Here is a 57671-nt window from a genome sequence, read left to right as displayed (position 1 = left end):
CCCATATGATAAGACATCATATATGGATAATAAACACATTTTTTAGATAGTTCATGTAGATATGGAGCAATATACTTTCCATTATAAGTTTTATTTACAACGTTTGCATCGATAGATTCCAACTGCAAAATAACAATGTTATTCTTCGTATTAGGTGTATCTGATACAGAAACGGGTTTTCCATAAGAAAAGCTTTTTAGTATATCGACTTCACTTTTATTTGCGCAAAAAGAAAACACATCATTAGTTAATGTACCATATTTCCGCACGATATCAGTCTCGTTAGGTGCAACCAAAAGAGGTGATAAAGAGCGATCATTTATGTATGGTGCAAATAAGTTAATATAGCAAAAAGCCGACAACCCCGCTATCACAAACATGGATATTATAGTGGGAAAACGGCAATGTACATCTTTAGATTTATTTCTCATAAAATGAATAAAAAATGGTAAATCTATAAATAAAAATAAAAATGATCCATCTAAAAAGAAGTACAAATTAGCTAATGCCTTCGTACCTTCAGCAAATAATGTGAAGGTTTGCATTATATGTAAGTAATTATGAAAATATTTAAAATAACATAAATGTGCGGTTAAATAAACAAACTGTAACGAATATACAAACAAACAAGTTTTTATTAATTTATTTTTTAACAAAGGTACAAACAGACAAAATACCAAAACTGAATTTAGAATAAATTTCATACCAATAAAAATTGGCATAAAGCCTATATTATCAGATATAATGACGTTAAAACAAACAAGTTTTAATGTATTAAATAAAAGAAATAAAATTAAACTCCAATTCAACTTTCTGAAATTAAACAAAAAAATCAACCCTTATAAAAATTATTTTTTTTTTAAAAACAAAAACCCCAAACACAATTATATAACATATTGAGCAGAAATCAAGATGAAAAATTAATTTTTTATCATTGTACTATAAATGGACAAAGCATCATAATATTAAGAGTAGCCACAAAAAAAGGAGGAGAGAATATTGAATACTGTAAGAGAAATTATAAAAAAATATATGTCCAAAAGTTTAGAAAGTGTGATGTGTAGAACAAATGATTATATTCTTTCGCAAATAAGTGAGATAAGATTAAGAGTAAATAGGCCGCTAGTTATGGTTTGTTGTGATCAAGATTTTTTTATTACAAAAAGTGGAACAATAACCCAAAATCAAACTCAGGCGTTAGTTGCAACGCGTACGGATGTTTGGGATACATTAAATAGAATATGTGATAATTCTATTTATGCATATTTAAATACCATACGAAGTGGTTTTATAACGGTTAAGGGTGGGCATAGAATTGGGATAATGGGTAAGGTGATAATTGAAAATGGTGCAATAAAAAATATAAAAGATATATCCTCTATAAATATAAGAGTAGCAAGGGAAATGAAAGGCATAGGCCAAAAAGTGATAAGTTACATTGTGCGAGACCGTAAAGATATATATAATACACTTATTATATCACCGCCATCATATGGCAAGACGACCATGTTGCGTGATATATTACGTATTATAAGTGATGGGGGTTCTAGTTTACATATCCGAGGGATGAAGGTATCTATTATAGATGAGCGTTCAGAAATTGCAGCGGTGTACAATGGTGTTCCACAAAATGACATAGGATTACGAAGTGATGTGTTAGATGCTTGCCCCAAATATGATGGAATGATGCTTGCATTACGTACCATGTCTCCCGATGTCATAGCTACAGATGAAATTGGGAGTGAACAGGATTTTAAAGCTCTATTAAAAATTATAAACTGCGGTGTAAGAATAATATCTACTATGCATGGGTTTGATATTTTAGATGCGCAAAAAAGAGGGTTATCACACAAAATATTTGAACGTTTTATTATTTTAGGCAAAGACAAAAAAGTTGGTGAGGTAAAAGAAATTTTGGATGAGAATTACAATAATATAATGCGAATAGAGGATGAAAAAAATGTTGTGTAAGATTATGGGAAGCGCGTTAATTGGGGTGTCAAGTTACGCTATTGGTATTTGGTGGTCATCTACATTAAAAAATAGGGTAGAGGATATACGCGGTTTTGAGCAGGCATTAGAGGAACTTTCAAATGAAATAGCATTTTATTCAAATGTGTTAGGTGATGCATTTTTAAAAATTGCAGCTAGTGCTAGTGATAGAGTGTCAAGTATTTTAAAAGCGATGTCTTTAGAATTAAAAATTCATCCTAGTAGAAAAGCATGGACGATTGCTTTGGATAAGAATTATAAAAATACATATCTTTGGGATGAAGATATAAAGATACTTTTATCGTTAGCTAATTTACTTGGGACATCTGATGTTGATGGCGAGGTTTGCAATATAAAAAATATTGTTGGAAGGCTTAAAAATCAGGAGAGAAAAGCAGAAGATCAAAGAAAGAAAAATGAGCTTTTGTTTAAGAATTTAAGTATATTGATTGGTATGACAATAATTATAATATTATTATGAAAGGATGACTATGGATATAAATATAATTTTCAAAATAGCCACAATAGGTATACTTGTTTCCATATTAAACATATTACTAACCAAATCTGGGAGAGAAGAACAAGCAATGATGACAACAATAGTAGGATTAGTAGTTGTGCTGATGATGGTTGTGGGTCAAATAGCAAAGCTTTTTAGTGTTGTAAAAACGATATTCCAATTTTAGGAGAAAGGATAAATGGGCATGGGAATTTTGCAGATAGTAGGGCTTGGAGTGATTTCGACAATACTTATTTTGATGATAAAATCGCAAAGGCCGGATATGGCAATAAATCTTACTATAATTACAGGGCTTATAATTTTTTTTATTGTGATATTAAAAGTTGAGGGAGTTATAAAAATTGTGGAGAAGTATGTGGGGGTAGCAGGCATAAACACATTTTATTTTAGTATACTGCTTAAAATAATTGCCATATCGTACATAGCAGAATTTGGTTCCCATATTTGTAAAGATGCTGGAGCTGGTGCGATTGCAAGTAAAATAGAATTATCCGGGAAAGTGATAATAGTGACATTATCGATTCCTATAATCACATCGCTGATAGAATTAATATTAAGCCTAGGTAGAAAAATATGAGAAAATATATGTACGTGGTAGTGATAATATTTGTTATTATTGCAAAAAACGATATTGGTTACTGTGAAAAAGTGGATTACCATAGTTTAAGCCCAGAGCTTACTGAAATACAAAATCTTCTAGATAAGAATAAAGATGTGTTTTACAATGTATTAGACAAAACACCAAAGGAAATGATAAAAGAACTTCTTTGTGGACAATTTAAGTTTAGTCTAAAAAATTTTGTAAGTAGTATAATAAAACTTTTGTTCAATGAAGTAAGGAACAATGTAAAAATATTAATCAAGTTAAGTTTAGTTGCAATATTATCTGCGATTTTACAAAATGTTAAAAGTTCTTTTTGTAAAGATGATTTGGGCAGAGTCTCATTTTACGCGTGCAATATGGTTGCTATAACTATTCTACTTAAATGTTTTAATAATTGTGTCCTTATAACCCAAAATGTTGTAGATGACGTTAATATATTTTCACATGTAGTAGTTCCAATTTCCACAAGTCTTATGGTGTCATGTGGAGATATAGTTAGGGTAAGTGCAGTAAAGCCATTTGTGTTGTATGGCATATCTATAATAGTGTATGTCATAAAAAAGGTTAGTCTTCCTCTAATATATTTATCAACAGTACTTGAAGTCTTAAATAGTGTTACGTCTCGTGTGGAGTTATCTAAGATGAGCAAGTTAATAAAAAGTGTAGCATATTTTGTTGGTGGATTTGTTTTGACAGTGTTTATAGGAGTTGTAACAATAAAGGGATCAACAGCAAATTTGATAGATGGAATAACGGGAAAAACCGCCAAATATATGTTTGGTGCATGTATACCCGTTGTTGGGAAATATTTATCGGATATAGCAGATAGTGTGGTAGGATCACTTATGTTGATAAGAAGTGTGATTGGAATAGCAAGTGTGATAGGCATAGTTTTAGTGTGTGTTATGCCTATTTTAAAATTAGTTGCAGTGGTATTTGTCCTAAAAATAATGGAGGCGACACTTGAGCCTGTTGTGGATAAAAAATTTACCCAATTAATTGGTGAAGTTACATCTTCCATAAGTAGCATGATTGGAGTGGTATTTTTATCAAGTGTGATAATAATACTGTCTATAACTGTATTGATTAAGTAGAAGGGAGCGTGTTGGTGATTTTTAGAGAGTACATAAACAAAATGATACATACATGTGTGTTTATATTACTTTTGGAGTTACTTGTACCTGCAAACACATATAAGAAATATTTTAATTTGTGTGCGGGTTTTGTAATTATTGGTGTTATGCTAAACCCAATTGTCACAGTGATAACAAAAGGAGTATCACCAAGTGTGGTTAATTTTAGCGATATGTCATTTTTAGACAGAAGGGATTTGATTGCTAAAAAAGATATGCTTCGTCATAGCGATACATTAATAAATGTGTACGACAGAGAGGTTAGGGGAAAAATTTTAGAGATGCTAAAAGAAATAGACATAAAAGTACGTAAGATAAATATACATATAAATAAGGACAACGAAAGTAAAGATTTTGGAGAAATTGAGAAACTTAGTTTAGTTGTAGGCACGGGGCATAGTAAAAAGGATAATTTAGAGAATGAGGTGGTGAGTAAATTATCAAAGGGTTTAAATATTGGAGATAAAAAGATAAGAGTCGTAGTGGTAGAAGACTGACAAGAGATGAGGGACAGCCGTAATGGTGGATTTTACAAAAATAAGGGATAAGATATCAAAGAAAAGTTTTATAAAAAGAATTTTGATAGTGCTTGTAGTAGGAATTTTATTGATGATAGTAGGCGATTTTAGTACAGATAACAATGTGAAAGAAGACCCAAAAGAAGTAGAAATTTTAGCATCATTACAAAGTCATAGTATAGAAAAAGAAATGGAGGAGTTACTAGGGAAAATAGAAGGTGCGGGTAAAGTACGAGTGATGATTACATATAAAACGAGTAAAGAAGTAATACGTGAGTTTGAGAAAAAGGAAATTATAAATGACACAAAAGAAAATGATGGCGGAGGAGGTAGTAAGTTAATACAGCAAAGAGAAATATCAGATACAATAACGTTTGAAGAAAATGGAGGGGGGAGAAAAGCAGTTATTAGAAAAGAGATAGAACCAGAGATAAAGGGAGTTGTGGTTGTGGCAGAGGGGGCGCATGACGATGATGTTAGAAGGAATTTACAGATGGCAGCGAAAGTATTAACAGATATACCAGTACATAAAATTTCTGTATTTGTAATGGACAAATAATGAACAAGGGGTAATAAAAATGATACTTTTAAAAAAAAGACAAATTATTTCACTAAGTTTAATTGCTATGATAGTTGTTGCAGGGTACTTACAGTATGAAAATAGATCAAGAGAAGATATTGAGACAACAAAGGATACAACAGGACAAAAGGTGTACGTTAGTGCAAATTCAGTACAGTCTAAAAAAGATTTTTTCGCTAGAGCAAAATTAGAAAGAGATATTTCGGTGGATAGAAACAAGGAGGCATTAGAGGATATAAGTAAGGATCAAAATGCATCAGAAGAGATAAGGGATAATGCATATAAAGAAATGATGAAATTAATTTCTAACAAAGAAAAAGAAACTAAAGTGGAAATGATGGTGGAGGAAATAGGAATAAAAAATGTTTTGGCAATATTAAAGGATGATACATTAGACATAATAGTTAAGTCTCCAAAGCTTACATCGAACCTTGCAACAAAAATAGCAACAATAGGAAAAGAGTACGCAAATGTAAGCATAGACAATATATGTGTAAAAAACAAAAATTAAATAGTTGCATTATTGTACAATTTTGATATAATGGATAGTAAGCTTTTCGAAAAAAAGATGATTCTTGTTAATACAAGAGGAGGTAGATTAAGTGGAAAATTCTTTGGTAGAGATAACAAACGCTACGGAAATGGGAGATATAAGAATATCAGAAGAAGTTGTAGCAATAATAGCGAGCGTTGCAGCCATGGAAGTAGAGGGTGTTGCAGGTATGAGTGGTGGAATAGCAGGAGGTATAGCTGAAATACTTGGTAGAAAGAATCTATCAAAAGGAGTTAAGGTAGAGGTTGGAGAAAAAGAGGCGGCGATAGATGTTTACGTGATTATTGAGTACGGAAGTAGAATTCCCGAGGTTTCTTGGAATGTGCAGGAGAAGGTGAAGCAACGAGTTGAGGCAATGACAGGTCTTAACGTTGTTGAGGTGAATATTCATATACAGGGCATAAATTTTGAGAAAGTTTAATAAAGTGCAAAAGAGCGTCGATAGGTTATTTGAAAATTGGTTTATAAAACAAAAGAGAATATAGGAGATGCGGATTATGGATATTTTAAGTAGATTTATATTAACGGTGTATGCGTTTTTTGTCACAGTTTGGTCAGTGATAGCTATGGTGGCTACGCTAAGGCCAGTTGTGTTTGATAAGATAGTTTGTTTTTTGGCAAAGGATGTAGTATGTGGTGGCAGATATAAAGTATTATTTTTCGTTATTGAGTTATTTTTCTTTTGCACAAGCGTAGTATTTTTATTGTCAGGGTTGAAAAATAGTAAGAGAAAGAGTGCAATAGTTAGGGAAACACCGTTAGGCCAGGTGAGGATTTCGTTAGATACAATCGAAAATATTGTTTCTGGTATGTTAAGAAAGGTGCAAGTTGTAAGAGAGTCGAAGGTTTACGTTGAAAATAGAGAAGGCAAAGTATTTATTGTTATAAAAATTATTATAATGATGGATGTAAATATTCCGGTTTTAGTAGAAGAAGTTCAAAATAAAGCGAAGAGCGCAATTGAGAGCAATACAGATATAGAGGTAGATCGAATACATGTTATAGTTGATAATATAAGTAATGCATCTAAAGCTCGAGTAGAGTAAAAAGGGGAGGCAGACATGATAAAAGATATCGTTGTAGAGTTTTGCAAAGACAATATAGGATCTGTGTTTGGAGCGTTACTGGGGCTTATAATGTCGGTGCTTATAATAACAATTGGATTATTTAAAACGTTGTTTATTGTAGTTTTTGTTGTAATTGGATATTATATGGGACAGAGATTGTCTCGCGATAAGGAATATGTAAAAAAGTTTTTGGACAAAGTTTTACCACCAGGAACATACAGATAAGAAAAAATATATTTAGGAGGATTGTTTTATGGGCAGGAGAGCATCAAGGGAAGTTGTTATGAAGCTCTTGTACCAATTGGAATTGCAGAAGGGCAACAGGCAAGAACAGATTGATTTGGTATTAGAAGATGGGAGTTTTAGTAGTAACGACAAGAATTATATATTGGATGTAGTAGACGGGGTATATGAGCATGAACAAGAAATTGATGGTATGATAGAGAAAGCATTAAAGGGATGGATGATAGATAGAATATCAAAACTAGAGCTTGCAGTACTTCGGCTTGCCATATATGAGATAAAGTACAGAGAGGATATACCGGTTAAGGTTACATTTAATGAAGCGATTGAGCTTACAAAAAAATATGTTGGACCAGATAAAACATCTTTTATAAACGGGCTTCTTGGCACGTATGTTGATGAAGATAACTACGTAGGTTAGTAGGGAAATGTATTCAAAAGTTATTGGCGGGTGAGTATTACGAATCAGGATATAGTATCAGTAAGTGCAGTAAACAATTATATAAAGTTACTAATAGATAGTGATATGACGTTAGAGGATATATGGATACAAGGTGAGATATCAAACTTTAAGCACCATTATACAGGGCATATGTATTTTACTTTGAAAGATGAGAAAAGCCGTATAAAATGTGTTATGTTTAAAGGACAGAACGTCAGATTAGACTTTGTTCCCGAGGATGGAGAAAAAGTTATGATAAGGGCCACTGTATCTGTATTTGAGAGAGATGGTCAGTATCAGTGTTATGTAAAAGATATACTAAAGTATGGCAAGGGTAATCTTCACCTGGAATTAGAGAAGCTTAAAAATAAATTAAAAGATAAGGGGTACTTCGATAAATCCATCAAAAAGGACATTCCGTATTTGCCACAAAGCATAGTTGTGTTAACATCTAAGACGGGTGCAGTAATACGTGATATACTAAATGTGCTGGGTAGAAGATATAGTAATTTTAGACTAAAGCTATTGCCTATACCGGTGCAGGGTCCTGCTGCAGCTCCATTGATAGCAAAGGCTATAGATTTTGCGAATGAAAAAAAACTTGGGGATGTTATTATATTAGCAAGAGGTGGAGGATCAATTGAGGAATTATGGCCGTTTAATGAAGAAATTGTGGCGGATAGTATCTACAAGTCAAATATTCCTATAATATCAGCGATAGGGCATGAGACAGACTATACTATAGCAGATTTTGTTGCAGATAAAAGAGCACCAACTCCATCTGCTGCAGCGGAGATTGTTATGCCAGAAAAGTTGCAACTTTTGGATAAAATAAATGAATTGGGTACACGTATTAGAAATGCTCTTTTAAATGAAGTGTCAAGGAAGAGAGATAAGCTTGACATGTTAAAGAGTAGATCGGTATTAAAGAAACCATTTGAAAGAATATATCAGGATAGGCTTAGGCTTGATGTATTTAACAAGTACATGAAGAGGGCGATAGATGCGTGTGTTGCTGGCAAAAAAAATGAGTTGCGTACGATTATATGTAGCCTTGATGCGTTAAGCCCGCTTAAAGTATTGGAAAGAGGGTATGGAGTTATTATTGATAAAGCTAGTAAAAATATAGTGTCTAGTGTTAGGGATGTTGAAGTTGGAAAGGACATTTTACTGAAGCTAAAAGATGGAGAAGTTTCGTGTGTTGTAGATAAGGTAACGAAAGAAGGGATGGATAGCAATGGGGAAGTTTGATTTTGAAAAATCTATGGAAAAGTTACAAATGGTTGTGAATGAGCTAGAAAAAGGAGATTTAACGATAGATGAGTCTATAAAAATGTTTAAGCAAGGTATAGAGTTGTCCAGATTGTGCACTCAAAAATTAGATGAAGTTGAGAAAGAGGTGACATTGCTAATAGAGGGTGATAATGGCGATATAACAGAGGAACCGTTTGAAGTAAAAGGGGAGTAAGATATGGCGATAGAGGATAAAATCAAATGCTATAGAGATAAGATAAATGACATGTTAAAGTTTTATATGAAGGGGAAAGATTCTAAAGTAGATAAGATATACGAGGTAGCGAAGTATAGTCTTATATCTGGAGGAAAGAGAATACGGCCAGTGCTTATGTTGCTTGTAGGAGAGATGTTTGGAGTATCAAAGGATAAATTGATGCCGTTTGCATGTGCATTAGAGATGATACATACATATTCATTGATACATGATGATTTGCCTGCAATGGACAATGACGACTATAGAAGAGGACATTTGACTAATCATAAAGTGTATGGTGAAGCAATGGCGATACTTTCGGGAGATGCTCTTTTAAATAAGGCGTACGAGATTATGTTAGATGAAAGTTTGAACGGTGGAAGAGAAAGTATACTTGCGGCTAAGGAAATTGCAAATAGCGCTGGAATGGATGGAATGATTGGTGGCCAAGTTAAAGATTTAGAAATTGTAGGGAAGGTAGTATCAGCGGATGAACTAGAATATGTGCATAAACTAAAAACAGGATGTCTTATAAAAGCAAGTGTTATGGCGGCGGCACATTTGGCTAATGCTACACATGAAGAAAAGTCAAGTCTTGACCGGTTTTCTCAAAAATTGGGCTTGGCGTTTCAGATAAAGGATGATATACTAGACGTTATTGGAGATAAAAAAAGTTTAGGCAAGTCAGTGGGGAAAGATAAGGAAGAGAGCAAGACTACGTATGTTAGTGTATATGGATTAAACCAAGCGATGTTGTATCTGGAAGATACAACAAACGATGCAATAGCAAGCCTACGTATATTTGGAGATGAGGCAAAAGATTTAGTTGCTATGGCAGAATATTTGTTAAATAGAAAGTATTAGGAGAAGAGGATTATTGTGAAGGAACATGAATTTTATATGGCAGAGGCTATAAAACAAGCGAAAAAAGGTTGGGGTGCGACTAATCCTAATCCCTTGGTTGGATCTGTTATAGAAAAAGACAGAAAAATTTTAGCTAGAGGGTATCATGAAAAAATAGGAGGTGCACACGCAGAGATTAATGTACTTAAAAATTTAGTAGATTTAAGACAGGCAAAGGGAGCGACGCTATATGTCAATTTAGAGCCGTGTGCACATTATGGGAAAACACCGCCATGTGCTAATCGTTTAACCGAGCTAGGATTAAAAAGAGTTGTTATTGGAATGAAGGATCCAAATCCTAAGGTTTCGGGAAAAGGAATTGAGATATTAAAAAATGCGGGAATAGATGTGGTATCTGGGGTATTAGAAGATGAGTGTACCAAGTTAAACGAGATATTTATAAAGTATATCACAAAGAAAAAGCCATTTGTTATACTAAAGAGTGCAATGACTATGGACGGGAAAATTTCTACACGTATTGGGGATACCAAGTGGATAACTTCAGATAAAGCTAGGCGTTACGTGCACAAGTTGAGGGATAGAGTAGCTTCGGTTATGATAGGAATAAATACTGCTATATCTGATAATCCAGCGCTTAATGTGCGTTTAGTTGATCAAAAAGGGATGGAGCCTTATAAAATAGTGGTTGATAGCCAGGGAAGGTTGCCTATAGATTGTAAGCTAATAAAAAATATGAAGAAAGAGCATGAGGTTATTTTAGCTACTACATCAAAAGTAAAAGAAAAAGAGTACGTGAAAAGAGGAGTGCTAGTGCTAAAGTTAGATGGACCGGATGGTAAAGTCGACTTGAATTTACTCATGGATAAATTATATGAATTAGGTATAGACAGTGTTTTGTTAGAAGGGGGAAGTACGTTAAATGCTTCTGCACTGGGTAGTGGTATAGTTGATAAAGTAGTGACAATAGTTGCGCCCAAGATAGTAGGAGGAGAATGTGCAAAGACGCCTGTTGGTGGACAGGGTGTTGATTTTTTGATTGATGCAATAAGGATGAAAGACATAAGTACACGAAAACTAGGTAATGACATAATGATAGAGGGACTAATCTTGAGGGATGGTGAAGTGTAGTTTGTTTACAGGGATAGTAGAAGAAGTCGGAGAAGTGATAAGTGCTTTTCCTAACAAGCTTTGTATAAAATGCCAAAGAGTATTGAAAGGGACAAGTATTGGCGATAGCATAAGTGTTAATGGAGTTTGCCTTACGGTTGTGGATATTTGTGATAGTTCATTTAGTGTTGATGTTATGCCAGAGACTTTAAATAGAAGTTCGATTGGTGCGCTAAAGACTCGGGATAAAGTTAATCTGGAAAGAGCCATGCCTATAAATGGAAGATTTGGCGGACATATATTAACAGGTCATATTGACGGTGTTGGAAGGATATTGGATAAAAATCCTTGTGGCAATGCAGTGGTATTTAGTGTGCTTGCACCATATGATATTATGAAGTATATTATAACAAAGGGAAGTGTTTCACTAGATGGAATAAGTCTTACAGTTGTGAGTGTTGGTAGTGATAAATTTAGTGTGTCTATTATACCGCATACAATTGATAATACTTGTTTAAAAGACAAAAAAACAGGTGATATTTTAAATATAGAGTGTGACATAATAGGTAAATATATTGAAAAGTTTATTAACAAAAGCAGTCCGAAGATTACATATGATTTTTTGAAAGAGAATGGATTTGCTTAAACAAAGGAGGGGAGTTTGAATTGTTCAATTCTATAGATGAGGCGCTGGAAGATTTAAAGCAAGGCAAAATGATAGTGGTAGTTGATGATGAAGATAGAGAGAACGAAGGAGATCTAGTGATGGCGGCTGAGTTCGTTCGTGCAAGTGATGTTAATTTTATTACAAAGTATGGTAGGGGATTAGTCTGTGTTCCTCTAACTAAGGAGCGTGCAGAAAAACTTTCTTTGCCACTTATGGTAGAGAAAAATAGAGAAAATTTAAGAACGGCATTTACAGTTACAGTAGATAGTGCTACTTCGACTACAGGAATATCTGCAAAAGAGAGAGCGAAGACAATAAATGATTTAGCAGATAAAAATTCGAAAGCTAAAACATTTGTACGACCTGGACATATTTCGCCATTAATAGCTGTGGATGGAGGAGTTTTAAAAAGAGCGGGACACACAGAGGCCACAGTTGATTTGCTAAGACTTGCAGGATTAAGTGAAGTTGGAGTAATATGTGAAATAATGAATGAAGATGGAACAATGTCTAGAGTGCCGGATTTAGAAAAATTTGTCTATCAGTATAATTTAAAGCTAATTACAATAGCGGATCTAATAAAATATAGAATAAACCAAGAGCTACTTATAAAAAAAGCATCTAGTGCTAAGTTACCTACGGAATTTGGCGAGTTTACTATAGTTGCATATGAGAATAAAATCAGTAAAGAACATCATGTGGCGTTGGTTAAAGGAGATGTTGCAACAGAAGAGCCTGTTCTTGTGCGGGTGCATTCAGAGTGTTTAACTGGTGACGCATTTCATTCGTTAAGATGTGATTGCGGTGAGCAATTGAAGGCATCAATGCAGGCGATAGAAAAAGAAGGTAGAGGTGTAGTATTATATATGAGACAAGAGGGGAGGGGAATAGGACTAGTAAATAAAGTTCGAGCGTACAATCTTCAGGATCAGGGAAAGGATACAGTAGAGGCAAATATAATGCTAGGATTTCCAGCAGATTTAAGAGAGTATGGTATAGGTGCACAGATATTGTATGATATGGGTGTTAGAAAGATTAAACTACTTACTAATAATCCTAAGAAGATAGTGGGGCTTGGAGGTTATGGTTTAGAAATAGTGGAGCGAGTTCCAATACAGATAAAAGAGAATAAAGTAAATAAATTTTATTTAAAGACTAAAAAGGAAAAGATGGGGCATTTATTGGAAAATTTAGAAGAAAATCAATAGGGGGATGATTGATATGTCTATTAAAGTGTATCAGGGTGAATTGGTGTCTAAGGGAAAAAGGTTTGCGATAGTTGCATCAAGATTCAATGAGCTTATCACAAATAAGCTTTTGGGTGGAGCAATAGATGCCTTAAAAAGGCATGGTGTGTCAGAAGAAAATATAGAGGTTGCGTGGGTACCAGGTGCATTTGAGATACCTCTTATAGCAAAAAGGATGGCGGCTACTAAAAAATATGATGCAGTAATATGCGTTGGTGCAGTGATAAGAGGATCGACGCCACATTTTGACTGTGTAGCAAGTGAGGTGTCAAAGGGAGTGGCCAAAGTAGGCTTAGATTGCGATATGCCAGTTGTGTTTGGAGTACTTACTACAGATACAATAGAGCAGGCGATAGAAAGAGCAGGAACAAAGGCAGGGAATAAAGGATTTGATGCTGCGGTGACAGCGATAGAGATGGTAAATTTAATTTCAAAGATATAGGAATATTAGTTGACTTTGCTGTTATACAATATACTAAAATATTAGAAAGGCGGTATGGAAGGATGCCTAAGGTAGTATTAAAATTTGGAGGATCTTCAGTAGGGGATAGAGAAAATTTTTTTGATGAAAACCATATGATAAGGGTTGCAAATACAATAAAAAGGAAAAAAGATGAAGGAAATCAAGTTGTAGTGGTGATATCAGCAATGGCGGGTGAGACAAGAAATTTAAAAGAAATGTCACAATTAATGTCAAGGGAATCTCGCTTAGATGAAGAAGACATTGTGTTGGCGGCAGGTGAGCAAATATCAGCTGGACTTTTAAGTAAGTTATTAAATAGTGATAGATTTAATCAGAAAGCAAAAGCATTTTTGGGATGGCAGCTACCTATTTTGACAAATGATGAGCATGGGATGGCACAAATAACATACATAGATACAAAAAAAATAGAAGAGTGTTTAGAAAATGATATTATACCTATAATTGCAGGATTTCAGGGAATAACTAAGGATGGAAGAATAACTACACTTGGGTTTGATGGATCTGACACAACTGCAGTGGCAGTGGCAGGATATCTTAAGGCGGATTGTTGTTATTTTTATAAGGATGTTCGTGGTGTTTATTCAGCTAATCCGCGTAGAGTGCCTAAAGCTTCTAAAATAGAGGAGTTGTCGCTTGAAGAAATGTATGTGTTATCAAGCCTAGGTGCTAGAATATTGCATCCAGTGTCGATAAACACAGCTATGGACTATAATATAAATTTGAGACTTTTGCCGAACTTTTTGGATGACGAGAGTGGAACATTAATTAAAAATACTGATTTTAAAAAGGATATTGCAGGGATAACGTATTATGAACATAGCCCAAATGAGATTACTATTTCGGTAGTGGGAAGAAAAATTGGCGCTAGAGATGGAGAAAAGATTATACAAAAGCTTAATAAAAACAAGATTTTTGCACAGGTTGTCAAGACAGAATTTGACAATATGAGTGTTACAGTGGAGATAGGCTGGGCAGAGCAATTAGATACTGCACTTTGTGCAATACATTCGCTTTATGGATTAGATAATGAGATAGTAATTCCAAGAGCCTTTAATGGAGATGGCAAGCAGATATATAAAGACCCTGCGATTGGAACTATGTAGAGGATTATAATAAAATAGTATGTGCAAGAAACATATTAGTGTAATGTATCCTTGTACGGGAGGTAGAGGACGTATGATATGGGAAAATGACATAATCGTTGGGCTAAAGAGAAATACCAAAAGAGATATTTATAATAAAATAGATCGAATAAAAGTTAATGTGACACGGAAATTAAAGCTTATATCTACAGGAACTTTGTTTATAGATATTTTAAGAATAATGGCAGATGAAGTAGAAGGGGTGAATGAATCAGGTGTGTACGTTATACCAAGTTCGTCATCTGTTGCTGCTAGAAGAAAAATATACATGGGAACGTCTATAATAATGAAATCGTATCTTGGCTAGTGATATAGAGAGTGTGTGTCCTACAAATATATATAGAACAAAAAGGGCGTGTGTGCATATAATACACTAGATGGATAACGAGATTAGGTGATATAGTATGAAGATAGTTGTGTTTAAGATGCCTAGATTTTTAGGAAGTGTATTAAAGAAGTTCTTGAAAATGTAGAAAGGAATGCTTGAGCTTATATTAGGCTCAATCATTCCTTTAGCTTTTGTAAGAGCTTATTGTAAAAAATACATATAGAGATATTTCTTTTAATAATTACTAATTTTTTACTTCGAAGTGACGAAATATAGTCAAGTAAGGTAAAACAAGGGAACTTGGTTATCGGGTATAAAAATATTTTTACAACAGGAGGAATGAACAACATGAATATTATTAAATTACAAAAGTATAAAAATGTAAGAAAAATCTTGACGGGCATGTTGGCCGTGACATTGTCTGTTGGTATGATAACAAGCTTTAGTTGGGCGGAGGAAGTTAATCCAGGAAATAATTCGGGGTTGATGATGACTGCACTTGATGATTCAAATTCTATATATGATCATCCATCATTGGATTTGGATGATTATATGGGAAGCCAGGAAGGAGTAGCTGAAGGCACAGAAAAAAGAATGATATTGTGGAAGTATAAAGATACAGATGAAAATTGTGTATATATTGGATTAAAACACCCTGGACTTACCAATTATGATAAGGAATATTATGGGGAAGATAAAAAAGTATTTCTTGATGAAATAGAAGATGAAAAGGAAAATACAAGAGTTAAATTTATAAAAAATACAACAGAGGCGATAGCAAGATATGAACTAAAAGATGGAGATAAAAAATTTAAAGTAAAAGATACTCTTGGTAACTATCAATGGATAAATATAGATGAAATAAAATTGGAGGTAACAAGAGCGTATAAAAATGAGGATGGAGATGTAATGGCTGTGGCAATGAAGTGCAACGGTAGTACAATAACTAAAGTTACATATATGGATAAGTCTAATACAGCGGAAGTAATAGCCCAAGGGAACGAAATCGATACAACTAATAAAGTAAAGCGATATACAATAGAGCCAGGAACAACAAGTATTTTAGTTTATGTGGAGGATGAGGCTACGCCTTGTGAAGTGCAATTGTTACTAGACTGGAAAGAGCCAGAAATAGAAAGAGTATATAAGAATGACAATAGCAAAAAAATTATATTGAAGGCAAAGGATAATGAATCAGGTATAGAACAAGTTATAATAGATGGTAAAAATGTGTCTATAACAACAACACAAAGGAATATATTTGAATTGTATGACAAAAAAATTACAGAATTAAAATTAATTGATGCAGTGGGACATGAAAATGTAGTTTCTGTAAATGAAGATAAAACTGGACCAAGCGTAAAAGTAAGAAAAGTAAAAGAAGATGGAAAAGTAGTACCAGGTAAATATGAAATAATAATACAAGATTTTCAATCAGGGTTAGGTGAGCTATTGATTAAAAGTGGGGATACGGAAGCAGTAACTCTAAAAGGGTATAAATTCACTGATTTAAAAGAAGGAGAAGAAAGAGAACTTGCATATCCACAAGATGAAAAAAGTTATACAATGGATATAATAAGTGGAAAGTTTGGCGAAGTAATTGATGGTGAAGTAAATAACGAAGAAACAAAAACGGGTTTAAATATTGCAACAGATGAAAGCCAGTTAGACACTATTATAGGGGTAAGTAAAATATGTGTATCTGATGCATTAGGTAACGTAGCAGAGTTAGATCTTAGTAATATACATTGTGTTATAATTTATACATATAGTAATGAAGATGGAAGTAAGGTCGCAATAAAGTTATATGAAGATGGCCAAGAGAACACAATTAAGAACATTGAAATAGTAAATAGTTCTGGTGAAGTAAAAATGGTAGAAAGATTTAAGGAGGAAGGTGTATCGGAACTAGCAAGATGTTATGAAACTCCAAAAGGTACTGTAGGGATAAGAGTAAATTATACATTTGAAAAAGGTGATGATGGTTTATTAAAGATTCAGCCAGCTAAGTTTACATTAGTTCCTTATATAGAAGAGCCGACAGTTGATGGAAATAAGGTATGGTCGCTAGTTGGTATAAATAGAATTGATTACAGTGATGGAAGAAGAGTAGAGTTTAATGAATATATGCCACGGACAGTAGAATTACAATTTAAAGAAGAAGACGGAGCAATGGCTACAGTATATGATGCATTGGATAATCAATGTGTAGTGAAAAAATAATAAGATTAAAAATAAGCTACCCTAAGAAAACTTGGGGTAGCTTATTTTTTTTGTTCGTTGTAAAGAGAATTTAGAAAATTAGATAAGTCATTATTTAGTATAGATTTATTTTTTGAAAAGAATTTCATTACTTTAAGTTTGGGCTCAAGATAAATTTCTTTGTTGTAAGTTTTAGATTTAGATAAACCAGATAATAACAAAAGTTTACTTATATTGTCGTTTGAGTTTAGTGCATAGTTAAAGTAAGAATTAATTATGTTTCGTTCACCTAAAATAGAATTTATATTTATTAGTTTATTTGAAATAAGTGTTTGAGTTAGTGAATACGATAAAAGTTGTAAATAGTTATAAAGCTGGTTTCCAGAAGGTGATTTATACATATCAGTTTTTATAAATTTTATCCCTTTTATGCAAGATAGAGTTTCTATTATCATTGAGTTTATATTTTTGTCAAAGTTTTTAAAGTTAGATGAAAAAGGGAATACCTTAAATTTCCTGTTTATAGAATCGTAAATATTTATATTAAACAAATATTTATTACGTCCTTTGTCGACAGTTCCAAATATCAAAAGAGGAATATTTTTTTTAGTAGCGATTTTGTGAAGATAACTTTCATTATAAGTATATCGTTTAATAATAGGTCCATTTGGTATATCAATAGGCAAAAGATAATTAAAATTAAAATTTGTTTCGTAATGAATTTTTTCACCAATATATAAAGGCAGACTACGTGCGAGTCTACTTGTGTTGTCTTCATAATAGATGTTAGAATTTATAATGTCTTTTCCGTTTAAATGAATAAAAGGAAGAAGACCAATAGTTCCTATTTTTGTTGTATTATTCAAAAGCCATTTAGGATTTCCCAATGAGTAATACCAAATAGGAGTATCAAAAATTGTTATAGTGTATTTGTATGAATCTTTAACGTTACTAGGACTAATTTTAAAAGTATCTAGCAAGTTTGAAATGTTTAGTAAATAATTTAGATAGCAAGGGTTATTAAGATTCATAAATTTGTGTAAAAGTAGCTCGCCTTGGGAGTACATTTTACAAAAGGCATATGCGTGTAAGAGTTTTAGCCCAACAATATGTGGCATTGTGTAAAAATCATATATTGGCTCAATTAAAGAAATTAATTCAGAATATTTGTTGAATGCACTTAATGTTTTTACTACAGAGATTAATACATCATTATTGAAAGAAATTTTTTTTGATAGTCTAGAATATATATCAACTGCAGTATTAACGTCGTTTTTCTTCAGTGAAAGATATGCAAGTAATAAATCTGGCATAAAGCTTCCCTGTAATTTAGAGAAAAGTTTTATGTTTTCAATACATGACGTAGGATCTATTGAATACGCTATGTCAAAATATGTTGATAATGCATCAGCTTGATTTGGATCTAGCATTAGTCCTTCAAATAAACAGGATAAAGCTATGTCTTTTTTTCCCAAGTGATAATATACTTTAGCTAAGTATGTGATAAGCTTGCCATTTCTTGGATACTTAACTAATGCCAAATTTATAAGATGTAGAGCTTCGTTTGGCATATTGCATTGTAGATATATGTCAACTAATAAAATGCAATAGTCAATGTTTAAAGGTTTTATGTTAACTAAAGTTTTTGCGTGTTGTAAGATGAAACGCGCAATTCCATTTTTATAACAGAAGTTAGCCAATCTAAATAAGTCTTGAGAAGAACTTTTAGATTGAGTTATTTCAATTGGTAATATAAATTTTATCCAATCATCAATATTCATATAAATATTTTGGTCGTATTGATCGTAAAAGTAAATTTTTTTGTTATCTAGTGGACGGGATAAAGATTCAAAGAAGTTATTTTTCCCTAGATATAACATCAAACATCCCCCCTTGATCAAAGATAAGTAAGGTTATGTTATGATTTTTTTAGTGTGATACAATTATCGCTACAAAGATAAAATTTATTAATAAAAAAAATAAAGATAAATAAGATAAAAATTTATCGTATTTATCTTTATGCGCTAAATATGGCTGTAGTAAGCCTAATACAACTTTGCTTTTTTCTCTAAAGCTTTCCCAAATCCAACCCATGAATCACGTAATTTAAATCTTAAATCAGGATCCATAGTTCTTTCAATAATATCATTTAAATCTTTTTTTACTTCAAAAAAATCGCGTAATACAAATTCATCTTTACCAAGAAGATCCTCAACTTTGTTAATCCACTTATCTAATGGATCATTGTTGATTTGTCCAAATGAGTTTAACTTTTTTTTCAAGTGAGTTATAACAAGTTTAACTGCTTTTCGTTTTGCAAGAATATCTATATTTACCTCTTTTGGCTTAACCACTGGCATAGTAAATAACCTCCTGTGTTAAAAGTATAAAACGAAAAGAACAATTACAAAAGTGGTATCAATAATATTATAATATAAATTTATCAAGAAGTACAGGAAAAAACAGAAGCGCTTAATGACAACATTAAGCGCCCATGCCACAAACAAAAAATTGAAAATCCGCTTTTTTAAAAAGCAGATCAAATTATTTGTTTACTAAAACTTTGAATTTTTTACCCGCTTTGAATGATGGAACCTTAGATGCAGGGATAATCATCTCTGCTCCAGTTCTAGGATTTCTTCCTCTTCTTTCGGATCTTTTTCTAACTTCAAAAGTACCAAAACCAACTAAGATAACTTTGCCACCCTTAGCTAGAGTTCTCTGTGTTGTGTCAACAAGAGCATTTAATGCAGCTTCACAATCTTTCTTGCTTAGTCCTGATTTTGTAGCCATAGCACTAACTAATTCTGCTTTGTTCATTTAAAATAACCCCCTATTTTTTTTAAAATTCCATCTAAAATATATTACCTATGGGACCACTCTCAACCATTTGCAATATCACAAAAAGTGAGCGTTTCTTGCGAAATCTACACTAATATACAAAAATATATCAATATAGTCACAAGCATATAGTTCGGCTGTCCCAAATAACCTACTAAAGTGCAGTATAACAATAAATTAAATATTTGTCAATATTTTATATATCAATTCATAGGATAATTTGACTTATTATGTTAGAACCAAAATAATACAAAATATATGGTTTTAAATTACCATATATGATATAATGCATATATGGCATGAAATAATTGTAATTTAACATAAAATTACTTAAATAAGGGTTGTATTAGTAGATGTGATGTGATATACTTTGCACGGGAGTTTGTGAAAAAAAGATTTTAGGTAAGAAGATAATGGATTATTTGCTTGTGCAAATAAGTGTCAGTTTGGCCTGGAAGTAGATTTGCAGACTAAGTAGAGTTTATGTTTGTAAGTGATATAAGAGCAAGGTGGCATAGAAAAAAATCCTACTAAAATTAAATAGTATTTTGCAAATCCGCGAACAATTATAAACAAATTGATCGCAAAGTATATTTTAAATAAAAACTTTGTAAGGATTTTCTTAATCGTGAGGTTGAAGGAATGAGTTGCAAGAAAATGCATGGCAATGTTATGTGTTGTCAATATTTGGGTAGTGGTTGCACAAAACCGTGGGACACACGGGGTTAGCTCGCTTATGCTTAGCACAATTGTGCTATCGAACGAGAACCGACTGTTTGCGTGTTGCAGCAAAAGGAAGCCCACACCTCTATGCGGAAAAGCTTATGGCAAAAATTTGAAGCGTAGACGAGGGGAGGATGTCATACTTTGATCAATAACATAAGGGGTGATTTAAGTTGTTAGATTTTCTTAATTTTCCAGAGGACAAAGTGACAGTTAATTTTCATTATAAGAGAAGAGATAACGACTACAAAGACTGGAGTTTTTGGGTATGGGAAAGAGATAAGTTTGGCAAAGACTTTTCTCCAAGAGAAGTTGAATTTGATAAAAAAAATGCAAAGGAAGATGAATTTGGTAGGGTTCTTACCTTGTCACTTAGCAAAACGAGAAGATTAAAAAAAATAGGATTTGTAGTAAAAAAGGCGCAAGGAGAAAATCGATGGAAAGAAAAAGATGGAGATGATAGGTTTATACCTATCAAAAAAGGTAGTAATGTTAATGTTTACATTATAGATAATGAGAAAGAGTTTTTCTTTAATAAAGAAGATGCAAATCGATATTTAAACAGCGTAGATAGAGTTTTACCTACTGAAAAAGAGGCAGTGGAGAAAATAAAAATTAAGATTCATTATAGTAGATATAACAAAGATTATGATGGATGGAATATATGGTTGTGGGAAAAAGATAGATTAAGCTCTGAAAAAGAAGGCAGGGAGTACTATTTTACTGGAGAAGACGACTATGGTAAGTACGCTGAATTCTATAAAGGAAAGAGTGAAGGATTAACTCAATTAGGAATTATAATAAAAAGGAATAATTGGGAGAAAAGGGATATCTATATAAACCGTTATATAGATGTAACTAGGCTTAATGAAAAAGGGGAACTTGAGGTCTTTTTGTTACAAGATGAGGAAAATATTGTGTACAAGAGAGAAGACGTTGATGCGTCACCTAAGATACTCAAATCCTATATAGATGGATCTAATAGAATTTGTGCGGTATTAAATTACGCAATAGAAGGCGAAGTTTCCATTAACGATTTTAAAGTAAAAGATGGAAAAGAAGAGGTAGAGATTAAAGGAGTTAATCAGATAGGGTATAAGTTTTATGAAATACTAACAAAAGATGAATTGTTAGTTACAAAAAGGTATACCTTATTAAGGGATGGATATGGAGAAAGTCAAGTATCTTTAGAAAATAGATATGATAGTAAAGAGTTTAAGGATTTGTATGTCTATGATAAAGAAGATTTGGGACTTACATATGGAGAGGAACGTAGTAAATTTAAAGTGTGGGCACCTACAGCAAGTAGTATAAAAATTTGTTTGTATGCAGATGGAATAGAAGGAGAGGCAATACAGGAGATAGAAATGGATCCATCTGAAAATGGGACGTGGGAAAAAACAATAAAAGGAAATTTGAAGGGGTTATTCTACACGTACAAAGTAAATAATTATGGAAAAGAGAGAGAAGCTGTAGACATATATGCAAAAGCAGTAGGCGTAAATGGAGAAAGGGGAGCAATTGTAGACTTAAAGGATACAGATCCTTCAGGTTGGGATAAGGATAAGGGCCCTGTTCTAAAAAACATTGAAGATGCTATAATATATGAAGTGCATGTGAGAGATTTAACAATAGACAAAAATTCGGGAGTTGTTAACAAAGGTAAGTTCTTAGGATTAACAGAGAAGGGAACTAAAAGCAAAGAAGGAGAAAAAACAGGTCTTTCGCACATAGAAGAGTTAGGTGTAACGCATGTGCACTTGTTGCCTATATTTGATTTTAGTGGAGTAAATGAAAGAGTTAATGATGGGAAATATAATTGGGGTTACAATCCAGAAAATTATAATGTTCCAGAAGGCTCATATTCTACCAATGCAGAAATCCCTGAGGTAAGGATAATGGAGTGTAAAAAAGCAATTAAGGCATTACACGATAAGGGTATAGGTGTTATTATGGATGTTGTTTATAATCACACAGCAAAGACGGAGGATTCGAATTTTAATAAGATAGTGCCTGGTTATTATCATAGAAAAAATAGTAATGGTACATTCTCGAATGGGTCAGGTTGTGGTAATGAAACGTCCTCAGAGAGAGAAATGACAGGGAAAATGATAAGAGATTCATTAAGATATTGGATGAAGGAATATCATATTGATGGGTTTAGGTTTGATCTTATGGGATTACATGATTTTAATCTTATGAATAAAATAAGAGAGGAAATGGATGCCATTAAGGAAAATGTCATACTCTATGGAGAGGGATGGACAGGATATGAAGGATCAGCTTTGCCTTATGAGCTCCAAGCAAGGAGAGAACATGCTTGGAAGCTAGATAGAATAGGTACATTTAACGATACTTTAAGGGATGCTATAAAAGGAGCCAATACAGAATCTACAGAAAGAGAAGCAGGTTTTGCAAATGGAGCTTTTGGAAAAGAAGAATTGATAAAAACATCTATTGTGGCAGCTGTAAAACATCCACAGGTTGGTATTCCACCAAAAGTAGATAGTCCAGTGAAGACAATAAACTATGTATCAGCTCACGACAACTTGACATTGTGGGATAAGATAAATTGTACCAATGGAGGAGACATGGAGTCGGAGAGAATAAAAATAGATAAGCTTAGTGCGGCTATAGTGTTGACAAGTCAGGGTATTCCGTTTATCCATGGAGGAGAAGAATTTCTACGTACAAAAGGTGGAGTACATAATAGTTATAATTCTGGAGATGAAGTCAATAAATTTGACTGGTATAGAAAATCTAAATATATAGATGTTAATAATTACTATAAAAGGCTTATAAGACTTAGAAAGGGACATCCTGCGTTTAGAATGACAAAGGCGGAGGATATACAAAAAAATATAACCTTTATTGATATGCATATTCCAAATGTGGTTGCCTACACAATAAATAACAATGCAAATGGTGATGTATTCAATAAAATAGTTGTCATATTCAATGCCAATACAGGTAGTGTAAAAGTAACATTACCTGATGGAGTGTGGGCGAAGGTTATAGATGGACGAAAAGAAGATATAACGACGCTTGAATGTGTTAAAAATATCAAGTTAAAGGAATTAAAGTTAAAGCATGATAAAAGTGACAATGAGCTAAATGATAATGAACTTTGGGTAGAAGGTAGAACTGCTGTAGTATTAGCTGATGCCCTGAGTGTAAAAAAGGAACTTGAAATGAAAAATAAGATAAAAGGTTCAAAATCAGGTAGAAAAGTGAGAGATACATATAAGACTAGGACAGAGCTTGAAAATAAGAAACGAATAGATAGAAGAAGAAGAGAACTAGAACGCATAAATCTAGAAGAGCTTGATAATAGAAAAAGAGCTAGTTTGGAATTTAGGAGATAGATAAAAAATAACAAAAAATTCCTTCTATGGCAATTTATATATTGTAATTTTAATCTATATATTATATAATAAATGGAAAGAATTAGAACAAAGGAGTAGATGGTCATAGAAGGATTGAATAAAAAAAACATAACGCTAGTGATAATTATATTGTGTATGATAGCAATTGTTATAGGATATGAAGCGTTAGGCAAGAAGAATGAATGTGAAGTTTTAGTAGAGCAAAATAATAAAGGTACTGAAGAAAGAGAAGAAGAGAAAATAGAAGTATATATTTTGGGATGTGTAAAAAATCCAGGGACGTACGAGGTGCCTAAAAATTCAACAGTGGAGAAAGTTGCAAAAAAAGCAGGGGGATTTACAGAAGGAGCGGACTTAGAGAGAGTAAATTTGGTATATAAAATAAAAGATAATATGATGATTTTTATAAAAGATAAAAAGGACAGAGAAAAAGAAGTAAAACCGCTTGAGACTAGGATTATTGTATACGAAAGAGAAAAGCCTTTGGAGAGAGAATCAAAAAATAAGAACCAAAAAATAAAATGTAGAGTAGAAACTGAGAATGTGTCCCTAAAAGAGAATTGTACTAATGAAGAGAAAGAGAATATAGGAGAAAAAAATTTAAGTATACAAAAGCATTATGAAGATAATCAAAAAGATTTAGCTTCCTCAAAAGAAGATTTATTAACGAAGGAAGATTTTGGCCGTTTGATTGAGAAAAAAACTGAGAAAATTAGTAATAAAAAAACTGAAAAAGTAAAAGAACAAGAGTCAGGTATAAAAATAGTAAGAGGGTTATATGCAGAAGAAACAGATAAAAAGAATGTTTCACAGGTTAATATAAACACAGCGAATAAAGATGAGCTTATGTTACTACCTGGAATTGGATCTTCTATGGCGGACAAAATTATAAAGTATAGAGAAGAAAATGGAGAATTTAATGAGAAAGAAGAGCTTAGGAATGTATCTGGCATGGGAGAAAATAAGTTTAAAGGTATAAAAGATAGTATAGTTTTGTAAGATAGAAAAGAAAGGAATTTTTGTTATGAATTTTGAAGAATTAGGGATATGTCAAGAAGTGTTAGAGTTATTAAAAAAGAATGGGATAAAAGAGCCAACTATGGTGCAAGAGAGGTCTATACCTATACTAAGGCAAGGTAAAGACTTAATTGCACAAGCTCAAACAGGAACAGGAAAAACACTAGCCTTTATATTACCTATGATAGAAAAAATTAATTTTAAAAAAGATTATATACAAGCCTTGATAGTGACACCTACGCGGGAGTTGGCAAAACAAATAACAGATGAAGCGCAGAAGTATATGAAGGATGCATCAATCTTATTGATATGCGGAGGACAAGATATAGAACAGCAAATAACCAAAATAAAGAATGGTATACATATTGTTGTTGGAACGCCAGGAAGATTGGTAGATCATATAAAGAGAAAGACTATAGATTTAGAAAAAGTAAATATTCTTGTGTTGGATGAGGCAGATCTTATGTTAGACATGGGGTTTTTAAGCGAGGTACGAGATATAATAAATCATGTGCCTAAGAAGAGACAGACCATGTTATTTTCTGCTACCATATCAAAGGGTGTTAAAATTTTGGCTAAAAAATTTTTAAATGAAGCAGAAAGAGTGACAATAAAGCCTAAGGAGGTTATGCTTGAAAATATAAAACAGATAATGGTTCGTACAAGTGAGGAAGAAAAGCTAAATGCGCTTTGTGATGCATTAGACAAGATGAATCCATTTATGTCTATGGTGTTTTGTAAGACTAGAGAAAATGTAATTTTTCTAAATGATGAGTTGGGTAAGTTGGGCTATCAGTGTGATGAATTAAGAGGAGATATGACGCAAAGAAAAAGAGAAAGAGTAATGAAGATTTTTAAAAAGGCGGATTTACCTATTTTGATATCAACAGATATTGCTGCAAGGGGGCTTGATATTGAGGGGGTTACTCATGTATTTAGTTATGATGTTCCACAAAATGTAGATTCTTATATCCATAGGATAGGAAGGACAGGAAGAAAAGGACAGGACGGAGTTGCAGTAACTTTTGTTACAGCAAGGGAAGAGGAAAAATTTCTTAGCATAGAGAATAGCATTATTGGGGATATAGAGAAGAGACAATATGGTAATATAGATATAGAGAGTAATTTTTTTGGCAGGAGAGGAAGAAAAAATAATAGGAATCTGGGTGGAAAACATGTCGCTAAAAGAAGTAAGTATAAAAGACGGAATGCCAACAGTGAGACAAGCACTAAAAATTTTAGATATGGAAATAGAAAAGGCTAGAAGTATAAATATATCCTGCATAAAAGTAGTGCATGGATATGGTTCTACCGGAGTAGGTGGTAAGATAAAGGCAAGGCTTGATGCTGTTTTGCCTAAGAAAAAGAAAGATGGACAAATAAAGGATTTTATACCGGGCAAGGATTGGTCTATTTTTAATGAAAAGACTAGACATGTGTTGGACAAGGTGAGTGGAGCAAGGAATGATGAAGATTTAGATAAATTCAATATAGGTATAACGGTGATTGTTTTGTAGAGCCAATTTATAAAAATGTGAGGGATAAAAGTGTTTGAGATTGTAGAGAGAAAAGATTTAAATAGCGAAGTTGTTTTGATGAAGATTTACGCACCCAAGATATCTAAAAAGGCAAAAGCAGGTCAGTTTATAATGTTAAGAGTTGATGAAGTAGGTGAGAGAATACCACTAACCATAGCTGATTATGATAGAGACTTGGGTACTGTAACAATAATATTTCAGACGGTAGGTTATACAACCAATAAGTTGGCGCACAAAAAGAAAGGGGATAACATATTGGATTTTGTGGGCCCATTGGGTAGGGCATCGTGTTTTGATAATGCAAAAAAAGTTTTAGTTGTTGCAGGAGGGTTAGGTGCCGCTATTGCATACATAAAAGTAAAAGAATTGAATGAAGCGGGATGCGATGTTGATGTTGTTATGGGATTTAGAAATAAAGATTTGATTATATTAGAAGAAGAGATGCGAAAAGTAGGGAAAAAAGTATTTATAACAACAGATGATGGATCTAATGGTAATAAAGGATTTGTTACAGATGAAATAAAGAATCTTTTAAAGGATATTAAATATGATTTAGTTGATGTAGTAGGTCCACTTAAGATGATGAAAGCTGTTTGTGATACAACTAAGCCATATGGTATTAAGACAACAGTTAGTATGAATCCTATAATGATAGATGGTACAGGTATGTGTGGTTGTTGTAGACTTACAGTAGGAGGAGAAATAAAATTTGCATGTGTAGATGGTCCGGACTTTGATGGGCACAAAGTACATTTTGATGAAATTATTGTAAGAAATGAAATGTATAGAGATTATGAAAAAGAGTCGGTTAAGAAGAATAATCATGAATGCAATTTGTATAAGTTGGCTAAAGATAAGGAGGGTAGAGATGAGTGATTTATCAAAGAGGGTAGTTATGCCAGAGCGAGATCATAATGTAAGGAATAAAGATTTTAAAGAGGTTGCTAGTGGATATACTGAAGAAATGGCTATAAAAGAAGCTAGGAGGTGTTTAAATTGTAAGACAAAGCCTTGTGTTGTAGGGTGTCCACTTAACATAAATATACCAGAATTTATACATTTGGTAGCACAGGGTGAGTTTGAAAAAGCAAGTTATGAATTAAAAAAACAAAATGTTATGCCTGCAGTTTGTGGAAGAGTGTGTGATCAGGAACATCAGTGTGAAGGAGTGTGCCTTAGGGGAAAAAAGGGAGAATCTATTGCAATTGGGAGACTGGAGAGGTTTGTTGCTGATTTTGTTTTAAACAAAGGAGAAATAAAGCCAGAGATAAATATAGCTAAAAAGAATAAGAAAGTTGCGGTTGTAGGATCTGGGCCATCTGGGTTAGCATGTGCTAAGAGCATGTACATGTACGGTTATGATGTAACTATATTTGAGGCATTACATGTAGCGGGCGGGGTACTTATGTACGGTATACCTGAGTTTAGATTACCCAAAGATATAGTTAGGGCTCAAATAGATGAGATAAAAAGACTAGGTATAAAGATAGAAACGAATATGGTTATAGGGAAAGTTCTTTCAATAGATGATTTGTTTGAAGAAGGATATAGTGCGGTTTATATAGGAACAGGAGCTGGACTTCCTAAATTTATGGGTATAGACGGAGAGAATGCCAATGGAGTTTATTCAGCAAATGAATTTTTAACGAGGATTAATTTGATGGAGGCAAAACGTTTTCCAGAGTACGATACACCAGTATGCGTGGGCGATAGTCTTGCAGTAATTGGTGGAGGGAATGTAGCAATGGATGTTGCAAGAACAGCAAAGAGAATGGGTTGTAAAAATGTGTATGTTATATATAGAAGATCCATGGATGATATGCCAGCAAGAAGAGAAGAGGTAGATCATGCATATCATGAAGGTGTAATTTTTAAATTTTTAAAGAATCCTAAAAAAATTATAAAAGATGATTTGGGCAAGGTTTGTGCACTGGAATGTGTTGATATGGATCAAGGAGAAGTAGATGATAAAGGAAGAAGAAAAGTTTATGAAAAAGTAGGAAGTGAACATATAATAGAAGTGGACACAGTAGTTATGGCAATAGGTCAGTCTCCAAACAACCTTATAAGTAATGAAACACCTGATATAGCTACAACAAAATATGGAGGTATAGTAGTTGACCAAGAGACATACATGACGACAAAAGAAGGAGTTTTTGCAGGAGGAGATGTTGTGTCAGGGGCTGCCACTGTTACTTTAGCAATAAAAGCAGGACAGGATGCGGCGAATAAAATGAACGAATACATAATCAAAAAAGGTTAGAGTAAAAATAAGGTCTATACTATTATCTTGATTTTGCAATTTAGAGTACATTTGATTGTGAAATTATGATAATTTTTCTTATATAAAGATAAAGAGTTAAGATTATAAAAGAAAAATTAATGATGCTATTACCCAGATTTGCATGACGAGTATAAAAAAATTAAACCTACAGTTAGATTGTTCTACTTGTAGGTCTAATAATTGTTATTATTCATGTAAATTGGGATGTGTGTCTATAACATTTTTATTAATTATATCCTTGGCTTTGGTTAATCCTTGCGAAACAATGTCCATAGTTCTATCGTAGGATTTTTGGGCCATTTCACATGATTGGGAAGACATATTAAATTGTGTTGCCCAATCTTTTTGTTTGTCTAAGGGTATAATTTGATACGTATGTTTTTCTTGTTCTACGTATAAATTGACCCAAGTAGGCATAACATCAACAGAAGTCAACATAACAGAATCGTCACTGTACTTTGTAAATGTAAAAGAAAATAAAACTCCATCTTCTGTGTGACCGGTTTTAAGATCCATTAGGGATTTACGTTGATTTGATACAGCGTTACCCAAAGAATATATACAAACGGTATCTTTATTTGACAAATCTGAATGAATTATGTCTATAGGTTGAATTACATGAGGATGTCCTCCCACTATAACATCAACACCAAGGTCAGATAATTTTTTTGCAATGGAGCGCTGAAAGTTGTTCTCTTCTGTTTGATATTCAGATCCCCAGTGCATGAAATAGACTATAGCATGTGCATTATCTTTTCTAATACGTTCAAGCAATTTTTCCTGTTCACTATAGAATTTATCAAGGCGATTGTAGTCAAATACGTTGATTAGAGGACTGGTTTCTTTGCTTAAGCTAAGTCCATTAACGCTTGCAATACCGTTGTCGTTTATTGTTCCATAAGTGTAATTTACCATTGCAACGCGTATTCCGTTTATATCTTGAATTATGTAATTTTTGTCGGATACATTACCTCGTGTACCGATAAAATCTACATTTTTTTGCCTTAATATCTCAATAGTTCTAAAAAATCCCTTTTCACCTGCATCATTGGAATGATTGTTTGCAGTGAGAAATAATTTAAACCCAGAAGCTTTAGCAGAATCAATCATATTGTCAGGGCATCTAAATAAAGGATATCCAGAAAAACGGCTTCCCGCAAGACTTCCCTCTAAATCAATAGCTGCGTAGTCAAGATCTTTTACGTATGGAGTTATATATGTAAAAATTTTCTCAAAATTGTAAGATTGAGAAGTAGAGTCACAAAAAGCTCTTAATATAGGCGAATGTATTAGAAGATCTCCCATACTGCCAATTTTTGCAGTAGATATCACCTGAATTGGTTTTTGTACGTCCAGGGTATTTAGTATATTATCTTGTGTTGAGGCGGTAACGACTGGATCATGTTTTATTGTTTTAACTATACCAACAGTAGCGAAAGAAAGTATCAAAAGAAGCAGACAAATAATTAATGATAATTTTGATCTGAGTATTTTTTTCATTTAAATTTTCTCCTTTGTGTAATTTTTTCTGCTGTTGGTATTTTAACATTATACACATAAAATTACAAGTAACCAAAACAAATAAATAACATATTATGAAGTATAAAACATAAAAAGGAGGTAAAATGATGGGATTATGTAGTAACAATAACAATAGCGTAGTTGCGGGATTGATATCACCAGGCGATATGTCTAGAATAAGGGAAGCAGTGTGTGTTCAAGTAGAAAAGATATACGATTCCTGCAGAGAAAAAGATTGTGTAGAAAACGTTAGAGTAATGTTTAGAAACTTAAATCCAGAACAAAGAGAAGCAATAAACAACGCAATAAACGTGAAGCTAAGAGAAGTTACACTAAAAGATGTAATAACTGACATAGAAGAAGTTCCATTTAAGCGAGGTTTTTATACTGTAGATGTTAAATACATTATGAAGGTTGAGCTAGACTTTTTCGTGAGAGAACCAGGAAGTATATGTGTTGTTCCTATAAAGGGGGATATTGCATTTAACAAGAAGGTTATTTTGTTTGGATCTGAAGGTAACATAAAAATCTTTAAATCACACTTTGAAGTTGGACAAAATAATAGACCAATAAAGACATCTCTACAGCAAGATAATTTGCCAATAGCAAAAATAGAGGTGGCAGATCCTATAGCATTAAATGCACAGGTTAGGGGAATAATGGATAAATTCTTTGAAGATAATGACGATTGTTGTTGCTGTTGTGACAATGATGACTGTGATGAAACAAGACAATTTCCTTTAAGAAGAGTATATGTTACAGTGGGCGTATTTAGTATTATAAAACTGATACGTTATGTACAATTGTTGATACCAGCATTTGATTTTTGTTATCCAAATAAAGAATGCATAGCGTCAACTGATGAAAATCCATGTGAGATATTTGACAATATAGAATTTCCATATAATGAATTTTATCCACCTCAAATATTCGATTTTCCAGGTGCATTAGAACAAGAAGAAGCTTTACAAAATGCAAGTAGTGGTACTAGTTGTGCTAATAACCAAGTAGCATCAGCGGGAGAGACTGTTTGTTATAACATATGAATAAGGGGAGAGTTCTCCCCATTCTATATTTTACAGTGTGGCTTTTCCTGGGATAATTGCATCTACAACTCCATAAATTATAGCTCCTATAAGTGCACCCCAAAGAGAAACTGAGTACCCAGAAACAAAAAATTGAGTCATATAAATTATTATGGCGGACAAAAGGAATCCGGAAAATCCTCTGCCAAAAGCACTTGCATTAACGCCAGATATTTTTAGTATTAAAAAATCAAGTAGTGCAATAACTATAGCTCCTATTAATAATGGAATGATCCCGGCAATTGTAAAGCCTGGAGTAAAAAATGCTGTTATTCCAAGAACAACTGCAGCTATTACAAATCTAACGACAAAATGTACAAAAGAAAAATTGTCTGAAGATGAGACACTATAATTGTTAGACACTAAAAATCACTTCCTTTCAAATTAATTTTAATATGCGTATTTAGTATGATTATAAATACAAAAATTTATTCTGATTACATTAAAATGTCGTATTGGTAACAGAGTAAAAATATGATAAAATAAAAGGAATATTTTACTTAATAGGAGGGGATTTAATGGAAGATGAAGAAAAACTTATGTTGTTAAAAGATCGGTTTACGTTTTCAATATATACAATATGTGGTACTCGAATTAAAGTAAGAAATGAAGCATTTATAAATCCAACAGGAAGTTTGATTGAACAGATTGATTTATTTGAGTATACAAAGGATGATGAACAAAAAGCAGTAGATATATTAAATGATTTATTAGACGAGGTTTCGTTAGATGAAAAAGCCTACGATGTATTGACATGCACTGGTGGGACATCAAGAAATACAGTTGATGGAGTAAGAAAAGATATAAAGGGCATGTTTTATAAGTTACAGAAAAATATCTCAGATGTATCATCTTCTAATAATGACGGAGCAAGGAAAATTGAGTATGCTAGGTTACAAAAAGGTTTTAGATTAATTGCGCAGGTATTAAAGGACTATGATATAGATTCAGATATTATAGCATCTAGTATAAATACTATAAGCGATTCTAGCAAACATTGTATGAGTAATTGGAAATTTACGTTGATTGGGCTTATGATAAACTTTGAAGATCAAATACGAGATATGTTGTCGAAAAAAGGCGTGACTATTGGAAAAAAGCGAACAATATATGATGAAGAGGATAAAATATATGATCTTTTATTAAATGCATTTTATAAAGCAAAAAGGCATGTGGCATATGACTTAATTAGCAAATTTATAGATGAAATAGACGTATATGAAGAAGGGGTTACACATTGTAAAGATGTTTGTACAAGTTTTTTAAATAGGGAATATGATATGAATCTTTCGCAATTAGAAGATGTTCCTGAACATTTGTTGTCAAAAGAGTTGATATTCCATATTGAAAAAGATTTTGAGAAATATATAGAGAAAGAAGAAATATATGAATTAATATTTGATCAGGCAATAAAAATTTGTATGGAGGATGTTAAGGAAAATCCCAACAAGATAAATCAGATCCTGAATTGGTTTTATGTTTACTTGGTAGAAAGTGAAATGACACAAAATTCGTTGGATGTGTGTGATTTTGTGGAGAAATATATTACAAGAGGTGAATACAATCAGGAATTACGTTATGCTGCAGTAAAAGAGATGATGATGTATTATGGATTTATAGAAACCTCTTCTGAAGAGGGGATGTTTTTTAGGGAAGAAAGGGTTTTACAATCATTATTAGACATTAACATAAATGATCAACAAGCAAAAGATGAGTTTAAGCAAGATGTGTTAAGTATATTAAGGAATGATAAGGATATATTAATAAAATTTATGTCAAATTCATTAGTTTTAAAATATAATCTTTTTGATAGAAAAGATATAGAAAAGACTTTTGATGATAAAAACAATTTTACGAAGTGGTTGTTATGTTCGTGTGAATGTAGTAACACAATGTTGGTAAAGTATTTAATAGAAAAAGGAGTGGACGTAAATGTTGAAAGCGGTGGGGACATGCCGCTAATGTACGCGTGCCATTACGGGAATAAAGACATTGTAGAATGTCTAGTAGAGGCTGGAGCAAATGTAAATCAAAAAGATGAAAAACATAGGACGCCTCTTATCGTAGCGTGTAGTAGAAACCATACAGATATAGTAGAATATCTATTGAAAAAAGGTGCAAAGGTAAATGAGGTGGGTCCATTAAAATGGACAGCATTAGTTATTGCTTGTAGTAATAACAATATGGAACTTATATTAAAGCTAGTAGAGAGTGGCGCAAATATTAATGTGAAATCGCAAGAAGACTGTACAGCATTGATGTACGCATGTGAAAAAAACAATTTAGCATTAGTTAAATATTTAATTGGACATGGTGCTCATGTAAATAGGGAAAATACCAAAGGATGGACAGCTCTTATGATAGCATGCGAAAAAAATAATTTAAAAATGATAAAATATTTAGTTCTACAAGGGGCTGATATAAATAAGGCAAATGCTGTAGGATGGACAGTGTTAATGATGGCGTGCGAATACAACAATATTGATATAGTAAAATATTTGATTGAGTGTGGAGCAAAAGTAAATAGAGAAAATTATGACGGGTGGACGGCATTGTTAATAGCTAGCAAGAATAACAATGAGGATATAGTAAGATTTCTTGTGGAGAATGGTGCATTTGTTGACAAAAAGAATACAGCACAAAATACAGCTCTAATGTACGCTTGCGATAACAGAAATACAAAGCTTGCAATGTACTTAATAAAACATGGAGCTAGAATAAATAGTAAAAATGATAAAGGGTTTACTCCATTGATTATAGCTTGTAGTAACGACAATACAGAGCTTGCAATGTACTTAATAAATTGTGGAGCTAACGTGAACGAAAAAATCAATGAAGGAGGTACGGCACTAAATATAGCATGTAGAAATAACAATGAAGAATTAATAGGGTGTTTAATCAAAAATTTCGCGTCTGTAGCTGATTTAGATGAGGAAAATAAAATGAAAATTGATTCGTTGTTGTATCAAAATCGCAGGGTATCAAGTAGAAGCATAGTTAGGGAAATCTCTTGTGTTATGGAGATGAGGCAAAAGCGTAAGAGAAAGAGAAGCAGAAACGACTATGGAGGCAAGGATAAGCAGGTTAAATTATAGATGGGTTTAATATTTGTAAACTAGCAAACAAGTGTGAATCTCCTGCTTTTAAGCATGGGGAGTGGTCAAAGTATGGCCAATCTACGCGGACTTATTTGCGTATGCATTAAAGTATCAGTGTCTTATGACATTGATACTATTTTTTTTATGATAGGCATGCCGCATGTAAACGCACGAATGTTAAATAGAGCAACATAACATTACGTTTTACAAGAAAAAAATACCTAAATTACTACCGATACAATTGGTTGACAACTCTATATTCATGTTGTAAACTTATATTAATGCAATTTTAGAATTGTAGAGGTTTTAAGGAAAGGTAGTTGATTGTTTATGAAATTTTATCCGGATAGTTTATCAAGGATATTAGGCGATGTGTGGAGTTGGTTTAAGATAGAAAGCAAAAAGACTTTATTAACAAGAGCATGTGAGAAAGGCCATACTAGATGGGCTAAATTTTTATTAAATGTAGGATTTAATGTAAACAAATTAGATGGAAATGGCAAGACACCTCTTTGGGCAGTATTATTTTCCGAATCAATAAACGAGGATAAAAAAGTTGAAATGGTTGAATTGTTACAAAGGTACAACGTGAACTTAGAGAGCGAGTCTCAAAAGGATTTATGTAAACCATTGGAATTTGTAATAGAAAAGGGTTATGCTAAATTGGCAAAGACATTAATAAATAGTGGTTCAAAAATAGAGTTTTCATATAGCTACGGAGAAAACATATTATGTAGAGTAGTAAACAGTAATTTGCTTAGTGCTAAAGATAAATTGGAATTAATAAATGTTTTAAAAGAGAATGATTTAGATTTGAATTTTGTAGATAATGAAGGAAAGACTGTACTATGGACAATTGTGGATGGGCAACAATCTGATGAAGAAAAGAAAATGATTATATCTAAATTAGTTGAGGTTGGGGTAGATATAAACAAGAGAGATAATCGTGGTTATTCATTACTTACATACACAATTGAAAACAAAAAAGATTTTATGAAAGATGTGTTGATTGAATGTGGAGCTAACACAGATATAGTTACTACTGATCGTATATTTGTTAAGTCATGGAATTATTTGATGTCTTATTTATTAAAGCCAGAAGTGCAAAAGAAGCTAATTAGAGTTGCCGTCGCTTTTCTAAGAGATGGAGTAAGAAAGTCAGATTCTTTAGGAGAAGATGAAAAGAAATGGATTGATACACCTTTAAGTATAATTGATAGAATAGCTAAGGATATTGATGCAATTGTTAAATTTACGAATGCATTGATTAAAGAGTATGATGAAATTACAAGTGTAATGAAAAGAGCTAAAAAAGCTTATCAGCTAATAGAGAAAGATGTAAAAAATATCACAATTAAAGTTTTGAACAATGTAGAGGGAGAAAGAGGAATAAGCGATGTTGCAGTTAGAGTTACAGCTAAGTCTCTAGATAAGTTTTTGAAAAATATAAACAAAGATTTAAAAAATGTCAATACAATAAAAATATTGAATAGTTTGCTAAAGGAAACATTAGAAAATATAGATTCAGAGTCTAAGAGAGATTTACTAAAAAAGAATGCAAGTTGTGTAGCAAATGAAGTAACATCCGAATTGGAAGACAGAATGAAAGGCTGTAAGAATAAAATAGTGAATGTAGTTGCAGACATTAGTAAAAGTATGTTTACTAGTACAACAAAAAGGTTAGCTGATGAAAATATTATTAAGTTGAAGAAAAATGTTAAGAAGATTAATAGCTCAACTATGAAAAATTACTCTAATAACAAAATAAGAGACATAAGAAAATTTTTCGCAACACCAGCTAAGAAAGACAAGTGGAAGAATACAGCAATAAATAATATAAAGTTTGTGTTAAATGATCAAAAGAGTTTAAGAAGAGTAAAAAAAGATAGAAAATTATTCACTCAAATTAGATTATTTATACAAGATAACAATAAAGATGGGAAGTTTTCGGAAGAGATAAGAAGAATAAATAAAAGTATTGCAAAGGGAAAAGAAAAAGCGTAATGGTTAGAATAATCTAATTAAGATTCCTACATCTAATAACAGGGTGTAGGGATTTTTTTATCTAATATTTAGCAAGAATATTTCATGTGTGTGAGTATATAATGTAATATGAAAAAGATACTTACACATATTTTATTTATAATTAGTATAGTTGTTTTAGTGCCAACTATTATTTTGAAAGGTTATAGCGGCGATTGTGTCATCAAAAGTAGATATTGCAAAAAAATTGATGTATATTATAAAAAAGATGACAAAATTGTATATTTGCCTTTGGAAGAATATATAAAGTGTGTTGTGGCAAAAGAAATGCCAGCACTCTTTGAAATAGAGGCCTTAAAGGCACAGGCTATAGCTGTGAGAACTTTTGTGTATAAAAAGATGAGTGAAGAAAAATCAAAAGTACACAAAGGTGCGACAGTGTGCACAGATTTTGCACATTGTCAGGCGTATGCGGAAAAAGATGCTATTTTAGTAGGGTGGGAAGATGATGCTGAAAAAAATTGGGATAAAATTAGCAAGGCAGTAGACGAAACTACAGGCAAAGTTGTTTGCTATGATAATGAGTTGATACTACCATTATTTCATTCAAATAGTACAGGCCTAACTGAAAGTTCAAAAGAAATTTGGTCCTCTATAGATATACCTTACTTAAGAAGTGTTGAGAGTTTTGGGACAGAAGATGTGTCATATGTTAGACTTTCAGTAGATGAATTCAAAAAAAAGATTTTACATAAATATCCCAATATAAAATTTTCTTCTGATGTTTTTAGTGATATAAAAGAGATTGAGAGAAATGAAAGTGATAGAGTAAGACATGTAAAAATTTCAGAAAATATCATAAAAGGAGAGGTGTTTAGAGAGATATTTTCGTTAAAATCTACCAATTTTAAATTAGTAAACATAGGAAATAATAAGATAGAAATTAAAGTATATGGTAGTGGTCATGGAGTGGGTCTTTGTCAAGTGGGAGCTAATGAAATGGCTAAGCGAGGCAAAAAATTTGACGATATACTAAAACATTATTATGGAAATATCAACATAGTAAATTTTTTTGATAAGTGATTTGACAAATTATACTGTATATTATAGTATTATAGAATAGCAGTTAACGAAAGAAATTAGGAGGAAAGTTTTAATGGGACCATTTTGGAGAAATATTAGAAAACATATTTCAATAGATGGATTGAGTGTGTTTACATCAATGATATTGTTGGTTGTGGCTATTACGGTTACAGGGTTTTATGCGGAAAGAGAGATAACGATTTTAGATAATGATAAGGTTACTAAAGTGAGTACTAAAATAAAGACAGTAGGAGAGTTGATGGATGATATTGGTTTAAAATTAGGGGAATATGATGTTTTAGATTTTGATTCGTCTACTAAGCTTAGAAAATTGCCAGAGGGTAAGATAAAAATAACTCGAGCATTACCTGTTTTAATCAAAGTGGATGGTAATTCGCACGCGTTGATGACAACTAAAGCTACAATAAAAGAAGTATTAGAAGAAGATAATGTTAAATTAGAACAATTTGATTTTGTAAGAGGGCATAGTTTAAATGATTGTATTACTGAAGGAATTAATATAGATCTTGTTCGTGTTACTAAGAAAGAGGAAGTTAAAATGGAAAAAGTTCCATTCAAGTCTAGAAAAAAAGAGAACATTAATTTAGACAGGTTAATAAGTCGAGTAATACAAAAGGGAGTACCAGGAGAGAGAGAGATAACGTATCAAATTACATATCATGATGGTAAGGAAGTCTCAAGAGATATTGAAAAAAATGTTATTACAAAGAAGCCAGTGGATGAGATAACAGAGGTAGGTACTTCACCTAGGAAAGAAATTTCAAGGGGTAGGTCATTTAGGTATAAAAAGATGATACCTATGAAGGCATCAGCTTATACGGCATCATATGAAGAGACAGGGAAAAGACCTGGCACTAAAGGATATGGTATAACAGCTAGTGGGATGAAAGCAGAAAGAGGTGTTGTAGCTGTTGATCCTAGGGTTATTCCTCTTGGTACTAGATTATATATAGAAACAGTTGGCAGAGGCCCTGATTATGGTTTTGCAATTGCAGCAGATACAGGTGGGGCAATAAAAGGAAATGTAGTAGACCTGTTTTATGAAAATAAGGTAGATGCCCTAAATTGGGGTAGAAGAAATGTAAGAGTATATATTTTAGACTGAGGGTGTATGATATAACATGATGAGTGACACCAAAAAAATAATAGAAGAGTATGGATTAAAACTTACAAAATCTTTGGGACAAAATTTTCTTGTAGATAGTAATATCTTAAGAAAGATAGTCGATTTAGGGAATATCACCAAGGATGATCTTGTTATTGAAGTTGGACCTGGTATTGGGAATATGACAAGAGAGGTAGCAAAAAGAGCCGGTAAGGTTATTGCAGTGGAAAAAGATCAGAGATTGATTGAGCCACTTCAAGCGAATTTAAGTGAGTTTGGTAATGTTGAGGTAATAAATGAAGATTTTCTCGAAGTAGATGTAGTTGCATTAGCGGAGATGTCGAATGTCAAAAGTATCAAGATAATAGGTAACTTGCCTTATTATATTACTACACCTATAATAATGAGTTTATTAGAGGAGGAAGTAGATATTGATTCTATGGTATTTATGGTCCAAAAAGAAGTTGCTCAGAGGATGACTGCGAAAGAGGGAACAAAGGAATATGGGGCATTAACAGTTACGACTAATTTTTATGCCACAGTAAACATGTTGTTTGCTGTATCTGCTAATTGTTTTTTACCAAAACCTAAGGTGGATTCTGCAGTTGTAAAATTGGATGTAAATAAGGTTCCTAAAGTACCTGTTATTAGTAAGGAATTTTTCAAAAAAACAGTACGATCTGCATTTGGTAAGAGAAGGAAAACCCTTTTAAATGCGCTAGCTACATCTGGGGAATTTGGGATGTCGAAGGACGAATTTAGAGAAATATTGGATAGATTAGGTATAAAAGAAAATCAAAGAGGAGAAACACTTAGTGTAAATCAATTTGCAGAGTTAGCAGATGAGATTTATTGTAGACTTATAGGGGATTAGGTCTAAAAACATAGGAGTTGAGGTATTGTGCCATATGAGATAGAAAGAAAATTTTTGGTATTGGATGCAACCATTTTAAATGGACGAAAGGGCACGCTATATAGACAAGCCTATATCGCAGCCACAAGCCATGCGGTTGTTAGGGTAAGGACTGTAGGAGATAGTGCATACATTACAGTTAAGAGTAAAAACGAGGGTATTAAAAGATTGGAGTATGAGTATTCCATACCAAAGCAACACGCTGTTGAGATGATGGATCGGTTATGTGAAGGATTGTTAGTTGAGAAAAAAAGGTATAGTATTTTTTATCATGGACATGAGTGGGTAGTTGATAGTTTTATAGGAGCTAATGAAGGATTAATTATCGCCGAGATAGAACTAGAAAATGAAGAAGAGTTGTTTGATATACCAGAATGGGTAGGAGATGAAGTTACTTATGATGACAGATATTATAATGTTAACTTAATTAAAAATCCATATAGTAAATGGAATTTTGAATAACTATTGTAAAAAAAAGCCATTTGTTGTACAATAATATGGGGTGCAAAAAAAAAGAGAGGAAATTGTGTGACAAATGGATAAAGAGATAGACATAACAAGGAACATAAAGGTAATAGAGTGGCTTAAGGGAGAACTATTGTTAGAGGTTGCGAATCTTTTTAAAATATTGGCGCATGGAATGAAGGAAGAGGTGCATGATTCTATTGCTAATGTGCTTGCGAATGTTATTTTGATAGCGTATTTACTTGGAAAAAGATTGGGTATAAGTTATAACTCGATCGAGCTAAAGATTGAAAAGAAGATAAAGATAGGATTGTTAGAAAAAAATGATGTTGAAAAATACTATGGGGATTTAACAGAGCTATCAAGACATATGAACTTGTGTAGGATTCAAAACAAATAAGAATGGACGGAGATGATTATGATATTTAAGCCAAAGCTTAGTGTATCAAAGAGAGTGTATATAATTGCTATATTGATTTTGATAAAATTGTGCAGTGGCAAAGATTGGAAGAGCCTTATTATAGGGCTTATGATTATTGCGTTAATTGTGTATTGTGAAATTAATTTTGCAAGAGATAGAAAGAAAGAGGTTATAAAGAAGCTAGAGGGAATAAAATTAGAGAAAGAGGCTGTAGCGATAGATGTGCCTATACCTATGGTTGCTGTTGAGATTGATGGTAGGATAGTGTGGAAGAACAAAAAATTTCAAGAAATATTAGAGGGAGTGCAAACTTTTTCTACAAAAATACAAAATATTTCGCGTGAGTTGGATCCTAAGGAGTTTTTAGCCACAAAAGAAGACTATAACAGTACAATTGTATTAGGAGACAGGAAATATACAGTAAAATGCGAATATAGAAAGATAGGAAAGGCGATTAGCGAAGATAATTTTATTTTGTTGTACTATCTGCTAGATAGGACAGAGATAATAGAACTTCGAGAAAGATATAGTAATGAAAAGTTTGTTGTGGGTATATTGTATATAGATTGTTATGAAGATTTAATTTTGTCTATTGATGATGAGAAAAGGCAAGAAATGTTATTAGAATTGGACAAGACGATACAAAACTGGTTAGATGAAACGGGAGCTATTGCAAGGAAAGTAGAAAGAGATAAATATATATTAATTCTAGAGGCGCAGTGGATGAGTAAGCTTGAGAAAGAAGACTTTAAAATATTAGAGATGGTGAAAAAAATACGTATGGGTAATACTATACCACTTACAGTAAGTCTTGGATTTGGTATGGACCATGATACTTACATAGACAATTTAAATTGTGCTAAGGATGCATTAGATATAGCTTTAGGTAGAGGCGGAGACCAGGTAGTAATAAAAGATAAAGAGGAAACGTATTTTTATGGAGGAAATACAATACAGGCAGAGAAGAGAACAAAAGTAAAAGCTAGAGTTGTAGCGTATGCCCTAAAAGATCTAATAGAGCAATCTGAGAATGTGCTAATAATGGGTCATAAAAATTGTGATATGGATGCATTAGGTGCAGCTTTGGGCGTGTGGAGCATATGTAAAAATTTGAATAAACAAGCGAATATTGTGCTTAATAATTCAAATGTGAATATAAATAATATGATAACCAAACTATCTGGAAAAGAAAGATTTGGAGATACTTTTGTAAATGCGGAAGAAGCGTTAGAGAGGATAGAGTCTAATACTTTGTTAGTTATAGTAGACACAAATAAACAAAGTATAACAGAATGTGAAGATTTATTGAAATATACGAGCAGAATTGTTATAATAGATCATCATAGGAGAGGAACAGAGTATATAAAAGATACTTTGTTAACATATCTAGAGACATATGCATCATCGGCATCTGAAATGGTGACGGAGTTAATACAGTACCTTGGATTAGAGGACAAGTTAGATGAGTTAGAAGCACAGGCATTGTACACAGGTATACTAATAGACACGAAAAACTTTTTGTTAAGAACTGGCATAAGAACTTTTGAAGTTTGCGCACTGTTAAGAAAGTATAACATTGATACAATAGCTATAAAGGTGTTATTACAAAATGATCTAAAGACTTATACACAGATGTCTAATGTGATAAACGTGGTAGAACTTATAGATGACAAGGTAGCTATATCTAGATGTAGTCTTATGACAAAAGATGCGCAACTTGTAGCGGCTAAAGCAGCAGATCAATTACTTAATATAGAGGAGATAGATGCGTCTTTTGTTTTAAGTGTTATCCAGGATGATGTGTATATAAGTGGAAGATCGCTTGGAACAATAAATGTCCAAATGATACTAGAAAAGTTAGGCGGTGGAGGAAGTTTTAGCAATGCTGGTGCAAAAATTTCAGGTTTTAGCATAGATATGGTTGAAGAAAAGTTAAAGCAGGAAATACATGATTACCTGGGAAAGAGAAAAAAAGAATAGCTAAAGGAGAGGTTTAAAATGAAGGTCATATTGAAAAAAGATGTAAAGAGTGTGGGCAAGGTAGAGCAGTTAGTTGATGTTAGTGATGGTTATGCAAAGAATTATTTAATTCCCAAGGGATTGGCTGTGGTTGCGGATGCAAAGAATGTCAATATCATGAAAACAAAAAAAGCGGCAGAAGAAAAAAGAATAGAGAAAGAAAAGAAAAGTGCAAAAGAATTACAGAAAAAGTTAAAGGATGTTACAGTAGAGATAAAAGCTAAATCTGGTGGTGCAGGAAGATTATTTGGATCAATAACTAGTAAAGATATAGTTGAAAAATTATATGCTGATTTTGCTATAGACATAGACAAAAGAAAATTGAGCAGTGATGCTATAAAAACATTGGGTGAGCACATAATAGATGTAAAATTATATACTGGAATAAATGCAAAATTAAAAGTGAAGGTGACAGAAGAATAATATGGCGGATAAAAAAGAGTTAATGGGAAGAGTGCCACCACAAAATATAGAAGCAGAACAGTCTGTATTAGGAGCGATGCTGCTAGATAAGGACATTATACCATTGGTTATGGAAATATTGGGTAGTGAGCATTTTTACAGACAAGATCATAAAGAAATATTTGATGCTATGATGGAGCTGTTTGAAGCGGCTAAACCTGTGGATATAATTACAGTATCGGAGAGATTAGCGCTTAAGGGAACACTTGAGAGTGTTGGAGGGCTAGAGTATATATCAGAGCTTTCCAATATTGTGCCATCTTCCGAAAATGCGGGTTACTATGCAAAAATAGTAAAAGAAAAGAGCATAAGAAGAGATTTAATAAAAGTATCATCAAATATATTAAACTTAGGATATGATTCTTCAGATGAGATAAATGCGTTGTTGGAACAAGCGGAAAAAGGTATATTTAAAGTATCGCAAGATATGGCCACCAAGGGGGTTGTTCCAATAAAGGAAGTGCTTGTTGACACCTTTGATAAATTAGAGGGTTTGTACAATAATAAAGATGATGTTAGTGGTATACCAACAGGATTTAAGGATTTGGACTATAAATTATCAGGGTTACAAAATTCGGATTTGGTATTAATAGCAGCAAGGCCGGCCATGGGAAAAACATCATTTGCATTAAATATTGCGCAAAATATTGCAATAAAGAAGAATGTGCCGGTTGCGATATTTAGTTTGGAGATGTCTAAAGAGCAATTAGTTACCAGGATGCTTTGTTGTGAAGCAATGGTTGATGCTAGTAAAATGAAAACAGGAAAGCTTGAGGATGACGACTGGGCGAAAATTGCGGGGGTATTAGGAACGTTGTCTGATGCTCCAATATACATAGATGATACGCCAGGCACGTCGGTATCTGAAATTGGAGCAAAGTGTAGGAAATTAAAGCTTGAAAAAAATTTAGGTGTGGTAGTTATAGATTATTTGCAGCTTATGAAGGGCCGAGGCAGAAGTGAAAGTAGACAGCAAGAGATATCTGAAATATCTAGGTCATTAAAAATATTGGCAAAGGAATTAAATATACCAGTGATTACATTGTCGCAGCTAAGTCGTGCAGCGGAACAGAGACAAGATCATAGGCCAATGCTAAGTGACTTAAGAGAATCAGGAGCTATAGAGCAAGATGCGGACATAGTTATGTTTTTGTACAGAGAGGACTATTATAATGAAGCGACAGAAAAGAAAAATATTTCTGAAGTTATAATAGCAAAGCATAGGAATGGATCGACAGGTACAATAGAGTTAGCTTGGCTTAGTCAGTATACGAAATTTGGGAATTTGAATAAGAGTGTGAGGTAAAATGTATAATAATATAGAGAGAAAAGTGTATAATTTTATACAAGAAAAAAGCTTGATAGTTGAGAATGATCATGTTATAGTAGGAGTGTCAGGTGGAGCTGATTCTACATGTTTATTATATTTGTTAAATAAATTGTCTAAAAGACTTAATCTTAAGTTGACTGCGATACATATAAATCATATGATACGAGGAGACGAAGCATTAAGGGATGAAAGACACGTTGTTGATTTTTGTAGGGAGCTTAATATTGATATAATAGTTGAGAGAATAGATGTAATAAAACTTGCAAAGGATAGAAAAATATCGACAGAGGAAGCGGGAAGAAATGCAAGATATAGTACATTTTATAAGTATAAAGATAAGCTTGGAGCACAGAAAATAGCAGTTGCACACAATAAGAATGACAATGTAGAGACAGTTATTATGAATATAGTAAGAGGAAGTGGCCTGGATGGATTAGGGGGAATTGATGCCCAAAGAGATGTTATTGTAAGGCCAATAATAACACTTAGTCGAGATGAGATAGAAAAATATTGCCAATTAGAAGATTTGGATTATGTTGTAGATAGTACTAATTGTGAAGTCATATATACTCGTAATAAAGTTAGATTAAAGCTAATAAAAGAGATTGACGATATGTTCGATGTGGATATAGTTTCCAAGATCGACAGAATGTCATATTTGGTTAGAGAAGACAATAGCTTTATAGAAGGTGTGGTAGAAGAAAAGTTTGATGAGTGTGTAATAGAGACGAATGATAGTAGTGTTTTGCTTGATGTGGAGAAATTAAGATTACTTCATAAGGCTATACAAAGGAGGGTGTTAAGAAGAGCAATAGTTAAGGTAAATAAAGTTATTAACAAAATAGAGTATAAGCACATAGAGGATATGTTAAAATTAATATGTGTGAATAAGTCGGGGCTTTGGTTAGATTTACCTCAAGGGATTGGGGCATATAGGGATTACAATAGATTAAAAATTTGCAAGAAGCCTAAGAAGGAAGTTATAGAAAATAAAGAAATAGACATTGATATATTGGTTGGTGATACGAAAATACAAATTGATGACAGGTGGGTGTTGGAGATAGAGGTTTTAGATTTAGGGCAAGAAAAAAAAGTTAACGATGCATATACAAAATATTTTGATTATGATATATTAAGTGAAGGGCTAAAATTGAGACAAAGGAGGAATGGAGATAAATTTAGACCAATAAATTTTAATGGCACCAAGAAGCTTAAAAAATATTTCATAGATAAAAAAATTTCAAAACCCGAAAGAGATAAGATGTATCTTTTAGCAAAGGGAAGTGAAATTATTTGGATTATAGGAGAAAATGTAAGTGAGAAATTTAGGGTAACTAAGTATAGTAAAAAAATAGTTAGATTTACGTTAGCTTCTGTGATATAACGCTAATTTGAGGAGGGACGATTTTGAAAAACGGATTTAAAGATATTGCATTTTATATATTATTAATATTGATGATACTCTTTACATTTAGCCTGTTTACAAACACAAGCAATGTAAAAGAGTGGAGTTATTCGAGATTGATACAGGAGTTAGAGAATGGTAATGTTGGTTCTATAACATTACAAGAAATGAAGGCTAGTGTTAAACTAAAAGGAGATAAGAAAGAGGTTGAGTATTCAGTATATGTTCCAGATGTTTCATCATTGATAAGAGAAATTTCAGATGATATGAAAGAGGGAAAGGTAGATTTTTTATATAAATTGCCGCCACAGTTACCATGGTGGGTATCTATGATAATACCGGTGGCATTGTTGATTGTTACACTTGCGATATTTTGGGTGTTTTTCTTTCAACAAGCGCAAGGTGGAGGGAATAGGGTAATGTCATTTGGCAAGAGTAAGGCCAAGATGATATCTGATGATAAGAAGAAGGTGACGTTTGGGGATGTCGCTGGGGCAGATGAAGAGAAAGAAGAACTAGAAGAGATAGTTGAATTTTTAAAGATGCCAAAGAAATTTATAGATCTAGGTGCAAGAATTCCAAAAGGAGTGTTGTTAGTGGGCCCTCCAGGTACAGGAAAGACACTTTTGGCGAAAGCTGTTTCAGGAGAGGCTGGAGTACCATTTTTCAGTATAAGTGGATCAGACTTTGTCGAGATGTTTGTTGGAGTTGGAGCATCAAGAGTGAGGGATTTATTCGAACAAGCGAAGAGGAATGCTCCAAGTATAATATTTATAGATGAGATTGATGCAGTGGGAAGACATAGGGGAGCAGGCCTTGGTGGAGGTCATGACGAGAGAGAACAAACTTTAAATCAGTTATTAGTCGAGATGGATGGATTTGGTGTAAATGAGGGTGTTATTATATTGGCGGCAACCAATAGGCCAGATATATTAGACCCAGCTCTTTTAAGACCGGGCAGATTTGATAGAAGAGTTGTTGTAGGTTTACCAGACATAAAAGGAAGGGAAGCTGTTCTTAGGGTTCATGCAAGGAACAAACCGCTGGGAGAGGATGTAGATTTGGCTGACTTGGCAAAAATTACACCAGGATTTACAGGAGCCGATCTTGAGAACTTATTAAATGAGGCGGCACTATTGTCAGCAAGACAAAGTAAGACCGAAATCGGCATGGGTGAGATAAAAGAGGCTACGTTTAAGGTTATGTTAGGGCCAGAAAAGAAGAGCAAGGTTATGACAGAGCAAGAAAAGAGGCTTACAGCATATCACGAGGCTGGTCATGCTATTGCAGTTAGGGCAGTATCAACAACAAATAAAGTTGAAAGAATTTCTATTATACCAACAGGTATGGCGGGAGGATATACAACATATAAACCAGATGAGGACAGAAGTTATATTACAAAGAGTCATTTGGTGCAAGAGATAGTTGTTGCATTAGGAGGAAGAGCAGCAGAAGAGCTTATGCTAAAAGAGGTTAGTACAGGAGCGGCTAATGATTTAAGCAATGCCAATAGGACAGCAAGGAATATGATAATGAAGTATGGTATGAGTCATAGCTTGCCCAATATGGTGTTTGGAGGGGAAGCAGGAGAGGTCTTTATTGGAAGAGATTTGGCACAAACCAAAGATTACAGTGAAGAAGTTGCGGCTGCTATAGATAAGGAAGTAAAGGCGTTGTTGAAAAAAGCATATGATGACACATTGCAAATACTAAAGGCAAATCAAAAAGTATTGGAAGTTTTGGCTGATAGATTGATGGAAAAAGAAAAGATAGAGGCCGTTGAATTTGAGACAATATTCTTAGAGAACGATGGAAATGTATTTAGATATACTGTGTAGTTAGGAGGGCTTTTAGGTGGAAGGCAGAGAAAGAGAAGCACGGTTTGTTGTTGCAAAAGAAGATACGGCATTGATTGTAGGCAGTGGTACACTTTTAGTGTTGGCCACACCTAGATTGATTTCGAAAATTGAGAATTTGGCGATGAGTATGGTGCAAGAAGAATTAGGAGAAGGTGAAACAACAGTGGGCACGAATGTTAATATAAATCATATAAGGGCAACTCCTGTTGGTTGTTGTGTTAAGGTTGTTTCAAAGGTTGTAAAAGTTGATGGAAGAAAGATAGTATATGAAGTTTGTGCATATGATGATGTGGAGAAAATTGCAGAAGGGACCCATGAGAGATATATAGTTGACGTAGATAGATTTTTCTTAAAAGCTCAAAAGAAATTGCAATAATTACATTATGATAGCCAAACACTATTTCTACTGAATAGTATTTGGCTTATTTTTTATGCGTTTTTGCCGAACACTTTATAGAGGGTTATATGTGTAGGTTTTATTGGGAGGTGTGTCGGCGTATGAGCCAAGACGAAAAGGAAAAATTTTTAAAGGGAATTATAGATGATGATGATAAGAGTGTAATTTTTGGATCTAACGAGGGGTTACATCGCGAAAATAGTAGTGATACTTTGGCAAGTGAAAAAACAGAGTTTGTTACGTTAGAGGATGTAGTTTTGTTACAAAGAGAACTTGGAATTACTAAAGATGAGCTTGAGCTCTTAAATTATAATCAGCTTCGAGTAATAAGAGAAGCAATAAATAGAGAATATGATGCAAGGATAAAAGAATTTAATGATGATTTAAAAGAAGATATAGAAAGTGATTTAAAGAAAATACAAAAGAAGAAGATGTTTCAAGGTCGAGTTGTCGAAAGAGAAAATATGACTGGCAATATTTCGATGGTAATAAAAGAAGGGGACATGTTAAGGGGGCAAAAAAGAGAAGCGTTAGTGGAGTTATCTGCCATATGGCAGGAAATGCAAGAAGAAAGGCGTATTAAAAATAGAAAGAGAGAGAAATTATTAGATGAAATAGATTTTGTTATGGATTTAAGTTATGATATGGATGGTCAAATTTCAGATAGACATGAAGATATATTAAAGAAAGCTATTACTGGGGTATCGAGAACAGCAAAGTTACATGAAATTGATGAAAAGTTATATAATGAATTTATGGATGCTGACTTGCAAAGAGAAGAAGATGAGTATCAAGACGCGCTAGATGACGACATAGAGAAGGATATGGAAAGTGATTCATATGATGAACTAAAAAAATTGTCGTTGCAAGTTGATGGAGAGGTAGAAAAGCTAAAAGATTACCAACAAAGAGTAAATGATAGAATAAATGAGATAAATACTATTAAAGATGCAAAAATAGTAAAAAAGCTATTAAGTGATTTAGATGATATAGATGCTTTCGTTACAGTTTATCAAAGGCAAAAAGAAGAGATTGATAGGATAATAGTTACATATGATGAGTGTCGTAGGACTAAAGTGTTAATTGCAGATGAGGATAATATAGGGGAAAGTGTTAAGAAGGCTTTGGAAGATCAAACGAAAGAGATTTCTGAACTTATAGGGAAAACAAGATCTTTTATTGCAATTAGAGCTTTAAGAATGTTAAAAAATTTGGAAGAGAAAAGTAATGTAGGTGTAGAAAAAGCGGAAACTATAGAGAACACAATTGTCAGAAAAGATTTGATATATATTTTGAATTTTTTTGGGAAAGCTTTAGTAAAGCAAAGGGAAAATAGTAGAGCGTTAAACTCAATGACAGCCGAAGAAAGATTTTTGGTAGATAAAATAGGCGCGGAGGGTAAAGAGTTAGATATTAAGGAGTACGAAGATACTACCTTAACAAAAGAGTTGTTTGGATTAGGAAAGTGGTTGGTTGGTGTTTACCTTGATGGAAAGGATAGTGAGATAGAAAAGCAAGTTAGGCCATATAAGATTGATAATCAAAATGCAGTAAATATATTAAAAAATGATATAAACAATGCGTCGTCAAGAGAGTATACAGATGAGGATTATAACAAAGCTGTTGTTGGTGCGATAAATGGGATAAGAGAGATATTAGGAAAAGATATAGATGTAAAAAAATTAACTAAGCAAGATTTGTGTGTGTTAGCCAAGATTTGTGAGGATAAATTTAACGATATACAAAATAGTAAAGAAAAAGAGAAAAAAGAAAAGTTGCTTGAGTATATGAAAAATATGAAAGAAGTTGATGATCTTTCAGAAGGAGTAGTAAAGATATACAAAGATATTAATAGGTCAATTGTTTATATGTTTGATCAAAAAGATAAAGCAAGAAACATATTTGATGTATTAATTGCTTGTAAGGAAGATGCTTCTTTAGAAATAAAACCAGAGAATAGTTTGTTGATAGAGCTAAAAGTAGTAAGTGATGTTAAAGAGTATAATATGTATGAGAATAAGTATAAAAAAGAGTATACTTTAAGTAACAAAGATATAGATTATGTACTCGATAAGATAAGTAAAACCAAGGTGGATGGAGGCTACTACTACCTCGCATTAGGAGAAGATGCCTCTAATATGGAGAATATAGTGGGATCTCCTGTAATTTCACATAAAGGGATAAAGGTATTTTGGCTAGATGATTTGAAACTTAATTTAGACACAAATAAAATGGAGTTTTCATATAATAATATACCAATAGATAAAAATAAGTTATATACAGTAGAACAAGATAAAGAGTATGACTCGACATCTATATTAGTTGATGAAGAAAAAAGGTTACTAGATGAAAATACCATTATTAATATATATACTCATAAGGGTGTACCTAGATTTTCATCGGGGATAGAAAGAAAATTAGGTTATGCTGAAGATTCTCTTGCGTTACTAGAATACATTCATAAAAGAGAAGGCAACACCGAATATGAAGAGGAAGAAAAATTAATACAAGAGTATAAGGAAAAAATTCCAGATCTAAAAAATGAAATTGAAAAGCAAAAGAAAACAATAGAAAAACTAGAGAATATACAAGTAGCATATAAGAAATTTAAAAGTGTTCAAGCGTTGGAACAGGATCAAAGTTCTAGTGAAGAGATACAAAATATTTTACAAAATGAATTCAAGAAGCTAAAAAAAGAGGTTTCTAATAACAGCGACATAATAAAAGAAAAGATGGAAAAGTTAAGTGCCTTTCAGTATGAGGTGGATTCCAAAAAGCTTAGAATAGATATTAGGGAAGACAAAAAAGAAGAGAAAAAACCAGAAATAAAGAAAGAACCAAAGACATTTTATGATAAAATAGCTCAAATTTTTAAGGGTATTGTAGAGGGTATTAAAAAGGTATATAAATCGGTAGTTAGTCCCTTTACTGAAAGGGGAGCAAAAAACAGTATAAATAAAGTAGTAAATATCGCGCTAGGTATTGATGATAGTAAAGGAAATTCGGAAGGATTAGTACAATGGTCAACCGAATTCTTTACAATGGATAATTTGGATTTAAAAGATGTAGTAATGGATATCGCAAAACAAAGAGATATAGAAAATAATAAAAAAAGAATTAAGAATTCTCTTGACGAGAAAGAAGAAAAAGGTGTATCATTAAATAATGTAGAAGAAAACAGGGGGAGTACTAAGCAAAATGAAATTAATGTGCATCAATTAAAGAAGAGTTCACAAGAGCACTTAGATATAGTGCAGGAAATAGTTGATGATGCAAATGTGGGAATTGATAGTGGATATTATGAGGAAAAGGTTGAAAAAGTGAAAAAAGAAAGTATTGATAGGGGTATTGGAAAAAAAAAATATACTGAATCAAAAATAGAAGGTATGTCTAAATAAAAATACAGAACGAAAGGAGAAGCCACTTTAAGTTTGAGTGGTGAGGAGAAGGGATGGCATTTAATAATACGACACAAAGGAATGTATATCAAGGAAGAAATAACAATGGGCAGCGTCAGTATCAGCATAATGGACAGCATAATAGAGTGAATAGGTCGTATGACGATTCAAGAAAAAATATAAGAGGTAGTAATTCTTATGGTACATATGGCAATAATAAATATCAAAAGGATAGTAAAAAGCCATATAAAAAAGATGCTAAGTATGATAATGGAGGGTACCAATCTAGAAATAAACATTATAACAGTAATTATGGAAACAATTATAGTAATAGATTTGTAAATAAAGTAAAAGCCAAGGAGACAGCAAAAGATATAAGATACGATATAGAAAGAATAGAAAAGGAAATACGTATAGAAATAGACACAATAAAGACTATAAGATTGTAAAAAAGGATGTGTTGTTATGACTATAGTGTTTGATTTTTCTAAAGAGAGTAATGACTATAGACAACGAATAGCGGTTGTGTTTAGGTCTTTATTTGAGAAGGAGTTTTTGGAGAATTTCGATATTGTATTAGAAGAATTGTTCAAAGGTAATTATTCAATAGAGTTATTAAAAGAAGCAATAAAAAAGAGTAAGCATTTATTGCAAGAGGGTGAATCTGTGCACCATGGGGTGATACGTAAAGATAAAGAAAATGAGAAATTTTCAAACAAGGCAATACGTGTCATAATATTGTTGATGGTGTTGGGCGAAGAATATACGTGGATAAAGGACGAAATTGAAGTTATTAGAGACTCGGAAAATTTGATTTCGAATATGAAATTACTAAGAGATATTATTGACAATATAGAGAAAGAAAGGTATTTATTGGGAAATGAATTAAGACATGCGAAATTTAGTATTTCAGAGATAGATCAAATCACAGTTGTATTAAAAGATATAGAGGATATTTTTATTGGACGTTGTGAGGATATAAAGACTTACATAGAGGAAGTTTTATTTGTAAGAGAAGATGTAGACCAACCAGTAAAAGAGATAGGGGTTGGAATTATAAAAAGAATAAATAATGTTTCAAAAGAAAAAAATAAGATAAAAAATCTTTAATAAGGAAAGAAAGACTTAAAAAGATTTTGTGAGAGTTCTCTTTTTTTTGTTAAATAAAAAAAAGGGAATTTTTTTGTTGATGTAGAATAATAGATTAGGCAGTAACATAAAAAAGCAACATAAACAACATGTCAAAAATTTCACAAGAAAAGGGGAGAGGAAAATGTTTAATTCTAAAAACATAAGAAGTGGTATATTCACTATTTTAGTATCAGCTGTTATGTTAATGCTAGGCTGTACCAATGTGTACGCCAATGCTTATAGAAAAGGAGAAATAATAGTGAAGTATAAAAAGAACAAACAACAGCCACAAAATAGAGCTTTTTTTGTAAACGGAACAAAACTTACAATGTCGTGTATAGATGATGATCACTCATATTATTATGTTAAGGAAGATAATATGGATCAAGTTTTAGAAAAGTGTAAAGAAAATCCTGATATAGAATATGCACAACCTAATTATGTGTATAGCATAAGGTATACAACAAGTGATCCGTTTTTAACATACGAATGGGGATTAGATCAAATAAATGCCCATAAGGTATGGGATTTAAATGGAACGGATAATCCACCTATGATAGCAGTTGTAGATACAGGTGTTAATGTACAACACTTGGATTTAAAGAGTAACATTGTTAAAGGATACAACATAGTAGATGGAACAACAGATGTTAGAGATGATTGTGGGCATGGTACACACATAGCAGGCATAGCAGCAGCCGTAACAAATAATTCTACAGGTATAGCTGGAGTTTCAGGTAATTCAAAAATTCTTCCAGTTAAAGTATTAGATCAAGAAGGAAATGGATATAGTTCAGATATAGCGGCTGGTATAAAGTGGGCAGCAGATAACGGAGCAAAGATAATAAACTTAAGTCTTGGCGGATCTAACTATGACAATTATCTAAAAGAGGCAGTTGAATATGCTATTAAAAAAGGATGTATAGTTGTAGCAGCAGCTGGTAATGAGGGAACTTATAGACCAACATATCCTGCAGCATTCGAGGGAGTTATAGCAGTGGCAGCGGTAGATAGCAAAAATCAGATATGTAATTTCTCCAATTTTGGAAGATACATAGATATAGCAGCACCAGGTCTTGATATATATAGTACAAGTAAGGATGGTGGATACGAGTACAAATCAGGTACATCAATGGCGTGTGCATTTGTATCAGGTGCAATAGCACTAGTATGGGGTGGATCACCAGATAAGACAGCTGCGGAGATAGAAGAGATTATAAAAGAATCAGCAAATAAAGTGGATATATCTCCAACTATAGATTATGATATTGGTTCTGGAGTATTAGATGCATATGGTGCATATAAAATGGCTAAGGATGAAAGTGGAAGCGAAACTAAATATTGTACAGTTACTGATGTAGAAAGAATAGTTGAAGAAATAGTAGAGAAAAAGTTAAATGAAAGACTAGGTAACATAATTACAACTAATCCAACTAATAATACAGGGAATACATCTAATCCGTTTAACCCATTTAACCCATTTAATCCAACAAGGCCAACAAGACCATCAAGATAGATATAAGTAGAGTATTATATCATTTCTCCAGTAGTAAAATATTTTACTACTGGAGTTCTTCTACAATAGTACAAAAAAATACTAGGGATTTTTTTGGTATTTGTCGAAATACTACTATAGTAGGGGGGATATTTTAATATGGGTATAAATAAGATAATAACTAATAAAAAAGAATTATTGGCCCGCAATGTAGAGGAAGCAAATAAGTGGGTAGCAAGGTGTCTTATGATATTTGCATTCATAATGGGAATCACGTGGATGTTAAACTACGTGGGAATTTTTCTTTTACAGTCGAGCAATTTTTCCACTATAACATTGTTAACGTGCTTTTTTTGTGCACTACCGTACTGTATATTAAAGATAACCAAAAAGTATAACAAAGCATATTTAAAGTATATGTTTATAACTATAACATTAGTGGTGACATTTGTTTTATACACACCGCTTAGTTATCATACAATAATATTTCTTATGCTGCCAATAACATTAGCCACCTTGTACTTTGACAGAAATTTAATTATATTTACCATACTAGGGACCAATATATTAATAATAGTTGGTACAATAGCATCATTTTATTTAAATATCACACCCAATGCACCACTTATGGATTCAATAAAGTCGTTGGTGATATACGCAGTTATACCAAGAATACTCATATTTATGGGGATGGCAAGTATTAGTATATCCATCACAAACAGGACATCCCTGTTATTAGGAAGGTTAATTGATTCTGCTAATTCAGTTATAGAGGCGATAAAATCTAAAGAAGAAGCTGAAAGTGCGGATAGGGCGAAATCATTATTTTTAGCTAATATGTCTCATGAGATAAGGACGCCAATGAACGCGATATTAGGAATGACAGATATTATACTTTTAGAGAATGATATAGGACCTATAAAAGAAGATATATTGGTGATAAAGAGCGCATGTACGAATTTGCTTGAGATAATAAACGACATATTAGATTTTTCCAAGATAGAGTCTAACAAGTTAGAACTTGTGAATGAGGTGTATAATTTCCATGATTTAATAAATAACATAATAAAAATACTTTCACCTAAGTTTGACGAGAAGGGGTTAGAGTTTAAACTAAATATAGATGGAGACGTACCAGAGAATCTTATAGGGGATTCAGCAAGGATTAGACAGATTATCACCAATATATTAAATAATGCAATTAAGTTTACAAAAGAAGGTTTTGTAACAATGTCTATTGAATGCAGTGTAATTGAAAAAGATGTAATAATTACATTTGATATAAGTGATACTGGATGTGGAATTAAGGAAGAAGATATACCTAAATTGTTTAAGCGTTTTGAAAGATGTGATACCAAACAGAATAGAAGTGTTGAGGGTACTGGATTAGGGCTTTGTATAAGTAAGAATTTGATCAATCTTATGAATGGAGACATACAGGTTAAGAGTGAATATCAAAAAGGAACAACTTTTTCATTTTATGTGAAGCAAAAGATTTCTGACAAGCCAAGCTGCACAATAAACAATAGTGATTTAATTAGTTTTGTTGCACCACATGCTAATATATTGGTTGTTGACGATTTGGCGCTAAATTTAAAAGTTATAAGTGGGTTACTAAAACCGTACAATGTTAATTTGACTACATTATTATCAGGTAGGGAGTGTGTCAATTTACTAAAAACACAAAAGCAAAGATTTCATATTATATTTATGGATCACATGATGCCAGATTTAGATGGTATAGATACATTTAAATTAATCAAGCCATATATAGAGGATACGCCTGTTGTGATGTTGACGGCTAATACGATAAGTGGGATGAAGGAGAAATTTTTAAAGGAAGGCTTTAGCGATTTTTTGGGCAAGCCAATAGACTTAGCTAAATTAAATAATATATTGTTGACATATTTGCCACAAGATTTGATAGAACATCAAGAAAAAGATGATAGCCATTCAATAAACATCGAGAGGGGAATTGGTATGTATAGTAACAATTTAACCGAGTACTTTGATGTGTTAAAGACATTTTATTTAGAGAATAAAGATAAGGCGATTAAGCTTGATGAAGCACTTAATAATAAAGATTATAAGAGCTATCAAATTATGGTGCATTCTATAAAGAGTTCAGCAAAGTTAATAGGTGCAGATAGGCTATCAATGCTAGCCAAGGAGCATGAATTAAGTGTGGCAAACAACAATATAGATTATATAAATAACAATATAACCTTATTAAAAGAAGAGATTTGCAATGTATTGGAGAACATATCTGGTATTGTTCAATCAGAGACAAAAGAGGTTCCCAAAACAAAGGAAAACTTAGATGATGCTACTGTTTTATCAAAAATTCAAAACATTGTAGATAAGATAGATGATTTTGAGAATAAGTCAGCACGGGCTATGATAGATGATCTTCTTATGTATAATATTAACGAAGCATATACGCCATATCTAAATGATGCGAAACTAAAGCTTACATTGTATGATGATGATGGAGCAAAAGAAATATTGCAAAGTATGAACAATAATCAAAAAGAGGAAGAGTTTGTATTAAAGCATATATTGATAGTGGATGATGATGCGGCTACATTAGCGTTTACTGAGTCTACCCTAGATAAATACTATAAAGTAACGGCGCTAAACTCTGGTAGGAAGGCGCTAAACTTTTTGCAACGTTTTATACCGGATATAATATTATTAGACATAAATATGCCTGAAATGGATGGTATTGATACACTAAAGCAGATAAAGATGATGAGGTCGTGCTATGATATACCAGTTATATTTTTGACTGGTGTGTCGGATACACAAAAGGAAGTACAGTGTTTGACACTTGGTGCGAACGATTTTATACAAAAGCCATTTGTTAAGGAACTTTTGCTAGGACGAATTTCCAAGACTTTAAAATTTTCAGCTTATCAAAATGATCTAAAGACTATGGTGGATGAGAAAACGAAAAAGATAAAAACAATACAAAGTAAGATAATATTTAGTTTAGCAACGTTAGTGGAGAGTAGAGATGATGATACAGGCCAACATATAAAAAGGACATCCCGATATGTAGAAATACTTGCAAATGCGATAAAAATGGGGAATAAATATATGGATGTATGCACACCCGAATACATAGAAAATTTAGTATTGGCTGCACCACTGCATGATATAGGTAAAATAGCCATACGCGATTCAATATTATGTAAGCCAGGAAAGCTCACAGAAGAGGAATTTAATGTAATGAAGACACACACATTGATAGGTGGAGAAACAATAATAAAGTGTATGGATGGAATAGAGGAAGATATGTTTTTGAATATGGCAAGGGATATAGCATTATATCATCATGAAAAATGGGACGGATCTGGTTATCCAAAGGGATTGGCTGGAGATAGCATACCACTTTGTGCTCGAATTATGGCTGTGGCAGATGTATTTGATGCATTAACGGCAAAGAGATGTTATAGGGATGCAATGCCAGCAGAAAAAGCATTTGCAATATTGGAGGAATCACGTGG

General features: G+C 32.7%; 52 protein-coding genes and 1 pseudogene (1 of these 53 running past the window's edge). 47 read left to right on the top strand and 6 right to left on the bottom strand.

Going from position 1 to position 57671, the window contains the following annotated elements; translation table 11 throughout:
* Positions 1-827 carry the 5' portion of an LTA synthase family protein gene (locus J6Y29_06675; GenBank protein MBP5427549.1) on the bottom strand. Its footprint begins 826 nt before the window's first position, so the window shows 827 of its 1653 coding nt (coding positions 1-827); its start codon is at positions 825-827; its stop codon lies off the left edge, out of view.
* 172 nt (positions 828-999) lie between these two features.
* On the opposite strand from J6Y29_06675, the gene spoIIIAA reads away from it, so the two are divergent.
* From spoIIIAA to J6Y29_06565, 22 genes are all read left to right on the top strand, one after another.
* A complete protein-coding gene (spoIIIAA, locus tag J6Y29_06670) occupies positions 1000-1971 on the top strand; it encodes a stage III sporulation protein AA (GenBank protein MBP5427548.1) in 972 nt (323 codons plus the stop codon).
* Complete coding sequence (locus tag J6Y29_06665) at positions 1961-2473, top strand: stage III sporulation protein AB (protein ID MBP5427547.1); 513 nt, start codon at positions 1961-1963, stop codon at positions 2471-2473. The genes spoIIIAA and J6Y29_06665 overlap by 11 nt, the downstream gene beginning before the upstream one ends.
* Positions 2474-2483: 10 nt before the next feature.
* Entirely contained in the window at positions 2484-2678 is a 195-nt protein-coding gene (gene spoIIIAC / locus J6Y29_06660; protein MBP5427546.1) for a stage III sporulation protein AC, read from the top strand.
* Positions 2679-2696: 18 nt separating this feature from the next.
* Positions 2697-3089, top strand: a complete 393-nt coding sequence (gene spoIIIAD / locus J6Y29_06655) for a stage III sporulation protein AD (protein ID MBP5427545.1) — start codon at positions 2697-2699, stop codon at positions 3087-3089.
* Positions 3086-4210 (top strand): stage III sporulation protein AE, encoded by a 1125-nt coding sequence (gene spoIIIAE, locus J6Y29_06650; GenBank protein MBP5427544.1) that lies wholly within the window; start codon positions 3086-3088, stop codon positions 4208-4210. Before spoIIIAD ends, spoIIIAE begins: the two co-directional genes overlap by 4 nt.
* 14 nt (positions 4211-4224) lie before the next feature.
* Positions 4225-4746, top strand: a complete 522-nt coding sequence (locus J6Y29_06645) for a stage III sporulation protein AF (protein ID MBP5427543.1) — start codon at positions 4225-4227, stop codon at positions 4744-4746.
* 22 nt (positions 4747-4768) lie between these two features.
* Entirely contained in the window at positions 4769-5326 is a 558-nt protein-coding gene (locus J6Y29_06640; GenBank protein ID MBP5427542.1) for a hypothetical protein, read from the top strand.
* Between the two features lie 19 nt (positions 5327-5345).
* On the top strand, positions 5346-5858 hold the full coding sequence (locus J6Y29_06635) for a SpoIIIAH-like family protein (GenBank protein MBP5427541.1): 513 nt from the start codon (positions 5346-5348) through the stop codon (positions 5856-5858).
* Between the two features lie 130 nt (positions 5859-5988).
* Complete coding sequence (locus J6Y29_06630) at positions 5989-6321, top strand: Asp23/Gls24 family envelope stress response protein (protein ID MBP5427540.1); 333 nt, start codon at positions 5989-5991, stop codon at positions 6319-6321.
* 76 nt (positions 6322-6397) lie between these two features.
* Complete coding sequence (amaP, locus tag J6Y29_06625) at positions 6398-6946, top strand: alkaline shock response membrane anchor protein AmaP (GenBank protein MBP5427539.1); 549 nt, start codon at positions 6398-6400, stop codon at positions 6944-6946.
* A gap of 15 nt (positions 6947-6961) precedes the next feature.
* Positions 6962-7192, top strand: a complete 231-nt coding sequence (locus tag J6Y29_06620; protein ID MBP5427538.1) for a DUF2273 domain-containing protein — start codon at positions 6962-6964, stop codon at positions 7190-7192.
* A 28-nt stretch (positions 7193-7220) separates the two neighbouring features.
* Entirely contained in the window at positions 7221-7631 is a 411-nt protein-coding gene (gene nusB / locus J6Y29_06615; protein ID MBP5427537.1) for a transcription antitermination factor NusB, read from the top strand.
* A gap of 51 nt (positions 7632-7682) precedes the next feature.
* Positions 7683-8903, top strand: a complete 1221-nt coding sequence (locus J6Y29_06610; GenBank protein MBP5427536.1) for an exodeoxyribonuclease VII large subunit — start codon at positions 7683-7685, stop codon at positions 8901-8903.
* On the top strand, positions 8890-9120 hold the full coding sequence (gene xseB, locus J6Y29_06605; GenBank protein MBP5427535.1) for an exodeoxyribonuclease VII small subunit: 231 nt from the start codon (positions 8890-8892) through the stop codon (positions 9118-9120). The genes J6Y29_06610 and xseB overlap by 14 nt, the downstream gene beginning before the upstream one ends.
* Positions 9121-9123: 3 nt before the next feature.
* Positions 9124-10005, top strand: coding sequence for a polyprenyl synthetase family protein (locus J6Y29_06600; protein MBP5427534.1), 882 nt, complete (start codon positions 9124-9126; stop codon positions 10003-10005).
* Between the two features lie 15 nt (positions 10006-10020).
* Entirely contained in the window at positions 10021-11133 is a 1113-nt protein-coding gene (ribD, locus tag J6Y29_06595) for a bifunctional diaminohydroxyphosphoribosylaminopyrimidine deaminase/5-amino-6-(5-phosphoribosylamino)uracil reductase RibD (GenBank protein ID MBP5427533.1), read from the top strand.
* A gap of 1 nt (position 11134) precedes the next feature.
* Positions 11135-11758, top strand: coding sequence for a riboflavin synthase (gene ribE / locus J6Y29_06590; GenBank protein MBP5427532.1), 624 nt, complete (start codon positions 11135-11137; stop codon positions 11756-11758).
* A 20-nt stretch (positions 11759-11778) separates the two neighbouring features.
* The gene (locus J6Y29_06585; protein MBP5427531.1) at positions 11779-12987 is read left to right on the top strand and encodes a bifunctional 3,4-dihydroxy-2-butanone-4-phosphate synthase/GTP cyclohydrolase II; all 1209 of its coding nucleotides are present in this window, start codon (positions 11779-11781) and stop codon (positions 12985-12987) included.
* Positions 12988-13006: 19 nt separating this feature from the next.
* Complete coding sequence (locus tag J6Y29_06580) at positions 13007-13468, top strand: 6,7-dimethyl-8-ribityllumazine synthase (protein MBP5427530.1); 462 nt, start codon at positions 13007-13009, stop codon at positions 13466-13468.
* Between the two features lie 62 nt (positions 13469-13530).
* Positions 13531-14613, top strand: a complete 1083-nt coding sequence (locus J6Y29_06575) for a hypothetical protein (protein MBP5427529.1) — start codon at positions 13531-13533, stop codon at positions 14611-14613.
* Between the two features lie 73 nt (positions 14614-14686).
* The gene (locus J6Y29_06570; GenBank protein MBP5427528.1) at positions 14687-14959 is read left to right on the top strand and encodes a hypothetical protein; all 273 of its coding nucleotides are present in this window, start codon (positions 14687-14689) and stop codon (positions 14957-14959) included.
* A gap of 369 nt (positions 14960-15328) precedes the next feature.
* The gene (locus tag J6Y29_06565; protein MBP5427527.1) at positions 15329-17203 is read left to right on the top strand and encodes a hypothetical protein; all 1875 of its coding nucleotides are present in this window, start codon (positions 15329-15331) and stop codon (positions 17201-17203) included.
* 41 nt (positions 17204-17244) lie between these two features.
* Here J6Y29_06565 and J6Y29_06560 read toward each other — a convergent pair whose 3' ends face one another.
* From J6Y29_06560 to J6Y29_06550, 3 genes are all read right to left on the bottom strand, one after another.
* Positions 17245-19062, bottom strand: a complete 1818-nt coding sequence (locus tag J6Y29_06560) for a hypothetical protein (protein MBP5427526.1) — start codon at positions 19060-19062, stop codon at positions 17245-17247.
* Between the two features lie 165 nt (positions 19063-19227).
* A complete protein-coding gene (locus J6Y29_06555) occupies positions 19228-19542 on the bottom strand; it encodes a hypothetical protein (GenBank protein ID MBP5427525.1) in 315 nt (104 codons plus the stop codon).
* 184 nt (positions 19543-19726) lie between these two features.
* Entirely contained in the window at positions 19727-20002 is a 276-nt protein-coding gene (locus J6Y29_06550) for an HU family DNA-binding protein (protein ID MBP5427524.1), read from the bottom strand.
* Between the two features lie 917 nt (positions 20003-20919).
* Between J6Y29_06550 and pulA the strand changes: the two genes are divergently transcribed.
* The 6 genes from pulA to gltA all read left to right on the top strand — a co-directional run bounded on the left by pulA (position 20920) and on the right by gltA (position 28950).
* Positions 20920-24111 (top strand): type I pullulanase, encoded by a 3192-nt coding sequence (pulA, locus tag J6Y29_06545; GenBank protein MBP5427523.1) that lies wholly within the window; start codon positions 20920-20922, stop codon positions 24109-24111.
* A gap of 99 nt (positions 24112-24210) precedes the next feature.
* A complete protein-coding gene (locus tag J6Y29_06540) occupies positions 24211-25131 on the top strand; it encodes a helix-hairpin-helix domain-containing protein (protein ID MBP5427522.1) in 921 nt (306 codons plus the stop codon).
* Between the two features lie 25 nt (positions 25132-25156).
* Positions 25157-26413, top strand: coding sequence for a DEAD/DEAH box helicase (locus J6Y29_06535; GenBank protein ID MBP5427521.1), 1257 nt, complete (start codon positions 25157-25159; stop codon positions 26411-26413).
* Positions 26367-26666 carry a hypothetical protein gene (locus tag J6Y29_06530; GenBank protein ID MBP5427520.1) on the top strand — a complete coding sequence of 100 codons (300 nt, stop codon included), beginning with the start codon at positions 26367-26369 and terminating at the stop codon, positions 26664-26666. Before J6Y29_06535 ends, J6Y29_06530 begins: the two co-directional genes overlap by 47 nt.
* Before the next feature lie 30 nt (positions 26667-26696).
* Positions 26697-27563, top strand: coding sequence for a sulfide/dihydroorotate dehydrogenase-like FAD/NAD-binding protein (locus J6Y29_06525; GenBank protein ID MBP5427519.1), 867 nt, complete (start codon positions 26697-26699; stop codon positions 27561-27563).
* On the top strand, positions 27556-28950 hold the full coding sequence (gene gltA, locus J6Y29_06520; protein MBP5427518.1) for an NADPH-dependent glutamate synthase: 1395 nt from the start codon (positions 27556-27558) through the stop codon (positions 28948-28950). The genes J6Y29_06525 and gltA overlap by 8 nt, the downstream gene beginning before the upstream one ends.
* Positions 28951-29157: 207 nt before the next feature.
* Here gltA and J6Y29_06515 read toward each other — a convergent pair whose 3' ends face one another.
* The gene (locus tag J6Y29_06515; GenBank protein MBP5427517.1) at positions 29158-30471 is read right to left on the bottom strand and encodes a CapA family protein; all 1314 of its coding nucleotides are present in this window, start codon (positions 30469-30471) and stop codon (positions 29158-29160) included.
* 128 nt (positions 30472-30599) lie between these two features.
* Here J6Y29_06515 and J6Y29_06510 point away from each other — a divergent pair, with 128 nt between their 5' ends.
* Entirely contained in the window at positions 30600-31538 is a 939-nt protein-coding gene (locus J6Y29_06510) for a hypothetical protein (GenBank protein ID MBP5427516.1), read from the top strand.
* A 30-nt stretch (positions 31539-31568) separates the two neighbouring features.
* Here the strand turns inward: J6Y29_06510 and J6Y29_06505 are convergent, their stop codons facing one another.
* Positions 31569-31940, bottom strand: coding sequence for a phage holin family protein (locus tag J6Y29_06505; protein ID MBP5427515.1), 372 nt, complete (start codon positions 31938-31940; stop codon positions 31569-31571).
* Between the two features lie 155 nt (positions 31941-32095).
* On the opposite strand from J6Y29_06505, the gene J6Y29_06500 reads away from it, so the two are divergent.
* The 18 genes and pseudogenes from J6Y29_06500 to J6Y29_06415 all read left to right on the top strand — a co-directional run.
* The gene (locus tag J6Y29_06500; GenBank protein MBP5427514.1) at positions 32096-34672 is read left to right on the top strand and encodes an ankyrin repeat domain-containing protein; all 2577 of its coding nucleotides are present in this window, start codon (positions 32096-32098) and stop codon (positions 34670-34672) included.
* Between the two features lie 333 nt (positions 34673-35005).
* The gene (locus J6Y29_06495) at positions 35006-36679 is read left to right on the top strand and encodes an ankyrin repeat domain-containing protein (protein MBP5427513.1); all 1674 of its coding nucleotides are present in this window, start codon (positions 35006-35008) and stop codon (positions 36677-36679) included.
* A gap of 108 nt (positions 36680-36787) precedes the next feature.
* Complete coding sequence (gene spoIID, locus J6Y29_06490) at positions 36788-37741, top strand: stage II sporulation protein D (protein ID MBP5427512.1); 954 nt, start codon at positions 36788-36790, stop codon at positions 37739-37741.
* A 73-nt stretch (positions 37742-37814) separates the two neighbouring features.
* Complete coding sequence (locus tag J6Y29_06485) at positions 37815-38867, top strand: G5 domain-containing protein (protein ID MBP5427511.1); 1053 nt, start codon at positions 37815-37817, stop codon at positions 38865-38867.
* 16 nt (positions 38868-38883) lie between these two features.
* A complete protein-coding gene (rsmA, locus tag J6Y29_06480) occupies positions 38884-39741 on the top strand; it encodes a 16S rRNA (adenine(1518)-N(6)/adenine(1519)-N(6))-dimethyltransferase RsmA (protein MBP5427510.1) in 858 nt (285 codons plus the stop codon).
* 27 nt (positions 39742-39768) lie between these two features.
* Complete coding sequence (locus tag J6Y29_06475; protein ID MBP5427509.1) at positions 39769-40242, top strand: CYTH domain-containing protein; 474 nt, start codon at positions 39769-39771, stop codon at positions 40240-40242.
* A gap of 64 nt (positions 40243-40306) precedes the next feature.
* A pseudogene (locus tag J6Y29_06470) lies at positions 40307-40645 on the top strand (MazG-like family protein).
* Positions 40646-40663: 18 nt separating this feature from the next.
* The gene (locus J6Y29_06465; protein ID MBP5427508.1) at positions 40664-42646 is read left to right on the top strand and encodes a DHH family phosphoesterase; all 1983 of its coding nucleotides are present in this window, start codon (positions 40664-40666) and stop codon (positions 42644-42646) included.
* 18 nt (positions 42647-42664) lie between these two features.
* Positions 42665-43108 (top strand): 50S ribosomal protein L9, encoded by a 444-nt coding sequence (locus tag J6Y29_06460; protein MBP5427507.1) that lies wholly within the window; start codon positions 42665-42667, stop codon positions 43106-43108.
* A 1-nt stretch (position 43109) separates the two neighbouring features.
* Positions 43110-44453 (top strand): replicative DNA helicase, encoded by a 1344-nt coding sequence (gene dnaB / locus J6Y29_06455; protein ID MBP5427506.1) that lies wholly within the window; start codon positions 43110-43112, stop codon positions 44451-44453.
* A 1-nt stretch (position 44454) separates the two neighbouring features.
* Positions 44455-45861: a tRNA lysidine(34) synthetase TilS gene (gene tilS, locus J6Y29_06450; protein MBP5427505.1), complete on the top strand. Its 1407-nt coding sequence runs from the start codon at positions 44455-44457 to the stop codon at positions 45859-45861.
* Positions 45862-45884: 23 nt separating this feature from the next.
* Positions 45885-47720: an ATP-dependent zinc metalloprotease FtsH gene (gene ftsH / locus J6Y29_06445; protein ID MBP5427504.1), complete on the top strand. Its 1836-nt coding sequence runs from the start codon at positions 45885-45887 to the stop codon at positions 47718-47720.
* Between the two features lie 16 nt (positions 47721-47736).
* Positions 47737-48117 (top strand): thioesterase, encoded by a 381-nt coding sequence (locus tag J6Y29_06440; GenBank protein MBP5427503.1) that lies wholly within the window; start codon positions 47737-47739, stop codon positions 48115-48117.
* Positions 48118-48239: 122 nt separating this feature from the next.
* Positions 48240-51536, top strand: coding sequence for a hypothetical protein (locus tag J6Y29_06435; GenBank protein ID MBP5427502.1), 3297 nt, complete (start codon positions 48240-48242; stop codon positions 51534-51536).
* Positions 51537-51589: 53 nt separating this feature from the next.
* Positions 51590-51985 (top strand): hypothetical protein, encoded by a 396-nt coding sequence (locus J6Y29_06430; protein ID MBP5427501.1) that lies wholly within the window; start codon positions 51590-51592, stop codon positions 51983-51985.
* 16 nt (positions 51986-52001) lie between these two features.
* Complete coding sequence (locus tag J6Y29_06425) at positions 52002-52646, top strand: hypothetical protein (GenBank protein ID MBP5427500.1); 645 nt, start codon at positions 52002-52004, stop codon at positions 52644-52646.
* Positions 52647-52809: 163 nt separating this feature from the next.
* Positions 52810-54183, top strand: coding sequence for a peptidase S8 (locus J6Y29_06420; GenBank protein MBP5427499.1), 1374 nt, complete (start codon positions 52810-52812; stop codon positions 54181-54183).
* Between the two features lie 138 nt (positions 54184-54321).
* The coding region (locus J6Y29_06415; GenBank protein MBP5427498.1) for a response regulator at positions 54322-57671 on the top strand (3350 nt) is incomplete at its 3' end.

The organism is Clostridiales bacterium (genome assembly GCA_017961515.1).
Taxonomy (GTDB): domain Bacteria; phylum Bacillota; class Clostridia; order Acetivibrionales; family RGIG10202; genus RGIG10202.
The sequence above is the reverse complement of the archived record's forward strand: the minus strand, read 5'-3'. Positions and strand labels throughout refer to the sequence as shown.

Excerpts from the sequence above, each read along its gene's own strand:
- J6Y29_06665 (MBP5427547.1), top strand. The coding sequence starts at position 1,961 with ATGTTGTGTAAGATTATGGGAAGCGCGTTAATTGGGGTGTCAAGTTAC.
- spoIIIAC (MBP5427546.1), top strand. The coding sequence starts at position 2,484 with ATGGATATAAATATAATTTTCAAAATAGCCACAATAGGTATACTTGTT.
- spoIIIAD (MBP5427545.1), top strand. The coding sequence starts at position 2,697 with ATGGGAATTTTGCAGATAGTAGGGCTTGGAGTGATTTCGACAATACTT.
- spoIIIAE (MBP5427544.1), top strand. The coding sequence starts at position 3,086 with ATGAGAAAATATATGTACGTGGTAGTGATAATATTTGTTATTATTGCA.
- J6Y29_06640 (MBP5427542.1), top strand. The coding sequence starts at position 4,769 with ATGGTGGATTTTACAAAAATAAGGGATAAGATATCAAAGAAAAGTTTT.
- J6Y29_06635 (MBP5427541.1), top strand. The coding sequence starts at position 5,346 with ATGATACTTTTAAAAAAAAGACAAATTATTTCACTAAGTTTAATTGCT.
- J6Y29_06630 (MBP5427540.1), top strand. The coding sequence starts at position 5,989 with ATGGGAGATATAAGAATATCAGAAGAAGTTGTAGCAATAATAGCGAGC.
- amaP (MBP5427539.1), top strand. The coding sequence starts at position 6,398 with ATGGATATTTTAAGTAGATTTATATTAACGGTGTATGCGTTTTTTGTC.
- J6Y29_06620 (MBP5427538.1), top strand. The coding sequence starts at position 6,962 with ATGATAAAAGATATCGTTGTAGAGTTTTGCAAAGACAATATAGGATCT.
- nusB (MBP5427537.1), top strand. The coding sequence starts at position 7,221 with ATGGGCAGGAGAGCATCAAGGGAAGTTGTTATGAAGCTCTTGTACCAA.
- xseB (MBP5427535.1), top strand. The coding sequence starts at position 8,890 with ATGGGGAAGTTTGATTTTGAAAAATCTATGGAAAAGTTACAAATGGTT.
- J6Y29_06600 (MBP5427534.1), top strand. The coding sequence starts at position 9,124 with ATGGCGATAGAGGATAAAATCAAATGCTATAGAGATAAGATAAATGAC.
- J6Y29_06575 (MBP5427529.1), top strand. The coding sequence starts at position 13,531 with ATGCCTAAGGTAGTATTAAAATTTGGAGGATCTTCAGTAGGGGATAGA.
- J6Y29_06570 (MBP5427528.1), top strand. The coding sequence starts at position 14,687 with ATGATATGGGAAAATGACATAATCGTTGGGCTAAAGAGAAATACCAAA.
- J6Y29_06565 (MBP5427527.1), top strand. The coding sequence starts at position 15,329 with ATGAATATTATTAAATTACAAAAGTATAAAAATGTAAGAAAAATCTTG.
- J6Y29_06560 (MBP5427526.1), bottom strand. The coding sequence starts at position 19,062 with ATGTTATATCTAGGGAAAAATAACTTCTTTGAATCTTTATCCCGTCCA.
- J6Y29_06555 (MBP5427525.1), bottom strand. The coding sequence starts at position 19,542 with ATGCCAGTGGTTAAGCCAAAAGAGGTAAATATAGATATTCTTGCAAAA.
- J6Y29_06550 (MBP5427524.1), bottom strand. The coding sequence starts at position 20,002 with ATGAACAAAGCAGAATTAGTTAGTGCTATGGCTACAAAATCAGGACTA.
- J6Y29_06540 (MBP5427522.1), top strand. The coding sequence starts at position 24,211 with ATGGTCATAGAAGGATTGAATAAAAAAAACATAACGCTAGTGATAATT.
- J6Y29_06535 (MBP5427521.1), top strand. The coding sequence starts at position 25,157 with ATGAATTTTGAAGAATTAGGGATATGTCAAGAAGTGTTAGAGTTATTA.
- gltA (MBP5427518.1), top strand. The coding sequence starts at position 27,556 with ATGAGTGATTTATCAAAGAGGGTAGTTATGCCAGAGCGAGATCATAAT.
- J6Y29_06515 (MBP5427517.1), bottom strand. The coding sequence starts at position 30,471 with ATGAAAAAAATACTCAGATCAAAATTATCATTAATTATTTGTCTGCTT.
- J6Y29_06510 (MBP5427516.1), top strand. The coding sequence starts at position 30,600 with ATGGGATTATGTAGTAACAATAACAATAGCGTAGTTGCGGGATTGATA.
- J6Y29_06500 (MBP5427514.1), top strand. The coding sequence starts at position 32,096 with ATGGAAGATGAAGAAAAACTTATGTTGTTAAAAGATCGGTTTACGTTT.
- J6Y29_06495 (MBP5427513.1), top strand. The coding sequence starts at position 35,006 with ATGAAATTTTATCCGGATAGTTTATCAAGGATATTAGGCGATGTGTGG.
- spoIID (MBP5427512.1), top strand. The coding sequence starts at position 36,788 with ATGAAAAAGATACTTACACATATTTTATTTATAATTAGTATAGTTGTT.
- J6Y29_06485 (MBP5427511.1), top strand. The coding sequence starts at position 37,815 with ATGGGACCATTTTGGAGAAATATTAGAAAACATATTTCAATAGATGGA.
- rsmA (MBP5427510.1), top strand. The coding sequence starts at position 38,884 with ATGATGAGTGACACCAAAAAAATAATAGAAGAGTATGGATTAAAACTT.
- J6Y29_06465 (MBP5427508.1), top strand. The coding sequence starts at position 40,664 with ATGATATTTAAGCCAAAGCTTAGTGTATCAAAGAGAGTGTATATAATT.
- J6Y29_06460 (MBP5427507.1), top strand. The coding sequence starts at position 42,665 with ATGAAGGTCATATTGAAAAAAGATGTAAAGAGTGTGGGCAAGGTAGAG.
- dnaB (MBP5427506.1), top strand. The coding sequence starts at position 43,110 with ATGGCGGATAAAAAAGAGTTAATGGGAAGAGTGCCACCACAAAATATA.
- tilS (MBP5427505.1), top strand. The coding sequence starts at position 44,455 with ATGTATAATAATATAGAGAGAAAAGTGTATAATTTTATACAAGAAAAA.
- J6Y29_06435 (MBP5427502.1), top strand. The coding sequence starts at position 48,240 with ATGAGCCAAGACGAAAAGGAAAAATTTTTAAAGGGAATTATAGATGAT.
- J6Y29_06430 (MBP5427501.1), top strand. The coding sequence starts at position 51,590 with ATGGCATTTAATAATACGACACAAAGGAATGTATATCAAGGAAGAAAT.
- J6Y29_06425 (MBP5427500.1), top strand. The coding sequence starts at position 52,002 with ATGACTATAGTGTTTGATTTTTCTAAAGAGAGTAATGACTATAGACAA.
- J6Y29_06420 (MBP5427499.1), top strand. The coding sequence starts at position 52,810 with ATGTTTAATTCTAAAAACATAAGAAGTGGTATATTCACTATTTTAGTA.